Genomic DNA, 55,195 nt, shown 5'->3' with positions numbered 1-55,195 from the left:
ATGGCAACCAGCCGCTGCGCCTTTTCCGTCATCCGCTCAAGGCTGCCGTCGATCCGCCGCCGCCGCTCAGGGCTCCGGCCACGCGCAGCTCCTCCGGCCGGTCCCCGGCCAAGGCCTCCACCAGCAGCGCCGCCTGCGCCCAATCCTTCCTTGACGTCAGCGCATCCGGCCCGCCGCGCCGCCGGTCGGCGACGATCAGCTTGTGGATGGCGAAACGCGCCGGCTGCGGGATCTGCACGAGCACCCCCGGGCGCTAGAGCGCCGCCGCCCGGATCGGCCGGGCGATCACCGCCCATGCTCTACAAAACCCGATGCTGTAGAGCGCGATCCGGACATGAAAAAACCGCGCCGGTCTCCCGGCGCGGTCTCAAGGATCCAACAGGGATCAGAGGTCTTCGCCGTCCTGGGCAGCGCCCAGTTCGTCGAACAGTTCCGCGATCTCGAAGTCGGCAGCCGCTTCGGCTTCCGCCGCCAGCTCCTGGATCGACTTGCCCGAAGCCTGCAGTTCGGCCTCTTCGACCGAGCGCGCGACGTTGATCGTGATCTTCACGGTGACTTCCGGGTGCAGCACGACCGAAACCGGGTGCAGGCCCAGATCCTTGATCGGGCGGTCCAGGACGACCTGGCCACGCTCGACCGAGAAGCCCTCGGCGGTTGCGACGTCGGAGACGTCACGGGTGGTGACGGAGCCGTAGAGCGCGCCCGAGTCGGACGCCGAGCGGATGATGACGAAGGTCTGGCCGTCGAGTTTGGCGGCGACGACTTCGGCCTCTTTCTTGGTTTCGAGGTTCTGCGTTTCCAGCTGAACCTTGCGGGCCTCGAACGACTTGATGTTCGATTCGTTGGCGCGCAGGGCCTTGCCTTGCGGCAGCAGGAAGTTGCGGGCGTAACCGTCCTTGACGTTCACGACCTCGCCCATCTGACCGAGCTTGGCCACGCGCTGAAGAAGGATGACTTGCATGTGCGGGTGCTCCTTACTTCACAGCGTAGGGCAGCAGGGCGAGGAAGCGGGCGCGCTTGATCGCACGGGCCAGCTCACGCTGCTTGATCGCCGAAACGGCGGTGATGCGGGACGGAACGATCTTGCCGCGCTCGGAGATGTAGCGCTGCAGCAGACGCGTGTCCTTGTAGTCGATCGCCGGTGCGTTGTCGCCCGAGAAGGGGCAGACCTTGCGGCGGCGGAAGAAGGGTTTGTTCGCCATAGTTTATATCCTTTCCTGCCTGATCAGCGCCGGGCGCCGAAGCCGCCGCGGTCACCACCGCGATCGCCGCCGAAACCGCCACGGTCGCCGCCGAAGCTGCGCTCGGGCCGGTCGCCACGATCACCGCGATCCGGGCGGTCGCCACGGTCCGGACGGTCGCCACGCTCGCGCTCGTCGCGCTTCTGCATCTGCACCGACGGGCCTTCGGCATGCTTGTCGACCTTGATGGTCAGCACGCGCATCACGTCGTCATGCAGGCGCATCAGGCGCTCCATCTCCTGCACGGCAGCCGAGGGGGCGTCCGACTTCAGGAAGGCATAGTGGCCCTTGCGGTTCTTGTTGATCTTGTAGGCCATCGTCTTGACGCCCCAGTATTCGCGCTCGACGACGTTGCCGCCGTTATCCGCGAGGACCGTGGAGAAATGTTCGATGAGGCCTTCGGCCTGAGCGTTGGAAAGATCCTGACGCGAGATGAAAACATGCTCGTAAAGCGGCATGTGGTCTCCGATCTGACAGGGCGCATTTCATAGGTCGGGCCATCCCTTCCGCGGCCCGTCCACGAGAGGCTGCGCCGGTTCACGTGAGTGCGGAAGGATGCGGTCTTATACAGGCGTTCGCGGGTGATGCAAGGGCCTCGGCCCCTGTGCTTTGGCGAACAAGTCCTGCGCGGCAGCGTGCGATTGAGCAAGAGACCGCAGCCTGCGCATTGTCGCCCGTGACGAACCCGTCCCTCAGTAACCGGAGCCTTCCATGACCCGCATGTTCTCTGCCCTTTCCCTCGTCTCGGCGCTCGCCCTCGGCACCGCCGCCCATGCCGCCGCCGAGACCTACACGCTCGACCCGAGCCACAGCCAGATCGTCTTCACCTACAACCACCTCGGCTTCTCGACGGGCACCGGCATGTTCTCCGGCTTCGAGGGCGAGATCGCCTTCGATCAGGAAGACCCGGCCGCCTCCAGCGTCACCGTCTCCTTCCCGGTGAAGTCGATGCTCACCGGCTGGGAAGCCCGCTTCGAGCATTTCATGTCGAAGGATTTCTTCGACGCCGCCGATGACGAGATGGTCAGCTTCACCTCCACCGGCATCGAGGTGACGGGCGAGACCACCGCCAAGATCACCGGCGACCTGACGCTGAACGGCGTGACGAAGCCCGTCGTGCTCGACGCCGTGCTGAACCAGGCCGGCATGCACCCGATGGAGAACAAGCCCTGGGCCGGCTTCGACGCCACGACCACGCTGATGCGCTCCGACTTCGGCCTCGGCCTCTTCGCACCCTTCGTCTCGGAAGAGGTGCAGGTGATGATCTCGATCGAGGCGATGAAGGCCGAGTGATCGGACCCGCCTGAACGACGAAGGCCGCCGGAGCGATCCGGCGGCCTTTTTCTTTGCGCCGTCGCCGGTCACTCGCCCCGCGTCGCCGTCAGCGCCACATCCACCTCGACCGCGAAGCCGACCGAGCTTTCGTCGGCATAGCTCGCCCCCATGCCGAAGTCGCGCCGGTCGAGCGTGGTGCTGCCGGTCATCCTTGCCGTGTCGCCGTCGAGCTCCAGCGTGAAGGGCAGGCTCACCGGCACGGTGGCCCCGCGCAGCGTCAGCGTGCCTTCCGCCACATAGCCCTCGCCCTCGGGCCGGATCTCGGCTGCAAAGCTCGCCGTCGGCTGGGCCGCGCTGTCGAAGAACTCCGGCGCCTTGGCCTGCTCCGTCACCGAACCGAGCGTCAGGCTGCCGGTCGCGATGGTCACCGTCACCTCGCCGTTGCGGCCCTCCACCGGCGTCTCGTCGAAGCGGATCGCCGCGGTCCAGTCGGCGAAGGAGCCCTCCACCTCCGCCCCCATCTGCCGCACGGTGACGCCGAGTGAGCCCTCGGTCACCGCCCAGTCCGAGGCGACCGCCGCCAGCGCAGGCTGCGCCTCTGTCTTCGGCGGGACCAGCGCCACCGCGATCCCGGCCCCCAGCGCATAGACAATGACTGCGGCCAGCGCCGGTCCCGCGCGATGCGGCGTGACCGGCCCCTCCGGCGCCGCCTCGCCGCGCGTCATCCGCCGCAGCACGGAATCGCGGTCGATCAGATGATGCTTCAACGCCCCGGCGATATGCAGCACGAGCGACAGGATCAGCAGCCGCGCGAACAGCCAATGCGCCGCGGCGGCGATCCCGGCCACCGTTTCGGATTTCGGCACGAAGGGTAGGTCCTGACCGAAGGGCCAGAGGATCGGCGCGAAGCCGGTGGTGGCCGCGTGATGCACCCAGCCCGCCAGCGGCACCAGCAGGAGCGAGAGATAGAGCAGCCAGTGCACCGTCTCGGCCAGCGCCGTTTCCAGCCGCCGCTCGGGGTGAAGCGGGGCAGGGCGCGGTTGGCCCAGCGCCCAGAGGATGCGCGCCAGCGCCACGGCGAAGGCCGCAACGCCGAGGCTCTTGTGCAGCGAGAAGAGCTGCGCCTTCCCGGCCAGCGCCTCGGCGGTGTCATAGGGCAGGCGGTTGGCGATCCAGCCGAGCGGGATCGCGGTGAGGATCAAGAGGGCGGTGAGCCAGTGCAAGCTGCGGGCGACGCCGCCGTAGCTGCGCGAGGTGTTGGAAAGGGGCATGATGTCTCCGGTCTTTGGCCGCAGGATAGCAGCGCCGCCGATCTGCCGGAACGGGCCGGGCCGGACGGAAGCGCACAGGCGCTGTGCGCCAGATTGCACCCGGACCCGCGTCGGGGTATGGCCGAAGCAAGAGATGAAGGAGACCGCCATGAGCCGCGCATTCGTTTTCCCCGGGCAGGGCGCCCAGACCATCGGCATGGGCCGCGCGCTGGCCGAAGCCTATCCCGGCGCCCGCGCCGTCTTCGACGAGGTGGACGAGGCGCTCGGCCAGTCGCTGTCGAAGCTGATCTGGGAAGGCGACATCGAGAAGCTGACCCTGACCCGCAATGCCCAGCCCGCGCTGATGGCCACCTCGATGGCCGCACTCGCAGCCCTGGAGGCCGAGGGCCTCGGCATCGCCACCGCCTCCTTCGTCGCCGGTCATTCGCTCGGCGAATACTCCGCGCTCTGCGCCGCCGGCTCGCTCGGCCTTGCCGACACCGCCCGGCTGCTGCAGGTGCGCGGCATCGCCATGCAGGAGGCGGTGCCGGTCGGCGTCGGCGCCATGGCGGCCCTGCTCGGGCTCGATTACGACACCGTGGTCGGGATCGCGCATGAGGCGGCGGGCGACGAGGTCTGCCAGGCCGCCAATGACAACGACCCTGCGCAGGTGGTGGTCTCCGGCCACAAGACGGCAGTGGAGCGCGCGGTGGAGCTGGCCAAGGCGCGGGGGGCGAAACGCGCCCTCCTGCTGCCGGTGAGCGCGCCCTTCCACTGCGCCCTGATGCAGCCCGCCGCCAGCGTGATGTCCGAGGCGCTCGCCGCCGTGGTGATCGAGGCGCCCTTGGTGCCGGTGGTGGTGAACGTCCGCGCCGAGGCGGTGACGGAACCCGACCGGATCCGCGCGCTCTTGGTGGCGCAGGTCACCGGCGCGGTGCGCTGGCGCGAGAGCGTTCAGTGGATGGAAGGCGCCGGGGTCACGGAGTTCTGGGAGATCGGCGCCGGCAAGGCGCTCTCGGGCATGATCAAGCGCATCGCCAAGGGCGCCGCCACCCGCGCCATCGGCACGCCCGAGGACGTGACCGCCGCCCTCGTCGCCCAGCAACCCGCCTGATCCTGCCACCCCGACCGTGGCGAGGTGGGGGCGCCGCGCGCGGGGGCATCGAGCCCCCTTGCGCGGCCTTGCCAGGCCTAGGCCGTCCCCGGTCTCTCATATCCCGGCGACGCTCCTGGCCCTTCCGTTCCTCCTCGCCCAGATACGCCCGACGGAGGCGCCTTTGCCAGACAGGGGCGCGGGATCACCGTCTCTTGCGCCTCCGGCTGAGTTTTTGGACAAAGAAGAAGCGCCGCGAGGAAGTATCTTCCGTGGCAACGCCGGACGCGGGGGCTCGATGCCCCCGGGGACGGCACCCCCGGCCGGAATCAGCTTGGGGTCAGCGGTCGAGACGTCCGGCGCGGCCGCCGCGGCGGCGGGCGAGGCGGGGCTCGCGGGACGGCAGGTCGGCCATCACGTCGCGCCGCGCCTCCGGGCTCAGCCGCGACCAGGCCGAGATTTCCTCGATGGTGCGGAAACAGCCGAGGCAAAGCCGTTCCTCGGGATGGATCACGCAGAGCTTCACGCAGGGGCTCTCGATCTCGTCCCGCTGCCAGAGGTCGTCCTTCACCCGTCGCTCTCCCGCTTCATGTGGCCCAGACGGTCCAGCACGCCCTGCAGGATATACCCGGCGGCGACGTGATCGATGACCTCTTTGCGGCGTTTGCGAGACGTATCCGCCTCGATCAGCGCCCGCTCGGCGGCGACGGTGGACAGCCGCTCGTCCCAGAAGCCGATCGGCAGGTCGGTCAGCCGCGACAGGTTGCGTGCGAAGGCCCGCGTCGCCTGCGCCCGCGGCCCTTCGGAGCCGTCCATGTTGCGCGGCATGCCCAGCACCAGCCCCACGATGCCGCGCGCCTTGACCACCTCCAGCAGCTTCGCCGCATCCTCGGTGAACTTGGTGCGGCGGATGGTCAGCAGCGGCGTCGCGATGCCGCGGCGCAGGTCGGAGACGGCGACGCCGACCGTCTTCTCTCCGAAGTCGAGCCCGGCGATGGCGCCTTGGGCGGGCAGGGCTTCGAGGAAGCCGCGGATGTCGTCGGTGCTCATTCGACCGCCACCCCGGCCCGTTCGCCGGCGCTGCGGATCAGTGCCAGATCCTCGCTGCGGCCCTCGAAGCGGGTCAGCGCCTCGGCATAGATCGCCGTCGCACGGTCGGTCTGGCCCAGCACGCCATAGGCGCCGATCAGCCGCGCCCATTCATCCGCGGTGCCGCCCTCGGTCGCCAGCCGCTGGTTGAGCTGGGTCACCATGCCCTCGATCATCGCGGTGCGGTCGGCCTCGTTCATGCCGGCGGCGGCCTCGACATCCGCGGCCGAGGGGCCGGGGGTGGCCGCGGGCGGCTCGTATTGCACCCCGGCGCGGGTGGCGAGGCTGCCGATCTGGGCGCGCAGCGGCTCGAACCAGGGATCGTCCGGCGAGGAGCTTTCCAGCAGGCCGCGCCAGAGCCGGAAGGCCATGTCGGGCCGCCCGGTCTGCGCCAGCATCATGCCGGAGTAGTAGCGTGCCGTGCCGTTCTCGGGATCGCGCTGCAGCGCTGCGGTCAGCGCGGCCTCGGCCTCGGGCGAGACGACACCGCCGGCGGCGAGGATCATCAGCTCGGCCTGCGCCGCGTGATCCTCGGCGCTGTCCTCGGGTGCGGTCAGCGCGATGACCTGCGCCTGCGCGGCATAGGCGGCGGCGAAATTGCCCAGCGCCGCCTCGTTGCGCGCCAGAAGCTTCTGGCCCTGCACGTCGCTCGGGCGCTCGGTGACGGCGGTGCGCAGCCGCTCCATCAGCTCGAGGAACTTCGGGTCGACCCCGTCCGGCAGATCGGGCTGCGGCAGGGCGGTGGTGAACTCGGCCTCCAGTGCCGCTTGCCCCGGGCGGTCGCGATAGGCGGCATCGGCATCGGCGATCCGCGCGGCCATCGGCATGTCGGGATAACCCGGCGCGCCGAGCACCCAGTAGCCGGCGAAGGCCCCCGCCGTCAGCACCACGACCAGAGCCACCCCGGCCAGCGAGATCCGCCCCGGGCCGCGCCCGTCGTCGGATGCCCCGACCATCGCCCGGTCGGCGTCGAGCACCCGGCGCGACACCTCGGCGCGCAGCCGCTCGGCATCCTCGGCGCCGATGATGCCGCGGGCCAGGTCGCGGTCGACCTCGCGCAGCTGGTCGCGGTAGACGCGCATGTCATAGGCGGCGGCGGGTTCGGCGCTGTGGGCCGCGCGCAGCAGCGACATGATGAGGATCGCAGCGACACCGATCCCGATCAGCGCCGTCACCACCCAGAATATCCCGATTGCCATGCCTGCTCCCACCTCTGGCCCGCGCTCGAAGGGCGTCGGTTCCCCATGTAAGCCGTGATGCGCCGGGGCAAAAGGCCCAATGCGCGCCCTGCGCCGCCGACGCAGCCGTGGAGCGACGGTGCCGTGAAGGGCGATGTCGCATTTGTCCCGATTGTGCCGCTTGCGGGTGCGGTTATAACGCGCCGCCGTTCCAGAAGGCTGGGACAAGGCCCGCCACGGGGAGTCGGCTCATGAAACGTTACTCAGTCTTTGCCATCGCCCGCGAGGCGCTTCGCCAGCACACGGGGTGGGAGCGCGCCTGGGCCTCGCCGCTGCCGAAAAAGAACTATGACGTGATCGTCGTCGGCGCAGGCGGCCACGGGCTCGCAACCGCCTATTATCTTGGGAAGAATTTCGGCATCACCAATGTCGCGGTGATCGAGAAGGGCTGGCTCGGCGGCGGCAACACCGGGCGCAACACCACCATCATCCGCTCGAACTACCTGCAGGACCCCTCGGCCGCGATCTACGAGAAGGCGCGCAGCCTCTACGAGACGCTGAGCCAGGAGTTGAACTACAACGTCATGTTCAGCCCGCGTGGCCTGCTTATGCTGGCCCAGACCCATCACGAGGTTCGCGGCTATCTGCGCACCGTCCATGCCAACACCCTTCAAGGTGTCGTGACCGAGTGGATCGGGCCGGAGCAGGTGAAGAAGCTGGTGCCGATCATCAACATCGACGGGCCGCGCTATCCGGTGCTCGGCGCGCTCTATCAGGCGCGCGGCGGCACTGCGCGGCACGACGCGGTGGCCTGGGGCTATGCGCGGGCCTGTTCCGACATGGGCATGCACATCATCCAGCAATGCGAGGTGAAGGGCGTCACGCAGGAGAACGGCGTGGTGACCGGGGTGGAGACCACCAAGGGCCACATCGGCACGAAGAAGCTGGCGATCGTCGTCGCCGGTCACTCGGGCCAAGTGGCCGAGATGGCGGGCTTTCGTCTGCCGGTGGAGGCGGTGGCGCTGCAGGCGCTGGTCTCCGAGCCGATCAAGCCCTGCATGGATGTCGTGGTCATGGCCAATACCGTGCACGGCTACATGAGCCAGTCCGACAAGGGCGAGATGGTGATCGGCGGCGGCACCGACAGCTTCAACAACTACACCCAGCGCGGCTCCTTCCATCACATTGAAGAAACCTTGCGCGCGCTGATCGAGACCTTCCCGATGATCAGCCGCCTCAAGATGCTGCGGCAGTGGGGCGGCATCGTCGACATGACCGGCGACCGCTCGCCCATCCTGTCGAAGACCCCGCTCGGCAACTGCTTCATCAACTGCGGCTGGGGCACCGGCGGCTTCAAGGCGATCCCGGGCTCCGGCTGGGCGATGGCCGAGCTGGTCGCCACCGGCCAGCCCGGCCCGCTGACCGCCGCCTTCGGCATGGAGCGATTCCGCGAGGGCCGCTTCATCGACGAATCGGTCGCCGCCGGGGTGGCGCACTGATGCTCACCCCCATGCCCCCGCGCTACCGTGTCGCTTTGACGCCGACCGCCCATGCGGTATCTCCTGAGCACAACTCCATGGAGATGGCCGCATGTTCTCTTTCATCGACGACATTCCTTCGGCCGAGCAGATCAAGGCTCGGGTGCGGGACGACATCAAGAAATACAAAATCGACGAGTATGTGCGCAACGCCCGCCTCGTTCAGACGGCGAACCGCCTCTACAACGACGAAGAGCTCAAGATCAATCCGGTCGCCTGGATCTGGAAACGCTGGCCTTCGCTCGGTGACATGGCGCAGTGGCGCATCGTCGGCTTCTCCAAGCGGCACAAGGTCGCCATCGCCGGGTTCTGCGCCGGGGCGGGGATGCTGCTCGTCCTCAACGGGGTGGTCATCGCCGGCAACTTCGGCGGCGCCTCCGACGACGCCTCGAACCAAACCATCGTCTACCCGAACCTCTGACCGGAGCGCCGCGCTCCGGCCCTGCCGGAGCGCCTGCGCATGCTGATCCTCGAATGTCCCTATTGCGGCGTCAAAGCCGAAGAGACCGAACTGAGCCCCGGCTATGAGGCGCATCTGAAGCGGTACGGGCCGGGCGCGTCGGATGACGAGTTCGAATCCTACATGTTCGCCCGCAAGAACCCCAAGGGGGTGCATTTCGAGCGCTGGCGCCATGTCTACGGCTGCGGCAAGTGGTTCCTCGCCGCGCGCTGCACCGCGACGCTCGAAGTCTTCGGCACCTATCCCGCACAGACCTCGGCCCCGCCGCCCGATCTGATCGAGGCTATCAAGGCGAAACGACCGGGCTGGGAGGGCTACAAATGAGCGCACGTCTGGCAAAGGGTGGCCGGCTGATCGACCGCAGCAAGGCCCACCGCTTCACCTTCAACGGCAAATGGATGCGCGGCTTCGAGGGCGACACGCTCTCGGCGGCGCTGCTGGCCAACGACCAGATGCTGGTCGGCCGCAGCTTCAAGTATCACCGCCCGCGCGGCATCGTGGCCTCGGGCCCGGAAGAGCCGAACGGTCTGGTGAACCTCGGCAAGGGCGAGCGGCTGGAGCCGAACCAGCGCACGACCACGACCGAACTCTTCGACGGGCTGACGGCGGAAAGCCAGAACCACTGGCCCTCGCTGGAGAACGACATCGGCGTGGTGAACAACTACGCCGCGCGCTTCCTGCCGGCGGGGTTCTACTACAAGACCTTCCTCCAGCCGCGCGCGGCCTGGAAGCATGTGTTCGAGCCGATCGTGCGCCACTCGGCCGGTCTGGGCAAGGCGCCCAAGGACCGCGACGCCGACCGTTACGAGCAGGCCTATGCCTTCTGCGACGTGCTGGTGATCGGCGGCGGCGTGGCGGGTCTGCAGGCGGCGCTGGTCGCCGGGCGCTCCGGCGCGCGGGTCATGCTCCTGGAGCAGACCGCGCATTGGGGCGGCCGCGCCCCGGTGGACGGGGTGGAGATCGACGGCCAGCCCGCCGACGCCTGGGTGAAGACCACGGTGCAAGCCCTTGAGGCGATGGAGAATGTCACCCTGCGCGTCCGCTGCATGGGGGCAGGGGTCTATGACCACGGCTATGTGCTGGCCGACGAGAAGGTGGCCGACCATACCCCCGGCGACGGGCGGCCGAAGCACCGGCTCTGGCGCATCCGCGCCGGCAGGATCATCGCCGCCACCGGCGCCATCGAACGCCCGCTGTCCTTTGCCGGCAACGACATCCCCGGCGTCATGCTCGCTGCGGCGGTGCGCGACTATGTGGTGAACTTCGCCGTCTCGCCGGGCGACCGCACCGTGGTCGTGACCAACAACGACGACGCCTATCGCACCGCCATCGCGCTGCATCAGGCCGGGCTCTCCGTGCCGGTGATCCTCGACGCCCGGCTTACCGCCACAGGGGCGCTGCCGGAACAGGCCCGCAAGCTGGGCATGAGGGTCGAGACCAATCGCGCCATCGCCATGGTGCAGGGCGGCAAGCGGGTGAAACGCGTCTCGATCTGCGCCCAGGCCGGCGAGGGCGCCGTGCTGGAAGAGATTGCCTGCGAGGCCGTCGCCATGTCGGGCGGCTGGTCGCCGGTGGTGCATCTCTGGAGCCACTGCGGCGGCAAGCTGATCTGGGACGAGACCACCGCCTGTTTCCGCCCCGACGCCGCCCGCCCGCCGCTGAACCACGACGGCTCGGCCATGGTGATCGCCGCCGGCGCCGCCAACGGCGCGCTGCTCGCCGCCGACACGCTGGCCGACGCCCACCGCGCCGGCGAGGCCGCCACGACGCCCGCGGGCGAGGCGCCCAAGGCCACCGCTGCCGAGGAAGCGCCGATGGAGGCCGTCTGGCTGATGCCGCAGGCCGCGCCGGTCAAGCTGCGCGCCAAGGCCTGGCTCGACTACCAGAACGACGTGAAGGTGTCGGACGTGCAACTCGCCGCCCGCGAGGGCTACGAGTCGGTGGAGCATACCAAGCGCTACACCACGCTGGGCATGGCAACCGATCAGGGGAAGCTCAGCAACATCAACGGTCTGGCCGTGCTTGCTGATGCGTTGAATGAACATATCCCGCAGGTCGGCACCACCACCTTCCGCCCGCCCTACACGCCCGTCACCTTCGGCGCACTGGCTGGCGAGGCGCGCGGAGAGATCTTCCAGCCGCTGCGCCGCACCCCGATGCATGACTGGCACGACGCCCACGGCGCCTATTGGGAGCCGGTCGGCCTCTGGCGTCGGCCCTATTGCTACACCCAGGGCGGCGAGAGCCACGAGAAATCCGTGCATCGCGAAGTGCTGAACGTGCGCAACAATGTCGGGCTGCTCGATGCCTCGACGCTGGGCAAGATCATCGTCAAGGGCCCCGACGCGGGCCGCTTCCTCGACATGCTCTACACCGGCGTCATGTCGACGCTGCCGATCGGCAAGTGCCGCTACGGGCTGATGTGCAACGAGAACGGCTTCCTCTCCGACGACGGCGTGGTCGCCCGGATCGACGAGGATACCTGGCTCTGCCACACCACCTCGAGCGGCGCCGACCGGATCCATGCGCATATGGAAGACTGGCTGCAATGCGAATGGTGGGATTGGCAGGTCTGGACCGCCAATGTCACCGAGCAATATGCCCAAGTCGCCGTCGTCGGCCCGAACGCGCGCAAGCTGCTGGAAAAGCTTGGCGGGATGGATGTCTCGAAAGAGACGCTGCCCTTCATGCAATGGGCCGATGGCACGCTGGGCGGCTTCCGCGCCCGGGTCTACCGGATCAGCTTCTCGGGCGAGTTGAGCTACGAGATTGCCATCCCCGCCAGCGAGGGCCGCGCCTTCTGGGAAGCCTGTCTGGGGGCGGGCGCCGAGTTCGGCGTGATGCCCTACGGCACCGAGGCGCTGCATGTGCTGCGCGCCGAGAAGGGCTTCATCATGATCGGCGACGAAACCGACGGCACGGTGATCCCGCAGGATCTCGGCCTCGGCTGGGCGATCTCCAAGAAGAAGGCCGACTACCTTGGCAAGCGCGGGCAGGAGCGCAGCTTCCTCACCGACCCCGACCGCTGGAAGCTGGTGGGGCTGGAGACGCTCGACGGCTCGGTGATCCCCGATGGCGCCATCGCCGTGGCCGAGGGCAAGAACGCCAACGGCCAACGCAACACCCAAGGCCGCGTCACCTCCAGCTACCACTCGCCCACGCTGGGCAAGGGCATCGCCATGGGCCTCGTGCTGCGCGGGCCCGACCGGATGGGCGAGGTGCTGGACTTCCCCAAGATCGGCGGCGGCTCGGTGAAGGCGCGGATCGTCGATCAGGTATTCTACGACAAGGAGGGGGCGAAACAGAATGTCTAAGCTCATCACCCCGATCAGCGCGCTCGGCAATGCGCGCTACGACGGCTTCGCCGCAATCCGCGAGATCGGCCCGACCGGCATGATCACCCTGCGCTGCAAGCAGGACGTGGCGGCGCTTCCCGGCGCGCTGCAGGCCTGCATGGGCCTCGGCCTGCCCGAGAAGCGCCGCATCCTGACCGAAGGCCAGCGCAGCATCGGCTGGATGGGCCCGGACGAGCTGTTGCTGATCCTGCCCTATGCCGAGGTGGCGGCGATGATCGCCGCGCTGGCCGAGGCGCTGAAGGGCGAGCATGTGCTGGTCGTCGACGTCTCCGACGCCCGCGCCATGTTCCGCATCGAGGGCGAGCGGGCCACCGAGGTGCTGGCCAAGCTGTGCCCCGTCGATCTGCCCGGCCTCGCCCCGGGCGAGCTGCGCCGCACCCGTGCGGCACAGGTTCCGGCGGCGCTGTGGCAGGACGAGGCAGGCTTCACCCTCGTCGGCTTCCGCTCGGTCGCGGGCTATCTCATGGGTCTGCTGACCCATTCGGCCATGCCGGGCTCGCAACTCTTCCCCGCCTGATCCCTCCGCCCCGAAGCATCGAAGGCCGTCCCGACACGCGGGGCGGCCTTTTCCGTTCCGCCCGACGCCTCGAATCGTCGCCCGCCGAAGCCCGCCGCCGGACGCAAGAAGCCGGGCAGGGCGCCCGCCGCTGCCGCAGCGGAAACTTCGCCCGCCGATCGTCCGCCCCACGCCGGAAAAACCCCAGCGCGACAAGCCTTTCCCCGCCGAGGCTGCGACACGCCGTCACCGCGGCCCCTTGACCTTCCGGGTCCCAGCCCTCTTATTGACCTGATTGATTTCCCTTCGAGAGACAGGAGCGCCCGATGGCTTTCACCCTTCCCGATCTTCCCTATGCGCATGACGCGCTGGCATCCCTCGGCATGTCGAAGGAAACGCTCGAGTATCACCACGACATCCACCACAAGGCCTATGTCGACAACGGCAACAAGCTGATCGCCGGAACCGAATGGGAAGGCAAATCGGTCGAAGAGATCGTCAAGGGCACCTACCAGTCCGGCGCCGTGGCGCAGAACGGCATCTTCAACAACGCCAGCCAGCACTGGAACCACGCCCAGTTCTGGGAGATGATGGGCCCGAACCAGACCTCCATGCCGGGCGAGCTGGAAAAGGCGATCACCGAAAGCTTTGGCTCGGTCGACAAGTTCAAGGAAGACTTCTCCGCCGCCGGTGCGGGCCAGTTCGGCTCGGGCTGGGCTTGGCTGGTGAAGGACAAGGACGGCTCGCTCAAGGTCACCAAGACCGAGAACGGCGTGAACCCGCTCTGCTTCGGCCAGACCGCACTTCTGGGCTGCGACGTCTGGGAGCACAGCTATTACATCGACTTCCGCAACAAGCGCCCGGCCTATCTCACCAACTTCCTCGACAAGCTGGTGAACTGGGAGAACGTCGCTTCGCGCATGTGATCCGGCGCCCCGCGCACAGGAAAGGCCGCCTCCGGGCGGCCTTTTCCTTATTCCTCCAGCGGGACGCGGCGGCGATAGGTGGCGACCCGCCACAGATACCAGCCGACCAGCCCGATCACGACCAGCGTCGCCACCGGGTTCACGATGCCCGAGACCGCCTCGTATTGGCTCTCCAGCAGATAGCCCGCCACCGCCAGCAGCGTGACCCAGAAGGCGCTGCCCAGCGTGGTGTAGAAGGTGAACCGCAGCAGCGGCATCCGCGCCACGCCCGCCGGCACCGAGACGAAGGTCCGCACCGTCGGGATCATCCGCCCGATCAGCACCGCCCCCGCGCCATGCCGCGCGAACCAGGCGTTGCCCTTGTCGATATCCTCGGGAGACACCGCCATCCAGCGCCCGTGCCGCCGCGCAAGCTCGCGCAGCCGGCGCGCCCCGAGCCTGCGCCCGACCCAATACCAGAAGAGCGCCCCCGCCACCGCGCCGACAGTCCCCGCGAGGATCATCACCCAGAGGCTCGCGCCGCCGCCCGCCGCGATGAAGCCGGCAAGCGGCATCACCAGCTCGGAAGGGATCGGCGGAAACACGTTTTCCAGCAGCATGAGCAGCGCCACGCCCAGCGCGCCGATGCTCTCGATCAGCTTGGTAATCCAGTCAAACATGCACGACTCCCTCTGCCTGCGGCCCAACGGAACAGCGGCCAGCCGGTTCCCTTCGGGCAAAGGCGGCGGTTTCCCGCCGGGGCCGGGCGCGCGTCAGCCCAGCGCCGCGCGCAGCCGTTCGCCAAGTGCCGCGACATCGGGCACCGCGACGAAATAGTCGCGCATGCTTCCTTCGGCGTAGCCCTCCCTGATCGAATGGTCGATCAGGGCCAGCAGCGGTTGCCAGTAGCCTTCGGTATCCAGCAGGAGGATCGGCTTTTCATGCAGCCCGATCTGGCGCCATGTCAGCACCTCGAAGAATTCGTCGAGCGTCCCGGCGCCGCCCGGCAATACGACGATGGCGTCGGAATTCATGAACATCACCTTCTTGCGCTCATGCATGTCCTCGGTGACGACGAACTGCCCCAGATCGCGCCGACCCTGCTCGCGGGCCAGCAAATGCGTGGGGATCACCCCCATCGTGCGCCCGCCCGCCGTCATGGCGCTGCGCGCGACCTCGCCCATCAGGCCCACGTCGCCCGCGCCATAGACCAGCCGCCAGCCCTGCGCCGCGATGAGCGTGCCGGTCTCGCGCGCGGCGGCGACATAGGCGGGTCTGGACCCGGGGCGGGAGCCGCAGAAGACGCAGACGGAACGAAGCTGGGACATTGCCAATCACCCTGAAAATTTGTTGCGTCTGGCAGTGATATCGGGGTTCCTGTAACAAGGACAAGCAGGTGCCGCAGAGGGCACCGCCAAAGGACGATGCAGATGTCGGGTTGGAGCACATTGGGGATGGGGGCGCGGGCCGCCCTGCTGGCCGGAGGTGCTGCTTTCGTGGCAGGGGCCAGCTATGTCGGCTGGAGCCTGATGCAGCCCCCGCCACCGCCGCCCTCGGCCACCGCCGCCGTCCAGCCCGCCCCGGCGCCAGTGCCGCCGCCGGTCAAGACCCCGGCCAAGCCCGCGCCCACCGCGCTGCCCGCGCCGAGCGCCCGCGCCAAGCCCGAACCGCCGCCGCCGCCCGGTCCGGCCTCGCGCACCGCCGCTGCCGAGCCCTCCGCCGCGCCGCCGAAGCCGACCGAGCTCACGCCCACGCCGCCCAAGGTGCTGATCGACCATCCCGAGCCCGCCTTCGACGTGGTGCGGGTGGAGACCGATGGCTCGGCGCTGGTGGCAGGGCGGGCGGTGCGCGGCACCACCGTGACGATCCTGCTCGACGGGCAGGAGCTCCAGACCACCATCGCCGATCCGACCGGGCGTTTCGCGGCCCTGCTCGACCTTGTGCCCGACGGCAAGCCGCATCGGGTGACGCTGCGCATGGCGATGTCGGATGGCCAACAGATCCTCTCGGCGGAAAGCGTGCTCATCGCCCCGCTGACCCCCGCCGCCGACCTCGCCGATGCCGACGCGCCGCCCGAGGCGCCGACGGCGCTTCTGGTCAGCGAGACGGGCGTGCGGGTCATGCAGCCCGAGGGCGAGGATGTCACCGTCGCGGTGACCGAGGTCACCATCGACACCATCGCCTATGCCGCCGATGGCGCGGTGCTGCTGTCGGGGCGCGGTCTCGCCGGGGATTACGTCCGGATCTATCTCGACAATGCCGAGAAGGCGACGGTGCCGATCGGCGCCGACGGCACATGGTCCACCAGCCTGCCGCTGGTGGCGCCCGGTCTCTACACGCTGCGCGCCGACCAGCTGAAGGCCAGCGGCGATGTCGCGGCCCGCTTCGAGACGCCATTCAAGCGCGAGACCGACGAGACCATCGCCGCCGCGATGCAGGCGCGGGGCGATCTGCCGCCCCCGGCGCAAAGTGGCGCTCCCGCCACGCCCGCTCCCGTCGCGGGCGAGGGCGCGCCCGGTCTGGCCACTGCCCCGGATGCCGCCCCCGCGCTCGCCGCCCCCGGCGCACCCGCGCTCAACGCCGCTGCCGACACGCCGGCAGGCGGGCCGATCACCGTCACCGTCCAGCCCGGCTTCACCCTCTGGCGCATCGCGCAGGAGAACTTCGGCAATGGCGTCCTCTATGTGCAGGTCTACGAGGCCAACCGCGATCGCATCCGCGACGCCGACCTGATCTACCCCGGTCAGGTCTTCACCCTGCCGTCACGCACAGACTGAGCGCGGGGCTCTGCAGCCCGGCCCTCTGGCCTTTGCCCGCCGGAGGGCATAGGTAGGGCGGTCAGCGGAGAGCCAGCATGCGCGATATGAAACCCCGAGAAAAGCCCGGTCCCCAACCCGTCATCCCGCCCGAGATGAGCGGCTGGGAGACGATGAAGCGCATGGCGCCCTATCTCTGGCCCAAGGGTCAGACATGGGTGAAGCGCCGCGTTATCCTCGCGATGATGGCGCTGGTGGTCGGCAAGATCATCTCGGTGCTCACGCCCTTCTTCTACAAGGCCGCCGTCGATGCGCTGGCGGGCGAGGCGCCTTCGGCCTCGGCGCTGCTCGCCTTCGGCGCGATCGGCCTGACCATCGCCTATGGCGTGGCGCGGCTCAGCTCGGTGGCCTTCGGCGAGCTGCGCGACGCGATCTTCGTCCGCGTCGGCCAGCGCGCCCTGCGGCAGCTGGCACTGGAGACCTTCACCCATATCCATCGCCTGTCGATGCGCTACCACATCACCCGTAAGACCGGCGGTCTCAGCCGGATCATCGAGCGCGGGGTGAAGGGCGTCGATTTCCTGCTGCGCTTCATGCTCTTCTCCATCGGGCCGCTGTTCCTCGAGCTGACGATGGTCTCGATCCTCTTCGCGGTGCTCTTCGGCTGGCAATACATGGCGGTCGTGGTCATCACGATCACCGTCTACATCCTCTTCACCTTCAAGGTCACCGAATGGCGGGTGAAGATCCGCCGCGAGATGAACGATCAGGATACCGACGCCAACCAGAAGGCCATCGACTCGCTCCTGAACTTCGAGACGGTGAAATACTTCGGCGCCGAGACCCGCGAGGCGGGGCGCTATGATTCCGCCATGGCACGCTACGAGACCGCGGCGGTGAAGACCGGCCAGTCGCTCGCCTTCCTCAACGCGGGCCAGACCTTCCTCATCACCACCGGCCTCGTTCTGGTCATGGTGATGGCCGCGCAGGGCGTGCAATCGGGGGCGCTGACCGTCGGCGATTTCGTCATGGTCAACGCCTACATGATCCAGATCACTCTGCCGCTAGGCTTCCTCGGCACGGTCTACCGCGAGATCCGGCAGGCGCTGGTCGACATGGGCCAGATGTTCGGCCTCCTCGGCCAGCCCGCCGAGGTGAAGGACAAGCCCGGCGCGCCCGCACTCAAGGTGGCGGGTGGCGAGGTGGTCTTCGACACCGTGCAGTTCGGCTACGACCCCGAGCGCATCATCCTCAAGGGCATCAGCCTGACGGTCGCCGCGGGCGAGACGGTGGCGCTGGTCGGCCCCTCCGGCTCGGGCAAGTCGACCATCGGCCGGCTGCTCTTCCGCTTCTACGACGTGAACGGCGGGGCGGTGCGGATCGACGGGCAGGATCTACGCGACGTGACGCAGGATTCGCTCCATGCCCAGATCGGCGTGGTGCCGCAGGATACTGTGCTCTTCAACGACACGGTGTTCTACAACATCGCCTACGGCCGCCCCGAGGCCAGCCGCGAGGAGGTCGAGGGCGCCGCGCGTGCCGCCAAGATCCACGACTTCATCAAGGCGCTGCCCGAGGGCTACGAGACCAAGGTGGGCGAGCGCGGGCTGAAGCTGTCGGGGGGCGAGAAGCAGCGCGTCGGCATCGCTCGCACGCTCCTGAAGAACCCGCCGATCCTGCTCTTGGACGAGGCGACCTCGGCGCTCGACACCCAGACCGAGCGCGACATCCAGGACAGCCTGAAGGAGATGGGGCAGGGCCGCACCGTCATCACCATCGCGCACCGGCTCTCGACCATCGCCGACGCCGACCGGATCGTGGTGCTGGAGGAGGGCCGCATCATCGAGGAGGGGCGCCACGAGGTCCTTCTGGCCCAAGGCGGACGCTATGCCGCCATGTGGGCGCGCCAGTCCTCCGAGGAAGAGGAAGAGGCGGCCTGACAAGGCTGCCTCTCCGGCAAGGGCTGGGCGCCACGCGGAAATTCCGCCAGCGCCCACCCGCCGGTCTGCCCGCCGTCTTCGCCCCGTGACGGGTCCGGGGCTTGGCAAGCCCTTGGGCTTGCGTGTAAGACGGGGCAAGTGAATGGGAGAAGACCTTGAGCAACCCCGACAGCTTCATCGACGAGGTGACCGAAGAGGTCCGCCGCGAACGCCTGTTCGGCTATTTCCGCAGATACGGCTGGATCGGCATCCTCTTCGTGCTGCTGATCGTCGGGGGCGCCGGCTACACCGAGTGGAAGAAGGCCAGCACCGAGGCTGCCTCGCAGCAGTTCGGCGACGCCGTCCTGACTGCGCTCGACGAGGAAACGCCCGAGGCGCGCCGCACGGCCCTCGCCGCGGTGGATGCGACCGGCGCCCGCGCCGGGGTGCTCGACCTGCTGCTCGCCTCCGACCCGACCAGCGACCGCGCCGCGGCCCTCGCCGCGCTGGAACAGGCGTCGGCCGACGCGGCCCTGCCGCAGAGCTACCGCGATCTCGCGGTGCTGCGCCGGGTGATCGTCGCCGGGGCCGAGCTGCCGGTGCCGGACCGCCGCGCGCTGCTCGATGGCATCTCCGCGCCCGGGCGGCCATTCCGCCCGCTGGCGCTGGAGCAGGCGGCCTACCTCTCGATCGAGGCGGGCGAGACCGAGGCCGCGATCACGCAACTCCGCGCCCTGACCACCGATCAGGAAGCACCGGCAGGCTTGCGTCAGCGCGCCCAACAGATGATTGTTGCCCTCGGTGGGGAAACCGCTGCCGGCTGAGGCGGGCGGCGGACAGGTGAAACGGACGGGCAGGGCATTTCATGACGGCTTTCACGGTAAAGCGGAACGCGGCGCTGACGGGTCTGGCGCTCTTTGCCTTCCTCGCGGCCTGCGAAAAGGAAGTCATCCTGCCGGGTGAGCGTTTCGACACGCGCACCCCGCTCGAGGCAAGCATCCCGACCGCCGCCGATCCCACGCCGACCGATCCGGCCAACCAGCGGCGGAACACCAGCCTGCCGATCTCGCTGCCCGCAGTCACCGCCAATGCCGACTGGACCCAGCGCGGCGGCGTGCCGAGCCACCTTGCGCCGCATGGCCAGCTGTCCGCAGCGCCGGTCAAGGCCTGGAGCGTGAACATCGGCGCCGGCGACAGCCGCCGCAATCGCATCTCCGCTGCCCCCGTTGTCGGCGGCGGGCGCATCTTCACCATCGACGCCAAAGCCACCCTGCAGGCCACCTCCACCGGCGGTCAGGTGCTCTGGACCGCCGATCTCGCCCCGCCGAACGACCGCTCCAGCAGCATCTCCGGCGGCGGGCTCTCCTATGGCGGCGGGCGGATCTATGCGACCACCGGCTATGGCGAGCTGATCGCGCTCGATCCCGCCAGCGGCGGCGTGCTCTGGCGGCAGGAACTCGGCGCCCCGGCCACCGGCGCGCCCACCGTCGAAGACGATCTCGTCTATGTCGTCGGCCGCGACAGCTCGGCCTGGGCGGTTGAGGCGGGCAACGGCCGCGTGCGCTGGCAGATCCCCGGCACGCCTTCGGTGGCCGGCATGATCGGCGGCGCGGCACCGGCCGTCAGCGGCAGCACCGTGCTCTTCCCCTTCGCCAGCGGCGAGGTGATGGCCGCACTGCGCGAGGGCGGCGTGAAGCTCTGGAGCAAGACCGTCGCCGGCAACCGTCTGGGCCGCGCCTATACCATCATCGGCGACGTGACCGGCGATCCGGTGGTGTCGGGCTCTGTCACCTATGCGGGCACGGCGGCGGGCAAGACCGACGCCTTCGCCACCGCCTCGGGCGACCTGCTGTGGAGCGCCGATGAAGGTGCGCTCGGCCCGGTCGTGGTCGCGGGCGGCTCGGTCTTCCTCATCTCCGACGAGGCGCGTCTCGTCCGGCTCGACGCCGAGACCGGCGAGCCGATCTGGGCGGTCGACATGCCCTATTTCACCAGGGAAGCGCCGAAGCGTCGCAAGGCGATCTACGCCCATTACGGCCCGGTCCTCGCCGGTGGCCGTCTGGCGGTCGCCTCCTCCGACGGGCTGCTGCGCTTCTTCAGCCCGGTCAACGGCGCGCTGGTCGGTAGCGTCGAGATCCCGGGCGGTGCCGCGACCCAGCCGGCTCTGGCAGGCGGGACGCTCTACGTCGTTGCCGGCAACGGCCAACTTCACGCTTTCCGCTGACGCCTTGCTCGTGTAGGACAGCGGGCTTGACGTGACCAGACGCCCCCGGAGGGCCATATGAGCTTTACCCTTGCCATTGTCGGACGCCCCAACGTCGGCAAGTCCACCCTGTTCAACCGCCTCGTGGGCCGCAAGCTCGCGCTGGTGGACGACCAGCCCGGGGTGACGCGCGACCTGCGCGAGGGGGATGCCAAACTCTTCGACCTGCGCTTCACCGTGATCGACACGGCGGGGCTGGAGGAAGTGACCGACGACTCGCTGCAGGGCCGCATGCGCCGCCTGACCGAGCGCGCGGTCGACATGGCCGATATCTGCCTCTTCCTGATCGACGGCCGCGTCGGCGTGACCCCCTCGGACGAGGTCTTCGCCGAGATCCTGCGCAAGAAGAACGCCCATGTCATCGTCGGCGTGAACAAGTCCGAAGGCAAGGCGGGCGATGCCGGCGCCATCGAGGCCTGGAGCCTCGGGCTCGGCGATCCGGTCCGGCTCTCCGCCGAACATGGCGAGGGGATGGACGACCTCTACCACATCCTGCGCCCGATCGGTGAGGGCTTCCGCGAACGCGCCGAAGCCGACGCCCCGGTGGTCGATGTCGACGTGACCGAGGAGGAGGCCGAGCTCGAGGCCGATCCCGACGCGCACAAGCCTTCGCTCGCGAAGCCCTTGCAGATCGCCGTCATCGGTCGCCCGAACGCCGGGAAATCCACGCTGATCAACAAGATCCTCGGATTCGACCGCCTTCTTACCGGCCCCGAGGCGGGCATCACCCGCGATGCGATCTCGGTCAAGACCGACTGGATGGGCACGCCCACCCGGATCTTCGACACGGCGGGGATGCGCAAGAAGGCGCGGATCAACGACAAGCTGGAAAAGATGTCGGTCTCCGACGGTTTGCGCGCCGTGCGCTTTGCCGAGGTGGTCGTCGTGCTGCTCGATGCCGAGATTCCCTTCGAACAGCAGGATCTGCGCATCGCCGATTTCGCCGAAACCGAAGGCCGTGCCGTGGTGATCGCGGTGAACAAATGGGATCTCGAGGACGAGAAGCAGGAAAAGCTGACCGAACTGCGCGAGATGTTCGGCCGCCTTCTGCCGCAGCTGCGCGGCGCGCCGATGGTCACCGTCTCGGCCAAGACCGGCAAGGGTCTGGACCGGCTGAACGCCGCCATCCTCAAGGCACATGACGTCTGGAACCGCCGCATCCCGACGGCGCGGCTCAACACCTGGCTCGGCGCCATGGTCGAGGCGCATCCGCCACCGGCCCCGGGCGGGCGCCGCATCAAGCTGCGCTACATGACGCAGGTGAAGACCCGGCCGCCGGGCTTCATCGTCATGTGCTCGCATCCGGAACAGATGCCCGAAAGCTACAAGCGCTATCTGGTGAACGGGCTGCGCGACCATTTCGACATGCCCGGCACGCCAATCCGGCTGACGCTGCGCGGGCAGGGCGACAAGAACCCCTTCAAGGGCCGCCACTTCTCGACCCCCTCGCGGCTGCGCAAGCACCTCGGCAAGGGCGATTACTGAGCGTTTTCCCGGCTTGAACCGATGACCGGCGGCGCCCCAAGCGCCGCCGTTTCGCTGTGCGGCGCTACTCAGCCGCGATGGTGATCACCGGCTCCATGCCGCGCAGGATCTCGTCCCAGAGATGGCACTTGATCTGGTGGCCGCTCTCCAGCGTCTTCAACGGCGGCACCACCGTGTCGCAGAGGTTGCCCGGCACCTGTGCCTTCCAGCGGCAGCGGGTCTGGAACGGGCAGCCCGGCGGCGGGTTCATCGCCGAGGGAATATCCCCCTCCAGCACGATCCGCTTCTTCTTCACCCGCGTGTCGGCGATCGGCACCGCCGACAGCAACGCCTCGGTATAGGGGTGGTAGGGCGGCGAGAACACCTGATCCGTCGTCCCCAGTTCGACCACATGGCCGAGATACATCACCATCACCCGGTCGCTGAGATAGCGCACGATCGACAGGTCATGGCTGATGAACAGCAGCGTCGTCTTGTTCTTGCGCTGGATCTCCATCAAGAGGTCGGTCACCGCGGCCTGCACAGAAACGTCCAGCGCCGAGACCGGCTCATCCGCCACCACGATCTTCGCCCCGCCGGCAAAGGCCCGGGCGATGCCCACCCGCTGCTTCTGCCCGCCCGACAGCTGACGCGGCATCCGGTCGGCGAAGGCGCGCGGCAGCTTCACGAGGTCCAGCAGCTCCAGCATCCGCGCCTTGCGGGCGGCATCGTCGGCGCCTTCCTGAAAGATCTCCAGCGCCCGGATGATCTGCCGCCCCACGGTCATCGAAGGGTTCAGCGTGTCGAACGGGTTCTGGAACACCATCTGCACCGAAGACACGGTATCGGTGGACCGTTTTTCGATCGGCGTGTCCTGGATGTCCTGATTGTAGAGAAAGATCTTGCCCGAGGTCGCCGTCTCCAGCCCCATCAGCACCTTGGCGAAGGTGCTCTTGCCGCAGCCCGATTCTCCGACGATGGCCAGCGTCTCGCCCTCGCGCGCCTCGAAACTCAGCGTCTCGTTGGCCTTCACCACCTTCGTGCTGCCGCCGCCGAAGGCCCCGGAAGAGACGTTGTAGTATTTCCGCAGATCCTCCATCCGCAGCACCACATCGCCGACCGGCGTCTTCTCCACCGTCTTCGGCGCCTTCAAGGGCGCGTCCCAGTCGATCTCCTCGAACCGCAGGCAGCGCGTCGCGTGGCGGTCGCCCTCCGGCACCGCCAGCATCGGGATCTCCTGCGCGTCGCAGAGCCCTTTCTTGAAATAGTCGCAGCGCGGGCCGAAGTTGCAGCCCGGCGGGCGTTCATGCGGCAGGGGGAAGTTGCCGGGAATCGCCACCAGCGGCCGCGTCGTCTTGTCAGCCCCCGGCAGCGGGATCGAGCGGAACAGCGCCTGCGTGTAGGGGTGGCGCATCTCGTCGAAGACCTCCTCGACATTGCCGGTCTCCACCGCCTCGCCGGAATACATCACGCAGAGCCGGTCGCAGACATCGAGCACCAGCCCGAGGTTGTGCGAGATGAACAGCATCGACGTGCCGTATTTCTCGCCCAGATCCTTCACCAGATCGACGATCCCCGCCTCCACCGTCACGTCGAGCGCGGTGGTCGGCTCGTCGAGGATCAGCAGCGCCGGCTTTGACATCAGCGCCATGGCGATGACGATGCGCTGCTGCTGCCCGCCCGAGAGCTGATGCGGATAGGCCTGCAGGATGCGGTCCGGGTCGGGCAGGCGCACATCGGCCACGATCTGCCGCGCCAGCGCCCAGGCCTCCGCCTTGCCCATGTCGCGGTGGATCATCGGAACTTCAGCGAGTTGCGCGCCGATCTTCATCGCCGGGTTCAGCGAGGCCATCGGCTCCTGATAGATCATCGCGATTTCCGAGCCGCGGATATGGCGCAGCTCCTCCTCGCTCATTGTGGTCAGGTCACGGCCCTTGAAGCGGATGGTTCCGCCGACGATCCGTCCGTTCTTGCCCAGATCGCGCATCACGCCCAGCGCCACCGTGGATTTGCCGCAGCCCGATTCCCCCACCAGCCCCATCGCCTCGCCCGGCATCACCGTGCAGGAGAAGTCCATCACCGCCGGGATCTCCCGCAGCCGGGTGAAGAAGGAGATCGACAGGTTCTCGATCTCGAGGATCGGTTTCGAGTTGTCCCAGATCTGCGTGTCCAAGTCTTGCATGGTCAGCCTCGCGCTTGGGTCGGACGGAGCCGGGGGCCAGCCCCCGGACCCCCGGGATATTTTTCGACAGAAAATGAGGGGAGGGCGCGCATCAGTCCCTCAGGCTTTCTTCGCGCAACCCGTCGGCCAGCAGGTTGAGGCCGAGGACAAGGCTCATCAGCGCGAGGGCCGGGACGATGGCCGGGTGCGGGTAGATCGCCAGCAGGCGGCGGCCATCGTCGATGGTCGAGCCCCAGTCGGGCGATTCAGGGCTGACGCCGAGGCCGAAGAAGCCCAATGTGCCCAAGAGGATCGTGGTGTAGCCGATGCGCAGGCAGAAATCGACGATCAGCGGGCCGCGGGCGTTGGGCAGGATTTCCCAGAGCATGATGTACCACGGCCCCTCGCCGCGGGTCTGCCCCGCCGCCACATAGTCGCGCGCCTTCAGATCCATGACGATGCCGCGCACGATGCGGAACACCGTGGGCGCGTTGACGAAGACCACCGAGACGAAGACGTTCAAGAGGTTCGGGTCCATCGACCAGACGCCGAGCGGATCGGCATTGAAGGCGAGGCCGGAATAGGCCCAGAGCCCGAGCACCAGAGTGATCCCGACATAGAGGTTGCGGCGTTTCGGATCGGTGAAATAGCGGCTGTTCCACAGCACGGTGAAGAAGATCACCGGGAAGATGAACAGCACCGCCGCGAGGATCACCGGAATCCCCGTCACCCGGATCTCGGGCGTGACGAGCAGGTAGAACAGCAGGATCACCGGGAAGGCCAGCACGAGATTGGCGAGAAAGCTGATCGCCGTGTCGAGCTTGCCGCCGAAATAGCCCGCGGGCAGGCCGAGCGTGATGCCGACCATGAAGGCGAAGGTGGTGGCGGCAGGTGCGATGGCCAGCACCCGCCGCGCGCCCATCACCATCCGGCTGAACACGTCGCGCGCCAGACTGTCGCCGCCCAGAAGGTAGTAAGCGCCGTCCACCCCGGGCACCGGGGTGCCGGGCAGCTTGTTCTTCAGCCCCGAGAGCTGCGCCAGCGGGTCGAAGGTGATGATCATGTCGGCGAAGAGCGCGGTGAACACCCAGAACATCACGATGCCGAAGCCGACCATGCCGATCGGACTGTCGAACAGCTTGCCATAGAGACCGAGCCTGCGGCGGAAGGTGATCGAGAGCGCGAAGGTCGTGGCCAGTGCGATCCAGACCGGCCAGAACTGCCAGGCCATGCGGGCGAGGATCTGGCCCCAGGAAAGTTCGTCCATCAGGGTTCCTTACGCGAGCCGGATGCGGGGATTGAGGAAGACATAGCCGATGTCGGAGATGAGCTGCGTGACCAGCACCACCAGCACCGCCACCACCGAGCAGGCGAGCAGCAGCTCGATGTCGTTGTTGCTGGCCGCCTGCACCAGCGTCCAGCCGAAGCCCTTGTAGTTGAACAGGGTCTCGACGATGACGACGCCGTTCAGGAGCCAGGGGAACTGCAGCATGATGACGGTGAAGGGCGCGATCAGCGCGTTCCGCAGCGCGTGGCGCATGACCACCTGACGGAAGCCAACCCCCTTCAGCCGCGCGGTGCGGATGTATTGCTGGGTCATCACCTCGGTCATCGAGGCGCGGGTCATCCGGGCGATATAGCCGATGCCGTAGAGCGCGATGGTGATCACCGGCAGGGCGAAGTTCCAGAAGGTGATCTGGTCCATCGCGCTGGTGGCGGTGCCGAGGAACAGCGTCCGCCCCTCGATCCAGCCCCAGTCGGCGAGAATCGGCGACAGCCCTGCTGTGGCCGAGCCGAAGGCCGCGATCAGCACCACGCCCGAGACATATTCCGGCGTCGCGGTCGAGGCGATGGCCGCGGTGGAAAGCACCCGGTCGGTGCGCGAGCCCTCGCGCATCCCCGAGAGCACGCCCAGCAGGAGCGCGGTCGGCACCATGACGATCATCACCCAGAGCATCAGCCAGGCCGTCGCCCCGAGGCTGCGGCCGATCACCTCGCTCACCTCGGTGCGGAACACGCTGGAATAGCCCCATTCGCCCTGCAGCACCCCGCAGTAGCGCGGCGCGTCGGTCTGGCCGCTGGCAATGCAGCGCCCGCGGGCCTGGCCCTCCTCGGTGACCGTCCAGCCTGGCAGCACGCCCAGCCATTCGCCGTAGCGTTGCAGCACCGGCTGGCCGAAGCCGTTGCGCTCCAGCCAGCTTTCGACCTCGGCATCCGACATCCGGGCCGAGGCCTCGGATTTCGCCAGCTTCTCGAGGTTGGGCGGCAGGTTCGTCATGAAGAAGACGATGAAGGTCAGACAGAGCGCGGTCGCCAGCATGACGGCGAGACGGCGCAACACGAAGAAAAGCATGGCTCATCCTTTCCCGGACGGGGCGAAAGGAAAGGGGCGGGCACCCCCGGCGATCGTGTCGGAAACCCGGGGACGCCGCGGCGCCCCCGGTCTCACCTCAGATCCGCGTCACGCGTCGATCCACCACTTGTAGTGGTGATGCTCGAAGGTGGCATGGGTTTCGGCGCCCTTCACCTTCGGATCGTAATGCCGGAAGATCGAGCGCCAGTAGGGCTGGATCAGCACGCCCTGCTCCTGCATGATCTGCTCGACCCGCACCATCACTTCGCGGCGCTTGTCGGCATCGAGGATCGACATGGCCTTGGCCAGCTCGGCATCGAATTCCTCGTTCGAGAAGGCCGCCTCGTTCCAGGCCTCGCCGCTGCGATAGGCCAGCGCCAGGATCTGCACGCCGAGCGGGCGCATGTTCCACTCGGTGGCCGAGAAGGGGAACTTCAGCCAGTCGTTCCAGTAGGTCGAGCCCGGCAGCACCGTGCGCTTGATGTTGATTCCGGCGTCGCGGATCTGCGCGGCGATCGCGTCGCAGGTCGCGGCCTGCCAGGCATCGTCGAGCGAGACCAGATCGAATTCGAAATCGGCCCTGCCGGCCTCTTCCAGCAGCGCCTTGGCCCCGGCCGGATCGACCACCGGCGGCGGCAGTTCGGCATATTCGGGGTGGATCGGGCAGACGTGGTGGTTTTCGGCCACGGCGCCCAGACCGGAATAGCCGAGCTCCAGCACCACGGCATTGTCGACCGCCATGGTCAGCGCCTTGCGGACGCGCACATCCTTGTATTCCTCGGCATCCTGGTTGAAGCGCACCGCCAGCGTCGCCGCCGTCACCGCCTCCGACTTGGTCCAGCCCAGCGAGTCGAGGATGTCGATGAATTCGCCCACCGACTGATAGGTGGCGTCGATCTCGCCCGAGCCCGCCGCGGCCACCGCCGCCGAAGGATCGGAGCCGAAATCGATGTATTCGATCTTGTCGAGATAGGGCCCGCCGTAGACTTCGGTGCCCCACCACGTGTGGTCGGTGTTGCGCGCCAGCACCAGCCGCACGCCGATCTCGACGGTCTCCGGCAGGTAGGGGCCGGTCCCGACCGGGTTCACCGAGGGGTCACCGTTGTCGTAGCTCTGGTGCACCACCGCCGCCGGATAGTCGGCGAGGTTGGCGATCAGCGTGATGTCGGGGGCGGAAAGCTTCAGCGTCAGCGTCTGGTCGTCGACCACCGTCACCGCATCCGCGCGGATCTTCTTGGTCTCGCCATCCGACAGCGTCGCCATCCGCCCGGCCATCGAGTTGCCCTCGACCGTGCCGTCGCACCAGCGCTCGATGTTGTAGGCCACGTCCTGCGCGGTGAAGGCGTCGCCGTTGCTCCAGGTCACGTTGGGACGGATCCTGAACGTGTATTCGCTGGCGTCGTCATTCGCTTCCCAGCTTTCCAGGAGCATGCCGCGGAAGGTGCCGTCGTTGTTGTATTCGACCAGATACTCCAGCCAGCCGCGGGTGAAGTTGGCGATCTGCGACCAGTCGGCGGTGCGCGGGTCCTTCAGCGCCTTGGTCTCCATCTCCATGCGCAGCGTGCCGCCGGATTTGGCCTCCTGCGCCCGGGCGGCGGGAGCGGCGAGGCCCAGAAGCCCGTAGGCGGCGGTGCTCGCCAGCCCCAGCGCCGAGGCGCGGGTCAGGAATTCGCGACGGCTCATCGTGCCCGCGCGGACCTCGTCGGCGTAAAGCAGCGCGGCCGGATGCGTTGTATCGGTGGTCATGTCAGTCTCCCTGTGAGGCGTCCTTGTTTTTTACCCGCCCACTTTGCCGAAGATCGTGACCGACCTGCGACGCGTCTCGGTGAACGGCGCTTATGCGACACATTGCGCACTGTTTTCCCCGGGAGGTCAACGCCCGGATTCGGCATCCCGGCCCGTTTTCGCGACATCGCCCCGTGCGAGCGGCCCCGCAGGGCGGCAGGGCGACCCTGCGTCAGGGGGTGCGGCGGAAGGCCGAGGGCGATTTGCCGGTCATGTGCTGGAAAGACCGGGTAAAATAGGCAGGCGAGGTGAAGCCGAGACTGGCCGCGATCCGGCCCACCGGCATGTCGGTGTCGCAGAGAAGCTTGCGCGCCTCGAACAGCACCCGGTCGTGCAGCAGCGCCGAGGCGGGCCGCCCGCAGGTCTGTTTGCAGCAGCGCGTGAGATGGGTCGGCGTCACCCCCAGCGCCTCGGCGAAATCGCCCACGCCCATGCCGCTGCGGAACTCCTGTTCCAGGAGCGCCGCATAGCGCGCCACCAGCCGCCGCGTCGCATCGGGCGGGGCCGTCTCGGCGGCGACCCGCGCCACCTGCCGCTCCAGCCAGACCCCGAGCAGCCCCAGATAGTGATGCGCCGCCCGGTCATGCGCCGGGCTCGTGCTCTCCATCTCGCGGCCGATCATGTCGAGCGTCACGTTCAGCTCCTGCTGCACCGAATTCTCGCGGATGCGCAGGTGATGCGGCACCGACGGCAGCACGATGCCGCTCTCGCGTCCGAAGAACACCGCCGTCCCGAAGACCTGCGGCCCGACCTCGAAGCCGTGCATCACGCCTGCCGGAATGAAGATCGCGTTATGCGCGGTATAGCCCCGCGTCACCCCGGCAATGGTGATCCGGCCCTGACCCTTGGTGAACCACAGAAGCATCGGCTCCGAGATCGAGCGCATCGCCTCCACCCGCCAGCGCCCGCCTGCGGCCAGCCGGGGAATCGCGACGAGCCGCGCGGGCGAAGGCTGCACAAGATCTGGCATGTCGGTTGTCCCGCGTCGTTTCCCCTCCGACAGATAACCAGCCCGCGTTGCAAAGGCCAAAGCAAAAGATGCGCCCGCCCGGAAGATGGCGTGCGGGGTGTGGCGCGCGGCCTCAGGGCAGGGCCACCGCCTGCCAACCCTTCATCCGGTTGCGGAACCAGGTCCGCTGCCGCTTGGCATATTGCCGGCTGGCGATCTTGGCCAAGGCCACCGCCTCCGCCAGCGAGGTCTCGCCGCGCAGATGCGCCACCAGCTCCGGCGCGCCGATCGCGCGCGACGAGGGCAGGGTGGGTTGCCAGCCGGGCAGGGCGGCCCGCACCTCCTCCAGCCCGCCTCCCTCGATCATCGCGTCGAAACGCGCATCGATCCGCGCCCCGAGCCACTCCGGATCGGGCCTGAGCACCAAGGGCACCACATCGGCCAGCGGCAGCAGCGGCGGCTGCGCCCCGGCCTGCCAGGCGGCCAGCCCGCGCCCCGTGGTCCTCAGCACCTCCCAGGCCCGCTGCACCCGCGCCGGGTTCGCAAGGTCGATCCGCCCCGCCGTCGCCGCATCGAGCCCCGCCACCATCGCGGCCAGCCCTTCGCCGCCGAGCAGCGCATCGGCCTCGGCCCGCACCTCCGCCGGCACCTCCGGCACCTCGGCCAGCCCCTCGGTCAAGGCGGTGAAATAAAGCCCGGTGCCGCCGACGATCACCGGCCGCAGCCCCTCGGCCAGCACCGCGCCAAGCTCGCGCAGCCAGTGCCCCACCGAATAGGCCTTCTCGCGCCGGACATGGCCGTAGAGCCTGTGCGGCGCCCGTGCCTCCTCCGCCGCCGAGGGCCGGGCGCTCAGCACCCGCCAGCAGTCATAGACCTGCAGCGCATCGGCATTCACCACCACGCCGCCCGCCTCCTCCACCAGCCGCAGCGCCAGCCCCGACTTGCCCGAGGCGGTCGGACCGGCGATCAGCACCGGGCGCTCCTTCGGGATCCCGGCAAGCAGGTTTTCCATCGCTTCCTTCATCCTGGCCTAAATATCCCGGGGGTGCGGGGGCTGGCCCCCGCTCGCGGTCTGCCGCCGGTGCTGCCATCCGCAGTTGAACCTGCCCGCGTTTTGCGACATTTTGCGCCGCAGTCAAAGTCGAACTCCAGCAAAAAGAACGGGGACAGCCCATGATCACCCAAGGCGCGCCGGCCAGCAAGGCGGTTACCTACAGCCGCGTCATGCTCAAGATTTCCGGCGAGGCTCTGATGGGCGATCAGGGCTACGGCCTGCATCCGCCGACCGTGCAGCGCATCGCCCGCGAGGTGCAGACCGTGCACCAGCTCGGCGTCGAGATCTGCATGGTGATCGGCGGCGGCAACATCTTCCGCGGCCTTCAGGGCTCGGCGCAGGGGATGGAGCGGACCACCGCCGATTACATGGGCATGCTCGCCACGGTGATGAACGCGCTGGCCATGCAGGCGGCGCTGGAATCGCTCGGCATCTTCACAAGGGTGATCTCGGCCATCCCGATGGATCAGGTTTGCGAGCCCTACATCCGCCGCCGCGCCGTGCGCCACCTCGAAAAGAAGCGCGTGTGCATCTTTGCCGCAGGCACCGGCAACCCCTATTTCACCACCGACACCGCGGCGACCCTGCGCGCCAACGAGATGGCCTGCCAGGCGATCTTCAAGGGCACCAAGGTCGACGGCGTCTATGACATGGACCCGCGCAAGCACGCCCATGCAAAGCGTTACGACACCGTGACCTATGACGAGGTGCTGCAGAAGCATCTCGGCGTCATGGACGCCTCGGCCATCGCGCTCGCCCGCGACAACGACCTGCCGATCATCGTCTTCTCGCTCGACGAGCCGGGCGGCTTCTGCGGGATCCTGCGCGGCGAGGGCACCTATACCCGCGTTCACGGCTGAGACGACGCGCCGACCCTATACCCATGCCGCTACGGGGCTGCTATAGAGCGGCAAACCCGCCCTGCGGACCAGACTGCGGAAGCTAAGGAACTACGACATGTCGCAAGATGATCTCGACATCGACCTCGACGCGATCGAGCGCCGGATGGATGGCGCCATGGCCGCGCTGCGCACCGAATTCGGCTCGCTGCGCACCGGCCGCGCCTCGGCCAGCATCCTCGAGCCGATCCAGGTCGACGCCTACGGCCAGATGACCCCGATCAACCAGCTCGGCACGGTGAACGTGCCCGAGCCGCGCATGGTCGTGATCAACGTCTGGGACAAGGCGATGATCTCCAAGGTCGAGCGCGCGATCCGCGACAGCGGCATCGGCATCAACCCGGTGGTCGACGGCCCGCTGATCCGCCTGCCGATCCCCGAGCTGAACGAGGAACGCCGCACCCAGCTGACCAAGGTCGCCGCGCAATATGCCGAACAGGCCCGCGTCGCGATCCGCAACGTCCGCCGCGACGGCATGGACCAGATCAAGAAGGCCAAGGCCGCCGGCATGTCCGAGGACGACCAGAAGATGTGGTCCGACGAGGTGCAATCGCTCACCGACAAGGCCATCGCCGTGGTAGACAAGGCTCTGGAAGCCAAGCAGGCGGAAATCATGCACGTCTGACCGAACAGCCCGACGCGGACGCCCAGACACCTCAGCCAGAAGGGGCAGCAATTGGCCGCCACCGACCCGCGCACCGCGGACCCCAGCCAGCGCAGCGCCGATCATGTGGCGATCATCATGGACGGCAACGGCCGCTGGGCCACGAGCCGCGGCTGGCCCCGGCTCGTCGGGCACCGCAAGGGCGCCGAGCGCGTCAAGGAGATCGTCCGCGCCGCCCCGGATCTCGGAATCCGCTGGCTGACGATCTACGCCTTTTCCACCGAGAACTGGAAGCGCTCGACCGAAGAGGTCCTCGGCCTCATGTCGATCTTCGCCCGCTACATCGAGCGCGAGGCCGACCGGCTTTCCGCCGAGGGCGTGCGGATGCGCTTCATCGGCGACCGCAGCCGGCTCGACGCCAAGCTGCAGCGGCTCATGCTGGGGATCGAGGCGCGCACCGCGCATCACTCGCGGCTGAACCTGACCGTGGCGATCAACTACGGCGGCCGCGACGAGCTGGTGCGGGCCGCGGCGCGCATGTGCCGCGACGTGGCCGAGGGCAAGCTCGATCCGGCCAAGGTCGACGAGGCGGCGCTGGTCGCGCGTCTCGACACCGCCGATCTGCCCGACCCCGATCTCGTGATCCGCACCTCCGGCGAGACGCGCACCTCGAACTTCCTCGCCTGGCAGGCCGCCTATGCCGAGTTCCAGTTCACCCCGACCCTCTGGCCCGATTTCACCCCTGCCGAGCTGAAGGCGATCCTCGACGACTTTGCCGGTCGCGAGCGCCGATTCGGCGGGGTCGGCAAGGGATGAGCCGCCCGCCGAAACCCCGCGGCCGCTGGGGCGACCTGCGCCGGCGGATGATCTCGGCCCTGATCATGCTGGCGGTCGGCGGTGTCGAGATCTGGCTCGGCGGCATGACCTTCGCCGTTCTGGTTCTGGTGCTGACCGGGGTGATGATGTGGGAACTGGCGCGGATGACCGCGCCGGGCAAGGTCCGCGCCAACATCGGCCTCGGCATGATGGCGACCGTGGTGCTCTACGGCGTGCTCGCCCATCCCGAACCCCTCGGCCTGCTGCCGCTCATCGTCCCCTCCATCGTCGGCGTCTGGGTGCCGCGGCGCGACAAGCCGATCTTCTTCTTCTATGCCGCTGCCCTGATGCTCGCGGGCTACGAGCTGATCCATCTGCGCGCCGGTCCGGGCACGCCGACGATCCTCTGGCTCATCGCCGTGGTCGTCGCCTCCGACGTGATGGGCTATTTCGCCGGCCGCAGTCTCGGCGGGCCGAAGTTCTGGCCGCGCGTCAGCCCCAACAAGACATGGTCCGGCACCATCGCGGGCTGGCTGGGTGCGGCATTAGTGGGGCTTGGCTTTGTGCTCTTCACCGATGCAGGCTGGGGCCTCATCGTCCTGTCGCCGTTCATCGCGCTGGCAGGACAACTTGGGGACATCGCCGAAAGCTGGATCAAGCGCCGTTCCGAGGTCAAGGACAGCTCGTCGCTGATCCCCGGCCATGGCGGGGTGCTCGACCGCTTCGACGCGCTGACCGGGGCGGTTCTGGCCGTGCTGGCGCTCGGCCTGGCATGGACGCTGCCGCTGCCGGACATGGGGAACTGACACGACATGCGCAGCCTGTCGATTTTCGGAGCGACCGGCTCCATCGGCGAAAGCACCTTCGATCTGGTCATGCGGCAGGGCGGCCCCGCCACCTTCCGCACCGTGGCCCTGACCGGCGGGCGCAATGTCACCCGTCTGGCCGAGATGGCCCGCGCGCTGCGGGCAGGGCTCGCGGTGACGGCGCATGACGACTGCCTGCCCGCGCTGCGCGAGGCTCTGGCCGGGACCGACATCGAAGTGGCCGCCGGCAGCGCCGCCATCGCCGAAGCCGCCGACCGTCCCGCCGATTGGGTGATGTCGGCCATCGTCGGGGCGGCGGGGCTGGTGCCCGGCATGCGCGCCCTGCGCCACGGCCGCACGTTGGCGCTGGCCAACAAGGAAAGCCTCGTCACCGCCGGCCCCCTCTTGATGGCCACCGCGAAGGCACATGGCGCGACCATCCTGCCGGTGGACAGCGAACATTCCGCGGTGTTCCAGGCACTGCTGGGCGAAGACCCGGCCTGCGTCGAGCGCGTCATCATCACCGCCTCGGGCGGGCCGTTCCGCGACTGGACGCTGGAGCGGCTGCGCGACTGCACCGTGGCACAGGCCATGGCGCATCCGAACTGGTCGATGGGCCAGCGCATCTCGATCGACAGCGCCTCGATGTTCAACAAGGCGCTGGAGCTGATCGAGACGCGCGAGTTCTTCGGTTTCGCGCCCGGACAGATCGAGGCGGTGGTGCATCCGCAGTCGATCGTGCATGCGATGGTCGGCTTCTGCGACGGCGCGATCATGGCGCATCTCGGCCCGCATGACATGCGCCACGCCATCGGCTTCGCGCTGAACTGGCCGGGCAGGGGCGAGGTGCCCGTCGCCCGGCTCGATCTTGCGCAGATCGCGAACCTCAGCTTTCAAGCCCCTGACGAACAACGCTTTCCCGCCCTGCGCCTCGCGCGCGAGGTCATGGCGGCGGGCGGGCTCTCCGGCGCGGCCTTCAATGCCGCCAAGGAGATCGCGCTCGACCGCTTCATCGACGGCAGCATCGGCTTTCTCGACATGGCCGCGGTGGTCGAAGACGCGCTTGCCTTGATTTCGGCACGCGACGGCCTTGGAAATTCCCCGACAGCCCTTGAGGAAGTCCTTGGCATGGACCATCTCGCAAGGCACACGGCGGACGAGGCCGTGCGTGCCCGTCAGGCGAAAAGGTAAAGCAGTTGGATATTATCGGTCTCATCCCCTCCTTCGGCGGGTTGATCTGGACGGTTGTTGCGTTTGTTCTGGCCCTGTCGGTCGTGGTCGCCGTGCATGAATACGGCCATTACATCGTGGGCCGCTGGTCCGGCATCCATGCCGAGGTCTATTCCATCGGCTTCGGGCCGGTGCTCTGGTCGCGCTTCGACAAGCGCGGCACCCGCTGGCAGATCGCGGCGCTGCCCTTCGGCGGCTACGTCAAGTTCCTGGGTGATTCCGACGCCGCCTCCGGCAAGGACAGCCTGACCATCCACGGCCTGTCCGAGCAGGAAAAGGCCCGCACCATGCACGGCGCCCCGCTCTGGGCGCGCGCGGCCACCGTCGCCGCCGGGCCGGTCTTCAACTTCATCCTCTCGATCCTCGTCTTCTCCGCCTTCTTCACCTTCAACGGCGTCGCCACCGATCTTCCGGTGGTGGGCAAGCTGAAGGATCTGCCCTTCACCGGCCAGTCGCTGGAGGAGGGCGACCAGATCCTCTCGGTGAACGGCATCGAGACCCCCGATCTCGACAGCTTCGTCACCGTCGGAACCGAGTTGCCCCCGGCGCCCTCCGCCGAATACCGCGTGCTGCGCGACGGGGCCGAGATGACCCTGCGCGGCCCCTATCCCTTCCCGCCGGTCGCCGACGGGGTGCAGGCCCCCTCGGGCGCACAGGATGTCGGCATGGAGGCCGGCGACGTGGTGCTCTCGATCGACAACACCCCGATCTCCGCCTTCAGCGAGCTGCGCACCGCGGTCGGCGCCTCCGACGGCAGGCCGCTGCTCCTCTCGGTCTGGCGCGACGGCGACACCTTCGAGGTCACCCTCGTCCCCCGCCGGATGGATCTCCCCACCGCCACCGGATTCGAGACGCGCTGGCTCATCGGTCTCTCCGGCGGGCTGTTCTTCGAGCCCGAAACCCGCACCCCGGGCCCGTTCGAGGCGGCCTCGCGCGCCGCGCAGCAGACCTGGACCATCGTCACCACCAGCCTCTCCGGCCTCTGGCACATGATCACCGGCGCGATCTCCTCCTGCAACCTGCAGGGCCCGATCGGCATCGCCGAAACCTCCGGTGCCGCAGCCTCGCAAGGGGCGGCGAGCTTCGTGTGGTTCATCGCCATGCTCTCGACCGCGGTGGGGCTGATGAACCTCTTCCCGGTCCCGGTGCTCGACGGCGGCCATCTGGTGTTCCACGCCTTCGAGGCCGTCACCGGCAAGCCGCCGAGCGACCGCGCCCTGCGCATCCTGATGACCGGCGGCCTCGCGCTTCTGCTCAGCCTCATGGTATTCTCGCTGACCAACGACCTCTTCTGCTGATCTGTCGCAACTCCGCGCCAAATTGATGCCATAATCGGGGCCTATCCCGCAGGGCGATATTTGGCGCGGAGTGACCCGATGCAGACCCTTCTCGACGGCTACCGCGGTCTTTCGCTTCTGCTGACGCTGAATCGCGACTGGCTGGTCATGCTCGGCATGACGGCTGCGGCACTGCTCGCCGCAAGCTGGTTCGGCGCGGCACTGTTGCCGAACTGAGCCAGTCCCGTAATACCCTCCGCTCCAGTTGTTTTCGGCGACTTTGGCCTTTTGACAAAACCGGACATGTCCGGTAGTCAGGAAAACAACAAATAATTTGAGGGCGGGCGAATGGGCATGCGTCGGGCGAGACACGGAATTTCCACGCGCGGCAAGGATCAGCGGGGCGTTGTTAAACCCGCGGCCGTCACGGTTTTCCTAGGCGTTTCAGCACTTTGCGCGGCAGGCGTCTCGCCGGCGCTTTCGCAGAGCTACAGCTTCAGCAATGTGGTCATCGAAGGCTCCACCCGGGTCGACAGCACGACGATCCTCGGCTTTGCCGGAATCGACCGCGGTCAGGACGTTTCGGCCGCCGAATTGAACAGCGCCTATCAGCGGTTGCAGAACTCCGGCCTCTTCGAGAAGATCGAGATCGAGCCGCAGGGCTCCACGCTCGTCATCCGCGTTCAGGAATATCCGACGATCAACGTCATCAACTTCGAGGGCAACAGCCGCCTGAAGGACGAGGATCTGGCCGCACTGCTGCAGAGCCAGTCGCGCCGCGCCTACTCGCCCTCGCAGGCCGAGACCGACGCCGCCGCCATCACCGAGCTCTACGCGACGCGCGGCCGCATCGCCGCCACCGTCAAGCCGCGCATCATCCGTCGCTCCGACAACCGCGTCGATCTGGTCTTCGACATCACCGAAGGCAAGGTCGTCGAGATCGAGCGTCTGTCCTTCGTCGGCAACCGCTCCTTCTCCGACCGTCGTCTGCGTCAGGTGCTGGAGACCAAGCAGGCCGGCCTGCTTCGCACCTTCATCGCCTCCGACACCTTCATCGCCGAGCGGATCGAACTCGACAAGCAGCTCCTGCGCGACTTCTACCTCTCGCGCGGCTACGTCGATTTCCAGGTGCTCGATGCCAGCGCCGAGGTCACGCGCGAACGTGACGCCTTCTTCGTCACCTTCACCGTGCAGGAGGGGCAGGGCTACAACTTCGGTCAGGTCGGCGTCTCGAGCGAGATCGAGGGCCTCGATCCGACCGAGTTCGGCAATCTCATCAGCATCCGCCAGGGGACGACCTACGCGCCCGGCGTCGTCGAGAACAACATCACCCGGATGGAAAACCTTGCCGTCCGCAAGGGGCTGAACTTCGTCCGCTTCGAGCCGCGCGTCACCAAGAACGAGCAGAACCAGACCATCGACATCAACTTCGCGATGGTCCGGGGCGAGCGCGTCTTCGTCGAGCGCATCGACATCGAAGGCAACACCACCACGCTCGACGAGGTCGTGCGTCGCCAGTTCCGCACGGTCGAAGGCGACCCCTTCAACCCGCGCGAGGTGCGCCAGTCCGCGGAACGCATCCGTGCCCTCGGCTTCTTCGGCGACGCGCAGGTGAACGCCGAGCCGGGCAGCAGCCCGGATCAGGTGATCGTCAACGTCGATCTGGAAGAGCAGCCGACCGGCTCGCTCAGCTTCGGCCTCAGCTACGGCGTGCAATCGGGCGCGGGTTTCAACATCGGCTTCGCCGAAAGCAACTTCCTCGGGCGCGGTCAGGCCGTGGGCGTCAACGTCTCCACCGGCACCGACAGCGTGAACTCGTCGATCAGCTTCGCCGAACCGGCCTTCCTCGGTCGCGACCTGCGCTTCAAGTTCAACATCTTCTACACCGAGACCAACAACGAGAACTCGCGCTACGACACGCGCAACATCGGCATCTCGCCCTCGATCGACTTCCCGATCTCCGAGAACGGCCGTCTGGAACTGCGCTACAAGCTCTCGGAAGACGAGATCAGCAACGTCGATGACGGCACGCAGGACAGCAACGACGACGAGCCCGAAGTCTCCTCGATCATCCTGCAGGACGAAGCCGCGCGCGAAGGCCTGCTGACCTCCTCGGTCGGCTATGCCTACAACTACGATACCCGCACCACCGGCCTGAACCCGAACGGCGGCATCCTGCTGCGCTTCAGCCAGGATTTCGCCGGCGTCGGCGGCGACGTGCAGTACATCGCCACCAACGCGCTGGCTCTGGCCGAACGCAAGGTCTGGAACGAGGATGTCACCGTCCGCGCCATCTTCGAGGGCGGCGCCGTGCACATGCTCGACGACAACCCCAGCCGCGTGACCGACCGCTACTTCGGCAACGGCAAGATCCGCGGCTTCGAGGCCAACGGCATCGGCCCGCGCGATCTCAACGTCTCGAACGAGGACGCGCTCGGCGGCAACTACTTCGCGGTGGCACGGCTCGAAGCCGACTTCCCGCTCGGTCTGCCGGAAGAATACGGCATCTCCGGCGGCGTCTTCGTCGACGCGGGCTCGGTCTGGAGCCTCGACAACGCCGATGGCGGCACCAACTCCTCGGACGGTCTCGCCATCATCGACGACGACTTCCACCTGCGCTCCTCGGTCGGTCTCTCGGTGTTCTGGTCGACCCCGCTCGGCCCGTTGCGCTTCAACTTCGCCAAGGCGCTGGTCTCCGAGGATTACGACAAGGAACAGGTCTTCGATCTGACGATCTCGACCAAGTTCTGATGCACCGGCGCGCAAGCGTCCTTGCCGCGGCGATGGCCCTCTGGGCCGTCGCTCCGGCCCCGGCCCAGACCACGGCAGGAACCGCCGTGGCCAGCCAGATCGTGACCGTCACGCAGGAACGGCTGTTTCAGGATTCGCAGATGGGTCAGCAGATCCAGAAGCGCTACGAAACCGCCACCCGGCTCCTGGTGGCCGAGAACCGCCGCATCGAGGCCGATCTGGAAGCGGAGGAGCGCGACCTCACCGCCCGCCGTCCCGGCATGCCCCCCGCCGATTTCCGTGCCCTTGCCAATGAATTCGACAGGAAGGTCGAGGGCATCCGTTCCGCGCAGGAAAGCAAGTCCCGCGCGCTCACCCGTCAGCGCGACGAGGACCGCCAGCGCATGCTGGAGGCCGCGGCCCCGATCCTCGCGCAGATGATGGCCGAACGCGGCGCCGTGGTGCTGGTGGACAAGAGCGCGGTCGTCCTTTCCTTCGAGGGCATCGACATCACCGAAGCCGCCGTCGCGCGCCTCGATTCGGTCCTCGGCAGCGGCACTCCCGACCCGGAAACGCCGCCCGACCTCCCGCCCGCGCCGACCCCCTGAGACGGCACCGCCGCTTGTCTCAGCCCCGCCGAGTTGCTAGGGCTGCCCCGACACGATCCGTCCGCCCGCCAAGGAGACCGCCATGACCGATCAAGCAGCGCCGATGCTGACGGCCGACATCCAGCTGATCCAGCGGATCATTCCGCACCGCTACCCCTTCCTGCTGGTCGACAAGGTCCGCGACATCGTCCCGAACAAGACCGCGACCGGCATCAAGAACGTCACCTTCAACGAACCGCAGTTCCAGGGCCATTTTCCCGGCACCCCGATCTTCCCCGGCGTGCAGATCATCGAGGCGCTCGCCCAGACCGCCTGCGTCCTCGTCGGCGTCTCGCTCGATCTCGCCGACAAGAACATGCTGGTCTATTTCATGGGCATCGACGCCGCCAAGTTCCGCCGCAAGGTGATCCCCGGCGACGTGCTCGAGCTGCGCGTCGAGGTGAAACGCGGCGGCGGCAAGGTCTGGAAGTTCACCGGCAGCGCCACCGTCGAGGGCGAGCTTGCCGCCGAATGCGAATTCACCGCCATGATGGACATGCCGAAAGGGTGACCCGATGACCGAGATCCACCCCAGCGCGCTGGTCGATCCCGCCGCCACCCTGGGCGAGGGCTGCCAGATCGGCCCCTTCGCCATCATCGGCCCCGAAGTCACGCTCGGAAAGGGCGTCGTGGTGAAAAGCTACGCCGTCGTCACCGGCTGGACCGAGGTCGGCGACGAGACGGTGATCTTCCCCTTCGCCGTGGTGGGCGAGGTTCCGCAGGACCTGAAATACAAGGGCGAGCACACCCGCCTCATCGTCGGCGCCCGCTGCCGCATCCGCGAGGGCGCGACGCTGAACATCGGCACCGAGGGCGGCGGCGGCGTGACCCGCGTCGGTGACGACTGCCTGTTGATGACCGGCAGCCATGTCGGCCATGACGCGACCCTCGGCAACCGCGTCATCCTCGCCAATCAGGTCGCCATTGCCGGTCATTGCTGGCTCGGCGACGACGTGATCGTCGGCGGGCTCTCCGGCATCCACCAATGGGTGCGGGTCGGGCGGGGCGCCATCATCGGCGCCGTCACCATGGTGACCAACGACGTGCTGCCGCATGGTCTGGTGCAGGGCCCGCGCGGCGAGCTCGACGGGCTGAACCTCGTCGGTCTCAAGCGCCGTGGCGTCGGTCGGCCCGAGATCACCGCGCTGCGCGCCGGCTACCAGATGCTGGCGCAGGGCGAGGGCACCTTCCTCGACCGCGCCCGCCGGCTCTCCGAGGAGACCGACAGCACCCATGTGCGCGAGATGACCGATTTCATCCTCGCTGCCACCGACCGCTCCTTCCTGACGCCGAAATGACCCGCACCGCGATCATCGCCGGCTCCGGCGCCCTGCCGCGCCTGCTCGCCGCCGAGCTGGGCAACCCGCTGATCGCCAGTCTCGACGGCTTCGCGCCCGAAGGCCTGACCCCCGACGTGGTGTTCCGCATCGAACGGCTGATGCCCTTCCTGCGGCATCTGGAGGATGCGGGGGTCACAACCGTGATCTTCGCCGGGGCGGCGGCGCGCCCGCGTCTCGACCCGGCGCTGTTCGATCCGCAGACGGCGCAGATGGTGCCGCGTCTGTTGCAGGCGATGCAGGCGGGCGACGACGCGACGCTGCGCGCGGTGATCGGCATCTTCGAGGAGGCGGGCTTCGCCGTGAGCGGCGTGGCGGATGTGGCCCCCGGCCTCGTGCCCGGCCCGGGTCTGCTCTGCGGCACGCCGTCGGAGGCCGACAACGCCGATGCCGACCGCGCCGCCCGCATCGTCGCGGCGCTCGGCAGCGTCGATGTGGGGCAGGGCGCCGTGGTGGCCCAGGGCCTCTGCCTCGCCGTCGAGGCGCTGCCCGGTACCGACGCCATGCTCGACTGGGTGGCCCAGACCGCCCGCCGCCCCAATCCGCAGGGCGCGAAGGGTGTGTTCTACAAGGCGCCGAAGCCCGGTCAGGACCGCCGCATCGACCTGCCCGCGCTGGGGGTGGAGACGGTGCGCCGCGCCGCCGCTGCGGGGCTTGCCGGCATCGTCTGGCAGGCGGGCGGCGTCATCACCCTTGACCGGACAGCGATGCTGGCCGAGGCTGAGGCTCACGGTCTCTTTCTCTGGTCCCGCGAGCCATGAAATTCTTCCTGATCGCCGGGGAGCCTTCGGGCGACCGCCTCGGCGCGGCCCTGATGGCAGGGCTCAAGGCCCTGTCGCCCGGCGTCCGCTTCTCCGGTATCGGCGGCCCGCTGATGCAGGCCGAGGGGCTCGAGAGCCTGTTTCCGATGGAAGAGCTCTCGGTGATGGGCATTGCCGAGGTGCTGCCGAAATACTTCGCACTGAAGCGCCGCATCGCCGAGGCCGGGGCGGCCTGTCTCGCCGCCGATGCCGATGCGCTCATCACCATCGACAGCCCGGATTTCTGCCTGCGCGTCGCCGCCATCGTCAAGCAGGCGCGCCCTGAGCTGCGCACCATCCACTACGTCGCCCCCTCGGTCTGGGCGTGGCGCCCGAAACGGGCGCAGCGCATGGCGCGGGTCATCGACCATGTGCTCGCCCTTTTGCCCTTCGAGCCGCCCTACATGACCGCCGCCGGGATGACCTCGGATTTCGTCGGTCATCCGGTGGTGGCCGAGCCCTTGGCGAGCGACGAGGAGGTGGCGGCGCTGCGAGCCCGGGCCGGCAGCGGCCCGATGCTGCTGGCCTTGGCCGGCTCGCGCCGCTCCGAGGTGACGCGCCTCGCCCCGGTCTTCGGCGAGACGCTGCGCATCCTGCAGCACAGCCATCCCGGCCTCTCGGTGGTGCTGCCCACCGTGCCGCATGTGGCGGCTCTGGTGCGGCAACTGGTGGCCGACTGGCCGATCCACCCGCTGGTGATCGAGGATGCGGCCCTGAAGCGCGCCGCCTTCCGCGCCGCCGATGTGGCGTTGGCGGCTTCCGGCACGGTCTCGCTGGAGCTCGCGGCCAATACCACGCCGATGGTCATCGCCTATGACATGCACCCGGTCTCGATGTGGCTGATGCGCCGCGCGGCGCTGATCGACACGGTGACGCTGGTCAATCTGGTGTCCGAGACCCGCGTCGTGCCGGAATTCCTCGGCAAGGACTGCCGCCCCGACCTGATCGCCCCGGCGCTGATGGCGCTGCTCGACCAGAGCGGCGGCCGCGCGGCGCAAGCCCGTGCGATGTCGGTGACGATGGAGCGTCTCGGTCAGGCGGGCGAGCCTCCGGGCCTGCGCGCCGCGCGCTCGGTCCTCTCGGTGCTGAAGCCCTTGCCAAAAAGTTAACGCGGAACAGAAAACCGTTTCGCGTCAATGTCTTGTGGCGATTTTCACGCGCGAAACATCAACGCCCGCGCCAGATCCAGCCGCCGCCCAGAACCCGGCTGCCCTCGCTGGCATAAAAGACGCAGGCCTGTCCTGCGGAAACCCCGTCCTCGGGGCTCAGCAGCTCCACCTCGGCCTCGGTGGCCGAAATCGGCCGGATCACCGCCTCGCGCGGCGCCCGGGTGGAGCGGACCTTGACCATGACATGCCATTCCTTCTGGCTGTCGAAAGCCCCGTCTCCCAGCCAGTTGATCTCCCGTACCGGGATCGTCCGCGTCGACAGCGCGGCCTTCGGCCCGACGATCACCCGCCGCAACTCCGGATCGAGCCGGACCACATAGAGCGGATCCTCCAGTCCCCCGATCCCCAGCCCCCGCCGCTGCCCGACGGTATAATGGATGACCCCGCGATGCTGGCCGAGCACATTGCCCGCCATATCCACGATCTCGCCCGGATCGGCAGACCCCGGCCGCAGCTTCTCGATCACCGCGGCATAGTCGCCGTTGGGCACGAAACAGATATCCTGACTGTCCGGCTTGTCCGCGACAGGCAGCCCATATTTCGCCGCCAGAGCCCGCGTCTCCGCCTTCGAGCCCAGATGCCCGAGCGGGAAGCGCAGGTAATCGAGCTGCTCCGCCGTGGTCGAGAACAGGAAATAGCTCTGATCCCGCGCCGCATCCGCCGCCGAATGCAGCTCCGCCCCCGCCGCGCCGACCTTCCGCTGGATATAATGCCCGGTCGCCATGCAGTCGGCGTCCAGATCCTTCGCGGTCTGCAGCAGATCCTTGAACTTCACCCGCTCATTGCAGCGGATGCAGGGCACCGGCGTCGCCCCGGCGAGATAGGCATCGGCGAACTCGTCGATCACCGCCTCGCGGAAGGTGTTCTCGTAATCCAGAACGTAATGCGGAAACCCCATCGCCTCCGCCACCCGCCGGGCATCGTGGATGTCGCGCCCGGCGCAGCAGGCGCCCTTCTTGGCCAGCGCCGCCCCGTGGTCGTAAAGCTGCAGCGTGACGCCCACCACGTCATAGCCTTCCTCGGCCAGCTGCGCCGCCACCACCGAGCTGTCGACCCCGCCCGACATCGCCACCACCACCCGCGTGGCGGCCGGCGGCTTGGCAAAGCCCAGAGAATTCAGCGGATGATCGAGCGGCATGGCGCACCTGTCGGGGGAAGGGCCGCGGCTGCGGCAATCGCCTGCCAATATAGGAAAATGCAACCTAGTCTCAACCCCTCCGTTTCACCCTTGCTTAAACCTCCTCGGTGACTCTGGGACGAGTGGACGAGGATTTCGCCGATGTATCTCAAGAAAGTTGACGGTCCGCGTCAGGTCACCTTGCCGGACGGGACCATCCTGACACGCGCCGACCTGCCGCCGTCCGACACCCGGCGCTGGGTGGCCAGCCGCAAGTCGGTGGTGGTCAAGGCGGTCGTCCACGGGCTGATCACCCAGACCGAGGCGATGGAGCGGTACGCTCTCTCGGAAGAGGAGTTCGCCCTGTGGCGTTCTGCCGTGGAGTCTCACGGCGACAAGGCACTTAAAGTCACGACGTTGCAAAAATACCGGCACCTTTAAATCCGAACATGCCATAAGCTTGCTGTCAGTAACGAGTGATTAACCATTGGTCCGCCATGCTGTTAATCGAAGTGCACCCCGGTCCGGAGCGTTAGGGATGAGAATATTACTGGTTGAGGACGACCCCACGACATCGCGCAGCATCGAGCTGATGCTAAGCCACGCTAATCTCAACGTTTATTGCACCGACCTCGGTGAAGATGGCGTCGATCTGGCCAAACTCTACGACTACGATCTGATTCTGCTCGATCTCAATCTGCCGGACATGAGCGGGCATGAAGTGTTGCGCCAGCTCAGACTGGCCAGAATCGAAACGCCGATTCTCATTTTGTCAGGCGCGGATGATACCGAAAGCAAAATCAAGGGCTTCGGCTTCGGCGCCGACGATTACCTGACCAAACCCTTCCACCGCGAGGAACTGGTGGCGCGGATCCATGCGATCATCCGCCGCTCCAAGGGCCATGCCCAATCGGTGATCCGCACCGGCAAGATTCAAGTCAATCTTGATGCAAAAACCGTGGAAGTCGAAGGCAAGGCGGTGCATCTGACCGGAAAGGAGTATCAGATGCTCGAACTGCTTTCCCTGCGAAAGGGCACGACGCTCACCAAGGAAATGTTCCTGAATCATCTTTATGGCGGGATGGACGAGCCCGAATTGAAGATCATCGATGTATTTATTTGCAAACTTCGTAAAAAGCTCGCGGAAGCGACGGGGGGGCAGAGTTACATCGAAACGGTCTGGGGCAGGGGGTATGTGCTGCGCGATCCGGCTCCGGCGGAGGTGGAACGAAGGCTGGCGATCGGCGCCTGAGGCTGGACGCGGGACGGGCCGTCTCCTAAACCATCTGGGACGGAACGGAGAACCCCCATGGCCGAGGCGAAGGCAGTCGATCAGTTGACCGAGGCGGAAGCCCGCAAGGAGCTTGCGCGTCTGGCCGAAGCCCTGGCGACGGCCAATACTGCCTATCATACGCTCGACGCGCCGGAGATCGACGACGCCACCTATGACGCGCTGAAACAGCGGAACCGGGCCATCGAAGCCCGGTTTCCGGATCTGACCCGCGCCGATTCTCCCAGCGAGCAGGTCGGCGGCGCCCTGGCGGAGGGATTCGCCAAGGTCCGGCACGAGGTGCGGATGCTGAGCCTCGAGAATGCCTTCGAGGTGGCGGAGGTCGACGATTGGGCCGAGCGGATCCGCAAGTTCCTCGGCCATGTCGGCGATCTCGGCTTCACCGCCGAGCCCAAGATCGACGGGCTCTCGCTGTCCCTGCGCTACGAGAAGGGCAAGCTGGTCCAGGCGGCGACGCGGGGCGATGGCGAGACCGGCGAGAACGTGACCGAGAACGCCCGCACCATCGCCGATCTGCCGAAGGAGCTGCAGGGCGCGCCCGAGGTCCTCGAGGTGCGGGGCGAGGTCTACATGACCCATGCCGATTTCGCCGCGTTGAACGAGCGCCAGCAGGCCGCCAATGCCCGCAGCTTCGCCAATCCGCGCAATGCCGCCGCGGGCTCGCTGCGCCAGCTCGACCCGGCGATCACCGCCGCGCGGCCGCTGCATTTCTTCGCCTATGCCTGGGGCGCGCATTCCGAACCCCTGGCCGAGACCCAGCACGCCGCCATCGCCCGGCTGAAGACGCTCGGCTTTGCCACAAACCCGCTGACCCGGCTCTGCACCGGGCCGGAGGAGCTGATGGCGCATTACGCCGAGATCGAGCAGCAGCGCGCGACGCTCGGCTATGACATCGACGGCGTGGTCTACAAGGTCGATGACTTAGCCCTGCAGCGCCGGCTCGGCTTCCGCTCGTCCACCCCCCGCTGGGCCATCGCCCACAAGTTCGCAGCCCAGCTGGCCTGGACAGTGCTGGAGGGGATCGACATCCAGGTGGGCCGCACCGGCGCGCTGTCGCCGGTGGCGCGGCTGAAGCCGGTGACGGTGGGCGGGGTCGTGGTGCAGAACGCGACGCTGCACAACGAGGATTACATCGCCGGCCGCGACAGCAAGGGGCAGGAGATCCGCGGCGGCAAGGATATCCGCATCGGCGACTGGGTGCAGGTCTATCGCGCCGGCGACGTGATCCCCAAGATCGCCGATGTCGATCTGGAGAAGCGCCCCGCCGAGGCCGTGCCCTACGCCTTCCCGACGCTCTGCCCCGATTGCGGCTCCGAGGCGGTGCGCGAGCCGGGCGATGCGGTCCGGCGTTGCTCGGGCGGGCTGATCTGCCCGGCGCAGGCGGTGGAGCGGCTGAAGCATTTCGTCTCGCGCAACGCCTTCGACATCGAGGGGCTGGGGGCGAAACAGGTCGAGGCCTTCTACAAGGATGGCTGGATCCGCCAGCCCGCCGATATCTTCACGCTGCGCGACCGCTTCGGCAGCGGGCTGCAGCAGCTGCAGAACCGCGAGGGCTGGGGCAAGAAGTCGGCGGAGAACCTTTTCGCCGCCATCGAGGAGAAGCGGCGCATCGCCTTGAACCGGCTGATCTTCGCGCTCGGCATCCGCCATGTCGGCGAAAGCTCGGCGGCGCTCCTGGCGACGCATTACACCTCGTGGCAGGCCTTCGAGGCGGCGATGACCGGGGCCGAGGTCGGGCAGGGCGCGGCCTGGGAGGATCTGATCTCGATCGACGGGGTCGGCGCCGTGCTGGCGGCCTCGCTGGTGACGGCTTTCCATCAGGAGGCGGAGCGCGGGGCGATCGACGCGCTGGTGGCGCATCTGACGGTGGAGGATGTGACCCGCCGCGCCCCGGTGAACAGCGCCGTGGCAGGCAAGACCGTGGTCTTCACCGGCACGCTGGAGAAGATGAGCCGCGCCGAGGCCAAGGCGCGGGCCGAGGCGCTGGGGGCCAAGGTGGCGGGTTCGGTCTCGGCCAAGACCGATCTGGTGGTTGCGGGGCCGGGGGCCGGCAGCAAGGCCAAGCAGGCCGAGGCGCTCGGCGTCGAGATGATCGACGAGGACGCCTGGATCGCGCTGATCGGCGACGCATGAGCCGCCCGGAGGTCCTGTTCCCGCTCTACGCCGGGCTGGAGACGCTGGAAGGGGTGGGGCCGAAGACTGCCAAGGCCTTTGCCGGGCTGGGGGTGGAGAAGCCGAAGGACCTGCTTTACCTGCTGCCGCATTCCGGGGTGGACCGCGAACGGCGCAATTCGGTGCGCGATGTGGTGCCGCCGGTGACGGTGACGGTGGAGGTCACCATCGGCAGCCATTTCCCGTCGCGGCGCAAGGGCGGGCCCTACCGCGTCATGGTGCGCGACGCGCAGCTGGAGTTCCAGCTGGTGTTCTTCCATGCCCGTGGCGACTACCTCGCCACGCTGCTGCCCACCGGGCAGAAGCGCATCGTTTCTGGCCGGGTGGAGATCTTCGACGGCATCGCCCAGATGGTGCATCCCGACCATATCCTGCGGCCCGAGGAGGCGGGGGAGCTGAAGGGCTACGAGCCGGTCTATCCGCTGGCGGCGGGGCTGACGCAGAAACTGGTCACCCGCGCCGCCGCCTCCGCAGTGGCCCGCGCGCCGGAGCTTGCCGAGTGGATCGACCCCGGCCAGAAGGCGCGCGAAGGCTGGCCCGACTGGCTCGACGCGATCCGTTCCGTGCATGCCCCCGCCTCGCCCGCCGATCTGGCCTTCACTGCCCCGGCGCGGATGCGGCTCGCCTATGACGAGCTCTTCGCGCACCAGCTGACGCTGGCCTTGGCCCGCGCCTCGCTGCGCAAGGGGAAGGGCATGGTAAGCCGCGGCACCGAGGCGCTGCAGGCGAAGGTGCTGGCGAGCCTGCCCTACAAGCCCACCGCCGCGCAGAGCCGCGCCGTGGCCGAGATCGCCGCCGACATGGCGCAGCCCTCGCGGATGAACCGGCTGCTGCAGGGCGATGTCGGTTCGGGCAAGACGCTGGTCGCCTTCCTCGCGCTGCTGATCGCGGTGGAGGCGGGCGGGCAGGGCGTGATGATGGCCCCGACCGAAATCCTCGCCCGCCAGCATGTCGAAAGCCTGGCGCCGCTGGCCGAGGCGGCGGGGCTGCGGCTGGCGCTCTTGACCGGGCGCGACAAGGGGGCCGAGCGGGCGGCGAAGCTCGCGGCGCTGGCCTCGGGCGAGATCGGCATCCTCGTGGGCACCCATGCCGTCTTCCAGAAGGGCGTCGAGTTCCGCGACCTGCGGCTTGCGGTGATCGACGAGCAGCACCGCTTCGGCGTGTCGCAGCGGATGGAGCTTGGGGCCAAGGGGCAGGCGGCGGATGTGCTGGTGATGACGGCGACGCCGATCCCGCGCAGCCTGGCGCTGGCGAGCTATGGTGACATGGATGTCTCCGTGCTCGACGAAAAGCCCGCAGGCCGCAGCCCGGTGAAGACCGCCGTCGTTTCGACCGAGCGGCTGGACGAGGTGGTGGCCAATCTGCGTCAGCGCGTGGCGGAGGGGCGGCAGGCCTATTGGGTCTGTCCTCTGGTCGAGGATAGCGAGGTGGTGGATTACGCCTCTTCCGAGGCGCGTTTCCAGCATCTGCGCGCGGCCTTGGGCGAGGGGGTCGTCGGCCTCGTCCACGGGCAGCTGACGCCCGCCGAGAAGGACGCGGCGATGGCGCGCTTCGTGAGGGGCGAGACCAAGGTGCTGGTGGCGACCACGGTGATCGAGGTCGGGGTGAACGTGCCCAATGCCTCGATCATGGTCATCGAGCGGGCCGAGATCTTCGGCCTCGCCCAGTTGCACCAGCTGCGCGGCCGGGTCGGGCGCGGCGCGGCGCAATCGACCTGCCTGCTGATGTACCAGCCGCCACTCTCGGAAACCGGCGAGCGCCGGCTGGCCATGCTGCGCCAGACCGAGGACGGCTTCCGCATCGCCGAGGAGGATCTGGCGATCCGCGGCGCGGGCGACCTGATCGGCACGGCGCAATCCGGCCTGCCGCGCTTCCGCGTCGCCGATCTGGAGCGGCAGGCGGGGCTGATGGCGGTGGCGCAGAGTGACGCCCGGAAGCTGCTGCACGACGATCCGAAGCTGGAGAGCCCGCGCGGCATGGCGGCGCGCAGCCTGCTGTGGCTCCTGGATCAGGACCGCGCCATCCGGCTGATCTCCATCGGCTAGGCGCGCCGATGTGGATGCGCTGGCCGGGTCTGGAAGACCTTCCCGGTCTCTGGACGCGTCTCCTGCTGGGGAAATATCCGTTATATCTCAAAGCATTGTCGTCGCCTGAAGCCCGATGCGGGGCTAGGCGGATCGACATCTCAGCCAGCCGCTCCGAGCCTCCCGCGTTAAATGTTCTTAAAAAGTTCTTTACAGAACCCCGAATCAATGAGAACAATAGAGGAACATCACAGGGAGAACACGCCATGATGACCGAGTTGAAGGCCCTTCTGACCCGCTCCTCCGCCACGCTGCTTGAAGACGCCGTGGGCGTCGCCTCGCTGTTCTCGCTGCTGATCGCCGCGCTCTACCTGCCAAGCGCGCTCTGAGTTTCCTGCCTGCGGTCTGTCCCGCGCATTCCCCAAGGATGCCGATCTGCCTGTCCCGACAGACACGCCACTGGCCGCCGCCGTCACCCGACGCGCGGCGGCTTTTTTTTAGTCTGCGGCGGCACCCGCCATCGCCTCGGCGGCGGCTTCCAGCGGCAGCAGGATCGAGGCATGACGGTTGCGGTAGTCGCGGGCGGGCAGAAGCACCTCGAACCCGTCGAAGGGGGCTGCAGGCACTGGCCCGCCCTCCTTCAGCATGGCGCGCAGCGCGTCGCGCGCCGCCTCCACCTCGGCCAAGCTGCGGCCCTGCAGCACCCGCCCCATGACCGAGGCCGAGGCCTGTCCCAGCGCGCAGGCCTTCACGTCCTGCGCGAAGTCCGCCACCCGCCCGTCCTTCAGCGCCACATCCACCGTCACCGTCGAGCCGCAGAGCGGCGAGCGCCGCTTGGCGGAACCCTGCGGCGCGGGCAGGCGGCCCAGATGCGGAATGTCGGCAGCCAGTTCCAGAATGCGGCCCGAGTAAAGCTGGATCAGATCGTCGCTCATGGCTTCCCTCTTTGCCGTGCCGGCTCTAGATAGGCCTCCGCCCGCCCTTTGCAAAGGATGCTTGCCATGGTCTTCGATTCCCAGACGCTGCGCTATGACGCGAACGGCCTGATCCCGGCCATCGCGCAGGATCACGCGACCGGCGAGGTGCTGATGTTGGCCTGGATGACGGCCGAGAGCGTCGCCCGCACGCTGGAGACCGGCAAGGTCACCTACTGGTCGCGCTCGCGTCGGGCCTTCTGGGTGAAGGGCGAGACCTCGGGCCACCTGCAGCGGCTGATCGAGATGCGGGTGGATTGCGACCGCGACTGCCTCCTGGTTCTGGTCGATCAGGCGGGCCCCGCCTGCCACACCAACCGCCGTTCCTGCTTCTACACCGCGTTGCGCGACGGCAACGAGGTGGAGATCCTGCAGCCGATGGGGTGAAGGCAAAAGTCTTCAGAAGACTTTTGCCAAGATCCTTCTGAAGGATCTTGGCCTCAGAACCCGACCATGCGGCGGATGTCTTCCGACGTGCAGCCTTCGGCGCGGTAGAGCGCCAGTGCCCGCCCGTCGTCGCGCTTGGCCAGCCGCTTGCCTTCGGCGTCGCGGATCAGCCGGTGGTGGTGGAACCGCGGCGGCTCGTGGCCAAGCAGCCGGTGCAGAAGCGCATGGATCGGTGCCGCCTCGAACAGGTCTGCACCGCGCACCACCTCGGTCACGCCCTGCGCCGCATCGTCCACCACGACCGACAGGTGATAGGAGGTGCCCATGCCGCGCCGTGCCAGCACCACGTCGCCGACCGTCTCGCACATCGCCTCGGGGCTGATATGGTGGAGGCCGCGATGCTCCGGCCCGGTCTCCTCGAAGCTGAGCGGCCCTGCCACCTGCAGCGCCGCCGCCATGTCGAGCCGCACCGCATCCTCCGGGCCGAGCCCCGCCATCGACCGCCCCCGGCAGATGCCCGGATAGACCGGCCCGTCCGGCCCATGCCCCTCCTGCGGCGCGGAGACCGCGGCGCGGATGTCGGAGCGGGTGCAGCGGCAGGGGTAGGTGAGGCCCATCTCCGACAGCCAGTTCAGCTCGCGCCTATACTCCCCCAGCCGCTCCGATTGCCGCAGCACCGGTTCGGGCCAGTCGAGCCCCAGCCAGTGCAGATCCTCGAAGATCTGCGCCTCCCACTCCGGCTTGCTGCGTCCTTGGTCGATGTCCTCGATCCGGAGCAAGGCCATGCCGCCCTCGGCTTCGGCCCGCTGCCAGGCGGTCAGGGCCGAGAAGGCATGTCCCAGATGCAGCGGCCCGGTCGGGGACGGGGCGAAGCGGGTTACGAAAGCCATGCGGTGAAGGCAGTTTTCGCGCGGTCGGTATAGGCCTTGTAACGGTCCTTGCGGCCGCGCCTGCCGCCCTTCGCCTCGATCGGCGGGAAGAGCCCGAAGTTCACGTTCATCGGCTGGAAGGTCTTCGCCTCGGCCCCGCCGGTGATATGGGTGATGAGCGCGCCGCTCGCGGTCTCCGGCGGCGGCGGGGGCACGTCGCGCCCGAGGATCTCGGCCGCGGCCATCCGGCCGGCGAGCAGACCCATCGCGGCGCTCTCCACATAGCCCTCGACCCCCGTCACCTGTCCGGCGAAGCGGATATGCGGTTTCGACTTCAGCCGCATCTGGTCGTCCAGCAGCGTCGGCGAGTTGAGGAAGGTGTTGCGGTGGATGCCTCCGAGCCGCGCGAAGCTCGCGTTCTCCAGCCCTGGAATCATCTTGAAAACAGCGGTTTGCGCGCCGTATTTCATTTTGGTCTGGAAGCCCACCATGTTGAACAGCGTGCCCAGCTTGTTGTCGCGGCGCAGCTGCACCACGGCATAGGCCTTCACATCCGGGCGATGCGCGTTGGTCAGCCCCACCGGCTTCATCGGCCCGAAGCGCAGTGTCTCGCGCCCGCGTTCCGCCATCACCTCGATCGGCAGGCAGCCGTCGAAATAGCCCGCGGTCTCGCCCTCATGAAACTCGGTCTTCTCGGCGGCCAGCAGCGCGTCGATGAAGGCCTCGTATTGCGCCTTGTCCATCGGGCAGTTCATGTAGGCGGTCTGTTCCTCGACCGTCTCGCCCTTGTCGTAGCGCGACTGCATCCAGGCCACCGACATGTCGACGCTCTCGGCATAGACGATGGGGGCGATGGCGTCGAAGAAGGCCAGCGCCTCGGCCCCGGTCTCGGCGCGGATCGCCTCGGCCAGCGTGCCGGAGGTCAGGGGGCCGGTGGCGATGATCCAGTGCCCGTCGGAAGGAAGCGCGGTAACCTCCTCGAAGGACGTGGAAATCAGCGGATGCGCCAACAGCTTTTCCGTCACCGCCGCGGCGAAGGGATCGCGGTCCACGGCCAGCGCGCCGCCGGCCGGCAGGCGATGCGCCTCGGCCATGGCCATGATCAGCCCGCCCGCAGCGCGCATCTCCCAGTGCAGGAGGCCCACCGCATTGCGCTCGTCGTCATCCGAGCGGAAGCTGTTCGAGCAGACCATCTCGGCGAAATGACCGCTGCGATGCGCGAAGGTGCCGACCTTGGGGCGCATCTCGTGGATCACCACGCGCACGCCCATGTTCGCCGCCTGCCAGGCGGCCTCCGACCCGGCCATGCCGCCGCCGACGATGTGCAATACCTGTTCCATCGCGTCGATGTAGCCTCTGGTTCAAGGGTTGAAAAGGGCGCGTCGCTGGGCGCTCACGAAGGCTTCGGCCTCCAGCCCGGCATCGGCGCCGTCATAGAGCCCGAGCGCCCGCGCCGTGGCGAAGAAGCCCGGGGCGGGCAGACCGCCCGCCAGCCGCCCCTCGCAGAGCGCGGCGCGCAGCGGGCGACCGGCGGCCGCATCCTCGGCCATGGTCGCCTCAAGCGCCGCGGTCAGCCGGGTGATGCTGCCCGGGCCGGGGATCGCCAGCTGCCGGGCCAGCGCGCCATAGCTCAGGGTCTCCCGCCGCGCCGCCAGATCCTCCAGCGCCGCGGCGAGCGGGCTCACGCTTCCTCGTCGCCCTGATCGGCGATGCGCGCGACCGAGACGACCTCCTCGCCGGAGCCGGTGTCGAACACTTTCACCCCGCCTGCCGAGCGCGAGCGGAACGAGATTCCGTCCACCGGAACCCGGATCGACTGGCCCGTGGAGGTGGCGAGCATGATCTGGTCGCCCATCTCCACCGGGAAGGAGGCCACCAGCCGCCCGCCGCGCATGGTCTTCTCGAAGGCGGTCACGCCCTGACCGCCACGCCCGCGCACCGGATAGTCGTGGCTCGACGAGATCTTGCCCTGACCGCGGGCCGTGATCGTCAGGATCAGGTCTTCGGTCGCCGACATCTCGGCATAGCGCGTTGGCGAGAGCTGACCCGCCTCGACGCTGTCGTCCTCCTCGTCGGTCTCGGCCTCGGCAACATCGTCGGTGACGCCCGCCATCAGGCGGCGCTGCTTGAGATAGGCCGCGCGCTCGGCCGGTTCGGCCTCGAAGTGGCGGATGACCGACATCGACACCACGCGGTCGCCCTCGGCCAGACGCACGCCGCGCACCCCGGTGGAATCGCGGCTGGAGAAGACCCGCAGATCGGTGGTCGGGAAGCGGATCGCCCGCCCGCCTGCCGTCACCAGCATCACGTCATCCTGCTCGTCGCAGATCCGCGCGTTCACCAGGCTGACGCTCTCGGGCAGCTTCATCGCGATCTTGCCGTTTCGCTTGACGTTGGTGAAGTCGCTCAGCCGGTTGCGCCGCACGTCGCCGTCCGAGGTGGCGAAGACGATCTGCAGCGCATCCCATTCCGCCTCGGGCTCGTCCACCGGCATGAGCGCCGCGATCGAGATGCCCGTGGAGATCGGCAGGATGTTGACGATCGCCTTGCCCTTGGCCGTGCGCCCGGCCAGCGGCAGGCGCCAGCACTTCAGCGAATAGACCATCCCGTCGGTGGTGAAGAACAGAAGCTGCGTATGGGTGTTGGCGACGAAAAGCGTGGTGACCACGTCGTCTTCCTTGGTCGCCATCGAGGCCAGCCCCTTGCCGCCGCGCCTCTGGCTGCGGAACTCGGCCAGCGGCGTGCGCTTGATCCAGCCGCCGGAGGTGATGGTCACCACCATGTCCTCGCGCTCGATCAGGTCCTCGTCGTCCATGTCGCCGGCCCAGTCGACGATCTCGGTGCGGCGCGGGATGGCGAAGAGTTGCTTCACCTCGCGCAGCTCATCCGAGATGATCGCCATGATCCGCTCACGGCTGCCGAGGATGTCGAGGTAGTCGCGGATCTTGGCGGCGAGATCCTGCAGCTCGTCCGTCACTTCCTTGACACCCATCGCGGTCAGGCGCTGCAGCCGCAGTTCCAGAATGGCGCGGGCCTGAACTTCGGACAGGTTGTAGGTGCCGTCCTCGTTCAGCTTGTGGCTCGGATCGTCGATCAGCATGATGTAGGGCGCGATGTCCTTGGCCGGCCAGCGCCGGGTCATCAGCTTCTCGCGCGCCTCGGCCGGATCGGCGGAGGAACGGATGGTCGCCACCACCTCGTCGACGTTGGAAACGGCAACTGCCAGACCGCAGAGGATATGGCTGCGCTCGCGGGCCTTGCGCAGCTCGTAGGCGGTGCGCCGGGCCACGACCTCCTCGCGGAAGGTGATGAAGTAGCTCAGGAAATCGCGCAGCGTCAGCTGCTCGGGCCGGCCGCCGTTCAGGGCCAGCATGTTGCAGCCGAAGCTCGTCTGCATCGGCGTGAAGCGGTAGAGCTGGTTCAGCACCACATCCGGCGTCGCGTCGCGGCGCAGCTCGATC

Annotated in this window: 54 protein-coding genes (1 of these 54 only partly in view); 32 read left to right on the top strand and 22 right to left on the bottom strand. The window is 68.0% G+C overall.

Annotated features, from left to right (window positions below; translation table 11 throughout):
• Positions 1-28 precede the first annotated feature (28 nt).
• The 4 genes from AC3A5Z_RS11110 to rpsF form a co-directional block, all read right to left on the bottom strand.
• Positions 29-238 (bottom strand): GSU2403 family nucleotidyltransferase fold protein, encoded by a 210-nt coding sequence (locus AC3A5Z_RS11110; protein WP_487519400.1) that lies wholly within the window; start codon positions 236-238, stop codon positions 29-31.
• 147 nt (positions 239-385) lie between these two features.
• Positions 386-961 carry a 50S ribosomal protein L9 gene (rplI, locus tag AC3A5Z_RS11105; RefSeq protein WP_487519399.1) on the bottom strand — a complete coding sequence of 192 codons (576 nt, stop codon included), beginning with the start codon at positions 959-961 and terminating at the stop codon, positions 386-388.
• Between the two features lie 13 nt (positions 962-974).
• Positions 975-1,202, bottom strand: a complete 228-nt coding sequence (gene rpsR, locus AC3A5Z_RS11100; RefSeq protein ID WP_100198517.1) for a 30S ribosomal protein S18 — start codon at positions 1,200-1,202, stop codon at positions 975-977.
• Between the two features lie 23 nt (positions 1,203-1,225).
• The gene (gene rpsF / locus AC3A5Z_RS11095) at positions 1,226-1,699 is read right to left on the bottom strand and encodes a 30S ribosomal protein S6 (RefSeq protein ID WP_487519398.1); all 474 of its coding nucleotides are present in this window, start codon (positions 1,697-1,699) and stop codon (positions 1,226-1,228) included.
• A gap of 262 nt (positions 1,700-1,961) precedes the next feature.
• Between rpsF and AC3A5Z_RS11090 the strand changes: the two genes are divergently transcribed.
• Entirely contained in the window at positions 1,962-2,534 is a 573-nt protein-coding gene (locus tag AC3A5Z_RS11090; RefSeq protein WP_487519605.1) for a YceI family protein, read from the top strand.
• A gap of 68 nt (positions 2,535-2,602) precedes the next feature.
• Here AC3A5Z_RS11090 and AC3A5Z_RS11085 read toward each other — a convergent pair whose 3' ends face one another.
• Positions 2,603-3,787 carry a cytochrome b/b6 domain-containing protein gene (locus AC3A5Z_RS11085; RefSeq protein ID WP_487519397.1) on the bottom strand — a complete coding sequence of 395 codons (1,185 nt, stop codon included), beginning with the start codon at positions 3,785-3,787 and terminating at the stop codon, positions 2,603-2,605.
• A gap of 148 nt (positions 3,788-3,935) precedes the next feature.
• Here AC3A5Z_RS11085 and fabD point away from each other — a divergent pair, with 148 nt between their 5' ends.
• Positions 3,936-4,880 (top strand): ACP S-malonyltransferase, encoded by a 945-nt coding sequence (gene fabD / locus AC3A5Z_RS11080; RefSeq protein WP_487519396.1) that lies wholly within the window; start codon positions 3,936-3,938, stop codon positions 4,878-4,880.
• Positions 4,881-5,199: 319 nt separating this feature from the next.
• On the opposite strand, the gene AC3A5Z_RS11075 is transcribed toward fabD, so the two are convergent.
• The 3 genes from AC3A5Z_RS11075 to ccmI are packed head-to-tail and all read right to left on the bottom strand — an operon-like array spanning position 5,200 to position 7,147.
• Positions 5,200-5,430 carry a DUF1289 domain-containing protein gene (locus AC3A5Z_RS11075; RefSeq protein WP_487519395.1) on the bottom strand — a complete coding sequence of 77 codons (231 nt, stop codon included), beginning with the start codon at positions 5,428-5,430 and terminating at the stop codon, positions 5,200-5,202.
• A complete protein-coding gene (ruvX, locus tag AC3A5Z_RS11070) occupies positions 5,427-5,909 on the bottom strand; it encodes a Holliday junction resolvase RuvX (protein ID WP_487519394.1) in 483 nt (160 codons plus the stop codon). The genes AC3A5Z_RS11075 and ruvX overlap by 4 nt, the downstream gene beginning before the upstream one ends.
• Positions 5,906-7,147, bottom strand: coding sequence for a c-type cytochrome biogenesis protein CcmI (gene ccmI / locus AC3A5Z_RS11065; protein ID WP_487519393.1), 1,242 nt, complete (start codon positions 7,145-7,147; stop codon positions 5,906-5,908). Before ccmI ends, ruvX begins: the two co-directional genes overlap by 4 nt.
• A gap of 230 nt (positions 7,148-7,377) precedes the next feature.
• Here ccmI and AC3A5Z_RS11060 point away from each other — a divergent pair, with 230 nt between their 5' ends.
• The 6 genes from AC3A5Z_RS11060 (at position 7,378) to AC3A5Z_RS11035 (ending at position 13,902) form a co-directional block, all read left to right on the top strand.
• Positions 7,378-8,625 carry a sarcosine oxidase subunit beta family protein gene (locus AC3A5Z_RS11060; RefSeq protein WP_487519392.1) on the top strand — a complete coding sequence of 416 codons (1,248 nt, stop codon included), beginning with the start codon at positions 7,378-7,380 and terminating at the stop codon, positions 8,623-8,625.
• A 91-nt stretch (positions 8,626-8,716) separates the two neighbouring features.
• Positions 8,717-9,085 (top strand): MFS transporter, encoded by a 369-nt coding sequence (locus AC3A5Z_RS11055; protein ID WP_487519391.1) that lies wholly within the window; start codon positions 8,717-8,719, stop codon positions 9,083-9,085.
• A 39-nt stretch (positions 9,086-9,124) separates the two neighbouring features.
• A complete protein-coding gene (locus AC3A5Z_RS11050; protein ID WP_107663643.1) occupies positions 9,125-9,448 on the top strand; it encodes a sarcosine oxidase subunit delta in 324 nt (107 codons plus the stop codon).
• Positions 9,445-12,438, top strand: coding sequence for a sarcosine oxidase subunit alpha family protein (locus AC3A5Z_RS11045; protein ID WP_487519390.1), 2,994 nt, complete (start codon positions 9,445-9,447; stop codon positions 12,436-12,438). Before AC3A5Z_RS11050 ends, AC3A5Z_RS11045 begins: the two co-directional genes overlap by 4 nt.
• Positions 12,431-12,997, top strand: coding sequence for a sarcosine oxidase subunit gamma (locus AC3A5Z_RS11040; protein WP_487519389.1), 567 nt, complete (start codon positions 12,431-12,433; stop codon positions 12,995-12,997). Before AC3A5Z_RS11045 ends, AC3A5Z_RS11040 begins: the two co-directional genes overlap by 8 nt.
• A 305-nt stretch (positions 12,998-13,302) precedes the next feature.
• Complete coding sequence (locus tag AC3A5Z_RS11035; protein ID WP_444666435.1) at positions 13,303-13,902, top strand: superoxide dismutase; 600 nt, start codon at positions 13,303-13,305, stop codon at positions 13,900-13,902.
• A gap of 47 nt (positions 13,903-13,949) precedes the next feature.
• On the opposite strand, the gene AC3A5Z_RS11030 is transcribed toward AC3A5Z_RS11035, so the two are convergent.
• Both AC3A5Z_RS11030 and AC3A5Z_RS11025 read right to left on the bottom strand, forming a co-directional pair.
• The gene (locus AC3A5Z_RS11030) at positions 13,950-14,561 is read right to left on the bottom strand and encodes a DedA family protein (RefSeq protein WP_487519388.1); all 612 of its coding nucleotides are present in this window, start codon (positions 14,559-14,561) and stop codon (positions 13,950-13,952) included.
• A gap of 93 nt (positions 14,562-14,654) precedes the next feature.
• Positions 14,655-15,209, bottom strand: coding sequence for an LOG family protein (locus AC3A5Z_RS11025; protein ID WP_487519387.1), 555 nt, complete (start codon positions 15,207-15,209; stop codon positions 14,655-14,657).
• A 102-nt stretch (positions 15,210-15,311) separates the two neighbouring features.
• On the opposite strand from AC3A5Z_RS11025, the gene AC3A5Z_RS11020 reads away from it, so the two are divergent.
• The 5 genes from AC3A5Z_RS11020 to der all read left to right on the top strand — a co-directional run bounded on the left by AC3A5Z_RS11020 (position 15,312) and on the right by der (position 22,304).
• Positions 15,312-16,658 carry a LysM peptidoglycan-binding domain-containing protein gene (locus tag AC3A5Z_RS11020; protein WP_487519386.1) on the top strand — a complete coding sequence of 449 codons (1,347 nt, stop codon included), beginning with the start codon at positions 15,312-15,314 and terminating at the stop codon, positions 16,656-16,658.
• Between the two features lie 134 nt (positions 16,659-16,792).
• Positions 16,793-18,577 carry an ABCB family ABC transporter ATP-binding protein/permease gene (locus AC3A5Z_RS11015; RefSeq protein ID WP_487519604.1) on the top strand — a complete coding sequence of 595 codons (1,785 nt, stop codon included), beginning with the start codon at positions 16,793-16,795 and terminating at the stop codon, positions 18,575-18,577.
• Between the two features lie 155 nt (positions 18,578-18,732).
• The gene (locus AC3A5Z_RS11010; RefSeq protein ID WP_487519385.1) at positions 18,733-19,380 is read left to right on the top strand and encodes a hypothetical protein; all 648 of its coding nucleotides are present in this window, start codon (positions 18,733-18,735) and stop codon (positions 19,378-19,380) included.
• A gap of 41 nt (positions 19,381-19,421) precedes the next feature.
• Positions 19,422-20,780 carry an outer membrane protein assembly factor BamB family protein gene (locus AC3A5Z_RS11005; RefSeq protein ID WP_487519384.1) on the top strand — a complete coding sequence of 453 codons (1,359 nt, stop codon included), beginning with the start codon at positions 19,422-19,424 and terminating at the stop codon, positions 20,778-20,780.
• Positions 20,781-20,837: 57 nt separating this feature from the next.
• Positions 20,838-22,304 (top strand): ribosome biogenesis GTPase Der, encoded by a 1,467-nt coding sequence (der, locus tag AC3A5Z_RS11000; RefSeq protein WP_487519383.1) that lies wholly within the window; start codon positions 20,838-20,840, stop codon positions 22,302-22,304.
• A 64-nt stretch (positions 22,305-22,368) separates the two neighbouring features.
• Here der and AC3A5Z_RS10995 read toward each other — a convergent pair whose 3' ends face one another.
• From AC3A5Z_RS10995 to miaA, 6 genes are all read right to left on the bottom strand, one after another.
• Positions 22,369-24,465: a dipeptide ABC transporter ATP-binding protein gene (locus tag AC3A5Z_RS10995; RefSeq protein ID WP_487519382.1), complete on the bottom strand. Its 2,097-nt coding sequence runs from the start codon at positions 24,463-24,465 to the stop codon at positions 22,369-22,371.
• A gap of 91 nt (positions 24,466-24,556) precedes the next feature.
• Positions 24,557-25,711, bottom strand: coding sequence for an ABC transporter permease (locus AC3A5Z_RS10990; RefSeq protein ID WP_487519381.1), 1,155 nt, complete (start codon positions 25,709-25,711; stop codon positions 24,557-24,559).
• A 9-nt stretch (positions 25,712-25,720) separates the two neighbouring features.
• A complete protein-coding gene (locus tag AC3A5Z_RS10985; RefSeq protein WP_487519380.1) occupies positions 25,721-26,797 on the bottom strand; it encodes an ABC transporter permease in 1,077 nt (358 codons plus the stop codon).
• A gap of 108 nt (positions 26,798-26,905) precedes the next feature.
• The gene (locus AC3A5Z_RS10980) at positions 26,906-28,543 is read right to left on the bottom strand and encodes an ABC transporter substrate-binding protein (protein ID WP_487519379.1); all 1,638 of its coding nucleotides are present in this window, start codon (positions 28,541-28,543) and stop codon (positions 26,906-26,908) included.
• A gap of 211 nt (positions 28,544-28,754) precedes the next feature.
• On the bottom strand, positions 28,755-29,552 hold the full coding sequence (locus AC3A5Z_RS10975; protein ID WP_487519378.1) for an AraC family transcriptional regulator: 798 nt from the start codon (positions 29,550-29,552) through the stop codon (positions 28,755-28,757).
• Between the two features lie 112 nt (positions 29,553-29,664).
• Positions 29,665-30,543: a tRNA (adenosine(37)-N6)-dimethylallyltransferase MiaA gene (miaA, locus tag AC3A5Z_RS10970; protein WP_487519377.1), complete on the bottom strand. Its 879-nt coding sequence runs from the start codon at positions 30,541-30,543 to the stop codon at positions 29,665-29,667.
• A 161-nt stretch (positions 30,544-30,704) separates the two neighbouring features.
• On the opposite strand from miaA, the gene pyrH reads away from it, so the two are divergent.
• From pyrH to lpxB, 13 genes are all read left to right on the top strand, one after another.
• A complete protein-coding gene (gene pyrH / locus AC3A5Z_RS10965) occupies positions 30,705-31,445 on the top strand; it encodes a UMP kinase (RefSeq protein WP_487519376.1) in 741 nt (246 codons plus the stop codon).
• A 97-nt stretch (positions 31,446-31,542) separates the two neighbouring features.
• Positions 31,543-32,109 (top strand): ribosome recycling factor, encoded by a 567-nt coding sequence (gene frr / locus AC3A5Z_RS10960; protein ID WP_487519375.1) that lies wholly within the window; start codon positions 31,543-31,545, stop codon positions 32,107-32,109.
• 51 nt (positions 32,110-32,160) lie between these two features.
• Positions 32,161-32,904, top strand: a complete 744-nt coding sequence (gene uppS / locus AC3A5Z_RS10955) for a polyprenyl diphosphate synthase (RefSeq protein WP_487519374.1) — start codon at positions 32,161-32,163, stop codon at positions 32,902-32,904.
• Entirely contained in the window at positions 32,901-33,710 is an 810-nt protein-coding gene (locus AC3A5Z_RS10950) for a phosphatidate cytidylyltransferase (RefSeq protein ID WP_487519373.1), read from the top strand. Before uppS ends, AC3A5Z_RS10950 begins: the two co-directional genes overlap by 4 nt.
• A gap of 6 nt (positions 33,711-33,716) precedes the next feature.
• Positions 33,717-34,901 (top strand): 1-deoxy-D-xylulose-5-phosphate reductoisomerase, encoded by a 1,185-nt coding sequence (gene dxr / locus AC3A5Z_RS10945; protein WP_487519372.1) that lies wholly within the window; start codon positions 33,717-33,719, stop codon positions 34,899-34,901.
• Between the two features lie 5 nt (positions 34,902-34,906).
• Positions 34,907-36,238: an RIP metalloprotease RseP gene (rseP, locus tag AC3A5Z_RS10940; protein WP_487519371.1), complete on the top strand. Its 1,332-nt coding sequence runs from the start codon at positions 34,907-34,909 to the stop codon at positions 36,236-36,238.
• Between the two features lie 78 nt (positions 36,239-36,316).
• Complete coding sequence (locus AC3A5Z_RS10935; RefSeq protein ID WP_487519370.1) at positions 36,317-36,454, top strand: hypothetical protein; 138 nt, start codon at positions 36,317-36,319, stop codon at positions 36,452-36,454.
• Positions 36,455-36,571: 117 nt separating this feature from the next.
• Positions 36,572-38,968 carry an outer membrane protein assembly factor BamA gene (gene bamA / locus AC3A5Z_RS10930; RefSeq protein ID WP_487519369.1) on the top strand — a complete coding sequence of 799 codons (2,397 nt, stop codon included), beginning with the start codon at positions 36,572-36,574 and terminating at the stop codon, positions 38,966-38,968.
• Positions 38,968-39,555, top strand: coding sequence for an OmpH/Skp family outer membrane protein (locus AC3A5Z_RS10925; RefSeq protein WP_487519368.1), 588 nt, complete (start codon positions 38,968-38,970; stop codon positions 39,553-39,555). The genes bamA and AC3A5Z_RS10925 overlap by 1 nt, the downstream gene beginning before the upstream one ends.
• A gap of 82 nt (positions 39,556-39,637) precedes the next feature.
• Positions 39,638-40,105, top strand: coding sequence for a 3-hydroxyacyl-ACP dehydratase FabZ (gene fabZ / locus AC3A5Z_RS10920; RefSeq protein WP_444666415.1), 468 nt, complete (start codon positions 39,638-39,640; stop codon positions 40,103-40,105).
• A gap of 4 nt (positions 40,106-40,109) precedes the next feature.
• On the top strand, positions 40,110-40,892 hold the full coding sequence (lpxA, locus tag AC3A5Z_RS10915) for an acyl-ACP--UDP-N-acetylglucosamine O-acyltransferase (RefSeq protein ID WP_487519367.1): 783 nt from the start codon (positions 40,110-40,112) through the stop codon (positions 40,890-40,892).
• Entirely contained in the window at positions 40,889-41,692 is an 804-nt protein-coding gene (locus AC3A5Z_RS10910) for an LpxI family protein (protein ID WP_487519366.1), read from the top strand. The genes lpxA and AC3A5Z_RS10910 overlap by 4 nt, the downstream gene beginning before the upstream one ends.
• Complete coding sequence (gene lpxB, locus AC3A5Z_RS10905) at positions 41,689-42,840, top strand: lipid-A-disaccharide synthase (RefSeq protein ID WP_487519365.1); 1,152 nt, start codon at positions 41,689-41,691, stop codon at positions 42,838-42,840. Before AC3A5Z_RS10910 ends, lpxB begins: the two co-directional genes overlap by 4 nt.
• A gap of 58 nt (positions 42,841-42,898) precedes the next feature.
• Here the strand turns inward: lpxB and mnmA are convergent, their stop codons facing one another.
• A complete protein-coding gene (mnmA, locus tag AC3A5Z_RS10900) occupies positions 42,899-44,038 on the bottom strand; it encodes a tRNA 2-thiouridine(34) synthase MnmA (protein WP_487519364.1) in 1,140 nt (379 codons plus the stop codon).
• Between the two features lie 141 nt (positions 44,039-44,179).
• On the opposite strand from mnmA, the gene sciP reads away from it, so the two are divergent.
• The 5 genes from sciP to AC3A5Z_RS10875 all read left to right on the top strand — a co-directional run bounded on the left by sciP (position 44,180) and on the right by AC3A5Z_RS10875 (position 49,893).
• Positions 44,180-44,458 (top strand): CtrA inhibitor SciP, encoded by a 279-nt coding sequence (gene sciP / locus AC3A5Z_RS10895; RefSeq protein WP_487519363.1) that lies wholly within the window; start codon positions 44,180-44,182, stop codon positions 44,456-44,458.
• Positions 44,459-44,555: 97 nt separating this feature from the next.
• Positions 44,556-45,269: a response regulator transcription factor CtrA gene (ctrA, locus tag AC3A5Z_RS10890; RefSeq protein WP_487519362.1), complete on the top strand. Its 714-nt coding sequence runs from the start codon at positions 44,556-44,558 to the stop codon at positions 45,267-45,269.
• 57 nt (positions 45,270-45,326) lie between these two features.
• The gene (gene ligA / locus AC3A5Z_RS10885) at positions 45,327-47,441 is read left to right on the top strand and encodes an NAD-dependent DNA ligase LigA (protein WP_487519361.1); all 2,115 of its coding nucleotides are present in this window, start codon (positions 45,327-45,329) and stop codon (positions 47,439-47,441) included.
• On the top strand, positions 47,438-49,525 hold the full coding sequence (gene recG, locus AC3A5Z_RS10880) for an ATP-dependent DNA helicase RecG (RefSeq protein WP_487519360.1): 2,088 nt from the start codon (positions 47,438-47,440) through the stop codon (positions 49,523-49,525). The genes ligA and recG overlap by 4 nt, the downstream gene beginning before the upstream one ends.
• 245 nt (positions 49,526-49,770) lie before the next feature.
• On the top strand, positions 49,771-49,893 hold the full coding sequence (locus AC3A5Z_RS10875; protein WP_487519359.1) for a hypothetical protein: 123 nt from the start codon (positions 49,771-49,773) through the stop codon (positions 49,891-49,893).
• A 108-nt stretch (positions 49,894-50,001) separates the two neighbouring features.
• On the opposite strand, the gene AC3A5Z_RS10870 is transcribed toward AC3A5Z_RS10875, so the two are convergent.
• Positions 50,002-50,439 (bottom strand): iron-sulfur cluster assembly scaffold protein, encoded by a 438-nt coding sequence (locus AC3A5Z_RS10870; protein WP_487519358.1) that lies wholly within the window; start codon positions 50,437-50,439, stop codon positions 50,002-50,004.
• Positions 50,440-50,505: 66 nt separating this feature from the next.
• Here AC3A5Z_RS10870 and hisI point away from each other — a divergent pair, with 66 nt between their 5' ends.
• The gene (gene hisI, locus AC3A5Z_RS10865; RefSeq protein ID WP_487519357.1) at positions 50,506-50,865 is read left to right on the top strand and encodes a phosphoribosyl-AMP cyclohydrolase; all 360 of its coding nucleotides are present in this window, start codon (positions 50,506-50,508) and stop codon (positions 50,863-50,865) included.
• Between the two features lie 53 nt (positions 50,866-50,918).
• On the opposite strand, the gene gluQRS is transcribed toward hisI, so the two are convergent.
• The 4 genes in view from gluQRS to gyrA are tightly spaced (at most 21 nt apart) and all read right to left on the bottom strand, a layout consistent with a single transcriptional unit that may run on beyond the window.
• Positions 50,919-51,755: a tRNA glutamyl-Q(34) synthetase GluQRS gene (gluQRS, locus tag AC3A5Z_RS10860; RefSeq protein WP_487519356.1), complete on the bottom strand. Its 837-nt coding sequence runs from the start codon at positions 51,753-51,755 to the stop codon at positions 50,919-50,921.
• A complete protein-coding gene (trmFO, locus tag AC3A5Z_RS10855) occupies positions 51,743-53,074 on the bottom strand; it encodes a methylenetetrahydrofolate--tRNA-(uracil(54)-C(5))-methyltransferase (FADH(2)-oxidizing) TrmFO (protein ID WP_487519355.1) in 1,332 nt (443 codons plus the stop codon). Before trmFO ends, gluQRS begins: the two co-directional genes overlap by 13 nt.
• A gap of 21 nt (positions 53,075-53,095) precedes the next feature.
• On the bottom strand, positions 53,096-53,419 hold the full coding sequence (locus AC3A5Z_RS10850) for a hypothetical protein (protein ID WP_487519354.1): 324 nt from the start codon (positions 53,417-53,419) through the stop codon (positions 53,096-53,098).
• Positions 53,416-55,195 carry the 3' portion of a DNA gyrase subunit A gene (gyrA, locus tag AC3A5Z_RS10845; RefSeq protein ID WP_487519353.1) on the bottom strand. The gene runs 947 nt beyond the window's last position, so only the last 1,780 of its 2,727 coding nucleotides appear in the window; the start codon falls outside the window, past its right edge — the gene reads right to left on this strand; it ends in the stop codon at positions 53,416-53,418. Before gyrA ends, AC3A5Z_RS10850 begins: the two co-directional genes overlap by 4 nt.

This window comes from Cereibacter sp. Soil_C_27 (assembly GCF_057657095.1).
The sequence above is the reverse complement of the archived record's forward strand: the minus strand, read 5'-3'. Positions and strand labels throughout refer to the sequence as shown.

Coding starts and splice junctions, on each gene's coding strand:
- fabD (WP_487519396.1), top strand. CDS start 3,936: ATGAGCCGCGCATTCGTTTTCCCCGGGCAGGGCGCCCAGACCATCGGC.
- rplI (WP_487519399.1), bottom strand. CDS start 961: ATGCAAGTCATCCTTCTTCAGCGCGTGGCCAAGCTCGGTCAGATGGGC.
- rpsF (WP_487519398.1), bottom strand. CDS start 1,699: ATGCCGCTTTACGAGCATGTTTTCATCTCGCGTCAGGATCTTTCCAAC.
- AC3A5Z_RS10990 (WP_487519381.1), bottom strand. CDS start 25,711: ATGGACGAACTTTCCTGGGGCCAGATCCTCGCCCGCATGGCCTGGCAG.
- sciP (WP_487519363.1), top strand. CDS start 44,180: ATGTATCTCAAGAAAGTTGACGGTCCGCGTCAGGTCACCTTGCCGGAC.
- AC3A5Z_RS11030 (WP_487519388.1), bottom strand. CDS start 14,561: ATGTTTGACTGGATTACCAAGCTGATCGAGAGCATCGGCGCGCTGGGC.
- gluQRS (WP_487519356.1), bottom strand. CDS start 51,755: ATGGCTTTCGTAACCCGCTTCGCCCCGTCCCCGACCGGGCCGCTGCAT.
- AC3A5Z_RS10925 (WP_487519368.1), top strand. CDS start 38,968: ATGCACCGGCGCGCAAGCGTCCTTGCCGCGGCGATGGCCCTCTGGGCC.
- dxr (WP_487519372.1), top strand. CDS start 33,717: ATGCGCAGCCTGTCGATTTTCGGAGCGACCGGCTCCATCGGCGAAAGC.
- AC3A5Z_RS10985 (WP_487519380.1), bottom strand. CDS start 26,797: ATGCTTTTCTTCGTGTTGCGCCGTCTCGCCGTCATGCTGGCGACCGCG.
- fabZ (WP_444666415.1), top strand. CDS start 39,638: ATGACCGATCAAGCAGCGCCGATGCTGACGGCCGACATCCAGCTGATC.
- AC3A5Z_RS10910 (WP_487519366.1), top strand. CDS start 40,889: ATGACCCGCACCGCGATCATCGCCGGCTCCGGCGCCCTGCCGCGCCTG.
- AC3A5Z_RS11060 (WP_487519392.1), top strand. CDS start 7,378: ATGAAACGTTACTCAGTCTTTGCCATCGCCCGCGAGGCGCTTCGCCAG.
- AC3A5Z_RS11055 (WP_487519391.1), top strand. CDS start 8,717: ATGTTCTCTTTCATCGACGACATTCCTTCGGCCGAGCAGATCAAGGCT.
- AC3A5Z_RS10935 (WP_487519370.1), top strand. CDS start 36,317: ATGCAGACCCTTCTCGACGGCTACCGCGGTCTTTCGCTTCTGCTGACG.
- AC3A5Z_RS10995 (WP_487519382.1), bottom strand. CDS start 24,465: ATGCAAGACTTGGACACGCAGATCTGGGACAACTCGAAACCGATCCTC.
- ccmI (WP_487519393.1), bottom strand. CDS start 7,147: ATGGCAATCGGGATATTCTGGGTGGTGACGGCGCTGATCGGGATCGGT.
- trmFO (WP_487519355.1), bottom strand. CDS start 53,074: ATGGAACAGGTATTGCACATCGTCGGCGGCGGCATGGCCGGGTCGGAG.
- AC3A5Z_RS11020 (WP_487519386.1), top strand. CDS start 15,312: ATGTCGGGTTGGAGCACATTGGGGATGGGGGCGCGGGCCGCCCTGCTG.
- AC3A5Z_RS11050 (WP_107663643.1), top strand. CDS start 9,125: ATGCTGATCCTCGAATGTCCCTATTGCGGCGTCAAAGCCGAAGAGACC.
- AC3A5Z_RS11015 (WP_487519604.1), top strand. CDS start 16,793: ATGAGCGGCTGGGAGACGATGAAGCGCATGGCGCCCTATCTCTGGCCC.
- AC3A5Z_RS10980 (WP_487519379.1), bottom strand. CDS start 28,543: ATGACCACCGATACAACGCATCCGGCCGCGCTGCTTTACGCCGACGAG.
- rpsR (WP_100198517.1), bottom strand. CDS start 1,202: ATGGCGAACAAACCCTTCTTCCGCCGCCGCAAGGTCTGCCCCTTCTCG.
- AC3A5Z_RS10875 (WP_487519359.1), top strand. CDS start 49,771: ATGATGACCGAGTTGAAGGCCCTTCTGACCCGCTCCTCCGCCACGCTG.
- mnmA (WP_487519364.1), bottom strand. CDS start 44,038: ATGCCGCTCGATCATCCGCTGAATTCTCTGGGCTTTGCCAAGCCGCCG.
- miaA (WP_487519377.1), bottom strand. CDS start 30,543: ATGGAAAACCTGCTTGCCGGGATCCCGAAGGAGCGCCCGGTGCTGATC.
- lpxB (WP_487519365.1), top strand. CDS start 41,689: ATGAAATTCTTCCTGATCGCCGGGGAGCCTTCGGGCGACCGCCTCGGC.
- recG (WP_487519360.1), top strand. CDS start 47,438: ATGAGCCGCCCGGAGGTCCTGTTCCCGCTCTACGCCGGGCTGGAGACG.
- AC3A5Z_RS11085 (WP_487519397.1), bottom strand. CDS start 3,787: ATGCCCCTTTCCAACACCTCGCGCAGCTACGGCGGCGTCGCCCGCAGC.
- lpxA (WP_487519367.1), top strand. CDS start 40,110: ATGACCGAGATCCACCCCAGCGCGCTGGTCGATCCCGCCGCCACCCTG.
- bamA (WP_487519369.1), top strand. CDS start 36,572: ATGCGTCGGGCGAGACACGGAATTTCCACGCGCGGCAAGGATCAGCGG.
- AC3A5Z_RS11025 (WP_487519387.1), bottom strand. CDS start 15,209: ATGTCCCAGCTTCGTTCCGTCTGCGTCTTCTGCGGCTCCCGCCCCGGG.
- AC3A5Z_RS11040 (WP_487519389.1), top strand. CDS start 12,431: ATGTCTAAGCTCATCACCCCGATCAGCGCGCTCGGCAATGCGCGCTAC.
- ctrA (WP_487519362.1), top strand. CDS start 44,556: ATGAGAATATTACTGGTTGAGGACGACCCCACGACATCGCGCAGCATC.
- frr (WP_487519375.1), top strand. CDS start 31,543: ATGTCGCAAGATGATCTCGACATCGACCTCGACGCGATCGAGCGCCGG.
- AC3A5Z_RS11035 (WP_444666435.1), top strand. CDS start 13,303: ATGGCTTTCACCCTTCCCGATCTTCCCTATGCGCATGACGCGCTGGCA.
- AC3A5Z_RS10870 (WP_487519358.1), bottom strand. CDS start 50,439: ATGAGCGACGATCTGATCCAGCTTTACTCGGGCCGCATTCTGGAACTG.
- AC3A5Z_RS11005 (WP_487519384.1), top strand. CDS start 19,422: ATGACGGCTTTCACGGTAAAGCGGAACGCGGCGCTGACGGGTCTGGCG.
- AC3A5Z_RS10975 (WP_487519378.1), bottom strand. CDS start 29,552: ATGCCAGATCTTGTGCAGCCTTCGCCCGCGCGGCTCGTCGCGATTCCC.
- pyrH (WP_487519376.1), top strand. CDS start 30,705: ATGATCACCCAAGGCGCGCCGGCCAGCAAGGCGGTTACCTACAGCCGC.
- der (WP_487519383.1), top strand. CDS start 20,838: ATGAGCTTTACCCTTGCCATTGTCGGACGCCCCAACGTCGGCAAGTCC.
- ruvX (WP_487519394.1), bottom strand. CDS start 5,909: ATGAGCACCGACGACATCCGCGGCTTCCTCGAAGCCCTGCCCGCCCAA.
- AC3A5Z_RS10950 (WP_487519373.1), top strand. CDS start 32,901: ATGAGCCGCCCGCCGAAACCCCGCGGCCGCTGGGGCGACCTGCGCCGG.
- AC3A5Z_RS11045 (WP_487519390.1), top strand. CDS start 9,445: ATGAGCGCACGTCTGGCAAAGGGTGGCCGGCTGATCGACCGCAGCAAG.
- AC3A5Z_RS11090 (WP_487519605.1), top strand. CDS start 1,962: ATGTTCTCTGCCCTTTCCCTCGTCTCGGCGCTCGCCCTCGGCACCGCC.
- hisI (WP_487519357.1), top strand. CDS start 50,506: ATGGTCTTCGATTCCCAGACGCTGCGCTATGACGCGAACGGCCTGATC.
- ligA (WP_487519361.1), top strand. CDS start 45,327: ATGGCCGAGGCGAAGGCAGTCGATCAGTTGACCGAGGCGGAAGCCCGC.